Origin of the sequence: Cupriavidus sp. Agwp_2 (genome assembly GCF_040784895.1) — a bacterium.
In the GTDB taxonomy this organism is placed as follows: Bacteria; Pseudomonadota; Gammaproteobacteria; order Burkholderiales; family Burkholderiaceae; genus Cupriavidus.
The window spans coordinates 345,243-401,989 of record NZ_CP088085.1 but is presented as its reverse complement, the minus strand read 5'-3'; the positions used below and the strand labels follow the sequence as shown (position 1 = coordinate 401,989).

50 protein-coding genes and 7 pseudogenes (2 of these 57 cut by a window edge) are annotated in these 56,747 nt (G+C 60.4%); 27 read left to right on the top strand and 30 right to left on the bottom strand.

All coding sequences use genetic code 11. The annotated features are described in order from the left end of the window. Both LPA45_RS34275 and LPA45_RS32110 read left to right on the top strand, forming a co-directional pair. Positions 1–210, top strand: a pseudogene (locus LPA45_RS34275) (ISKra4 family transposase); its annotated part reaches 61 nt to the left of the window's first position; the annotation flags it as partial. A 1,706-nt stretch (positions 211–1,916) separates the two neighbouring features. Beyond that, complete coding sequence (locus LPA45_RS32110; protein WP_116323795.1) at positions 1,917–2,534, top strand: hemolysin III family protein; 618 nt, start codon at positions 1,917–1,919, stop codon at positions 2,532–2,534. Positions 2,535–2,583: 49 nt separating this feature from the next. Here LPA45_RS32110 and LPA45_RS32105 read toward each other — a convergent pair. After that, positions 2,584–2,892 (bottom strand): annotated as a pseudogene (locus tag LPA45_RS32105) (penicillin acylase family protein); the annotation flags it as partial. Positions 2,893–3,416: 524 nt separating this feature from the next. Between LPA45_RS32105 and LPA45_RS32100 the strand changes: the two are divergent. Together LPA45_RS32100 and LPA45_RS32095 are read left to right on the top strand one after the other, a co-directional pair. Beyond that, the gene (locus LPA45_RS32100; protein WP_147316340.1) at positions 3,417–3,608 is read left to right on the top strand and encodes a hypothetical protein; all 192 of its coding nucleotides are present in this window, start codon (positions 3,417–3,419) and stop codon (positions 3,606–3,608) included. Further along, a complete protein-coding gene (locus tag LPA45_RS32095; protein WP_116323797.1) occupies positions 3,598–5,604 on the top strand; it encodes a recombinase family protein in 2,007 nt (668 codons plus the stop codon). The genes LPA45_RS32100 and LPA45_RS32095 overlap by 11 nt, the downstream gene beginning before the upstream one ends. On the opposite strand, the gene LPA45_RS32090 is transcribed toward LPA45_RS32095, so the two are convergent. Continuing rightward, positions 5,549–6,025: an IS3 family transposase gene (locus LPA45_RS32090; protein ID WP_271816223.1), complete on the bottom strand. Its 477-nt coding sequence runs from the start codon at positions 6,023–6,025 to the stop codon at positions 5,549–5,551. The genes LPA45_RS32095 and LPA45_RS32090 overlap by 56 nt on opposite strands. Then, positions 6,022–6,336 (bottom strand): transposase, encoded by a 315-nt coding sequence (locus LPA45_RS32085; protein WP_116324095.1) that lies wholly within the window; start codon positions 6,334–6,336, stop codon positions 6,022–6,024. The genes LPA45_RS32090 and LPA45_RS32085 overlap by 4 nt, the downstream gene beginning before the upstream one ends. 597 nt (positions 6,337–6,933) lie before the next feature. Between LPA45_RS32085 and LPA45_RS32080 the strand changes: the two genes are divergently transcribed. The 3 genes from LPA45_RS32080 (at position 6,934) to LPA45_RS32070 (ending at position 8,392) form a co-directional block, all read left to right on the top strand. Further along, positions 6,934–7,257 carry a type II toxin-antitoxin system RelE/ParE family toxin gene (locus LPA45_RS32080; protein ID WP_116323300.1) on the top strand — a complete coding sequence of 108 codons (324 nt, stop codon included), beginning with the start codon at positions 6,934–6,936 and terminating at the stop codon, positions 7,255–7,257. Continuing rightward, positions 7,257–7,568, top strand: a complete 312-nt coding sequence (locus tag LPA45_RS32075) for a DNA-binding protein (RefSeq protein ID WP_116323301.1) — start codon at positions 7,257–7,259, stop codon at positions 7,566–7,568. The genes LPA45_RS32080 and LPA45_RS32075 overlap by 1 nt, the downstream gene beginning before the upstream one ends. Before the next feature lie 506 nt (positions 7,569–8,074). After that, positions 8,075–8,392, top strand: coding sequence for a hypothetical protein (locus LPA45_RS32070; protein WP_317923826.1), 318 nt, complete (start codon positions 8,075–8,077; stop codon positions 8,390–8,392). Between the two features lie 6 nt (positions 8,393–8,398). On the opposite strand, the gene LPA45_RS32065 is transcribed toward LPA45_RS32070, so the two are convergent. After that, on the bottom strand, positions 8,399–9,256 hold the full coding sequence (locus LPA45_RS32065) for a transglutaminase family protein (protein WP_317923824.1): 858 nt from the start codon (positions 9,254–9,256) through the stop codon (positions 8,399–8,401). Between the two features lie 318 nt (positions 9,257–9,574). Here LPA45_RS32065 and LPA45_RS32060 point away from each other — a divergent pair, with 318 nt between their 5' ends. The 3 genes from LPA45_RS32060 to LPA45_RS32050 all read left to right on the top strand — a co-directional run bounded on the left by LPA45_RS32060 (position 9,575) and on the right by LPA45_RS32050 (position 11,107). Then, entirely contained in the window at positions 9,575–9,901 is a 327-nt protein-coding gene (locus LPA45_RS32060) for a hypothetical protein (RefSeq protein ID WP_317923822.1), read from the top strand. 321 nt (positions 9,902–10,222) lie between these two features. Then, positions 10,223–10,741, top strand: coding sequence for a hypothetical protein (locus LPA45_RS32055; RefSeq protein ID WP_317923821.1), 519 nt, complete (start codon positions 10,223–10,225; stop codon positions 10,739–10,741). Positions 10,742–10,768: 27 nt separating this feature from the next. Beyond that, the gene (locus tag LPA45_RS32050; RefSeq protein WP_376790709.1) at positions 10,769–11,107 is read left to right on the top strand and encodes a hypothetical protein; all 339 of its coding nucleotides are present in this window, start codon (positions 10,769–10,771) and stop codon (positions 11,105–11,107) included. 607 nt (positions 11,108–11,714) lie between these two features. Here the strand turns inward: LPA45_RS32050 and LPA45_RS32045 are convergent. After that, positions 11,715–12,043, bottom strand: a pseudogene (locus tag LPA45_RS32045) (chromate transporter); the annotation flags it as partial. A gap of 67 nt (positions 12,044–12,110) precedes the next feature. Here LPA45_RS32045 and LPA45_RS34270 point away from each other — a divergent pair. Beyond that, the gene (locus tag LPA45_RS34270) at positions 12,111–12,836 is read left to right on the top strand and encodes a plasmid pRiA4b ORF-3 family protein (RefSeq protein ID WP_376790708.1); all 726 of its coding nucleotides are present in this window, start codon (positions 12,111–12,113) and stop codon (positions 12,834–12,836) included. A gap of 221 nt (positions 12,837–13,057) precedes the next feature. Here the strand turns inward: LPA45_RS34270 and LPA45_RS32030 are convergent, their stop codons facing one another. Next, a complete protein-coding gene (locus tag LPA45_RS32030; RefSeq protein ID WP_317925520.1) occupies positions 13,058–13,360 on the bottom strand; it encodes a hypothetical protein in 303 nt (100 codons plus the stop codon). Between the two features lie 221 nt (positions 13,361–13,581). Between LPA45_RS32030 and LPA45_RS32025 the strand changes: the two genes are divergently transcribed. The 7 genes and pseudogenes from LPA45_RS32025 to LPA45_RS31995 form a co-directional block, all read left to right on the top strand. Next, on the top strand, positions 13,582–13,905 hold the full coding sequence (locus LPA45_RS32025; protein ID WP_317925518.1) for a helix-turn-helix transcriptional regulator: 324 nt from the start codon (positions 13,582–13,584) through the stop codon (positions 13,903–13,905). 3 nt (positions 13,906–13,908) lie between these two features. Further along, positions 13,909–15,201 carry a type II toxin-antitoxin system HipA family toxin gene (locus LPA45_RS32020; RefSeq protein WP_317925517.1) on the top strand — a complete coding sequence of 431 codons (1,293 nt, stop codon included), beginning with the start codon at positions 13,909–13,911 and terminating at the stop codon, positions 15,199–15,201. A gap of 48 nt (positions 15,202–15,249) precedes the next feature. Beyond that, a complete protein-coding gene (locus LPA45_RS32015; RefSeq protein WP_317925515.1) occupies positions 15,250–15,408 on the top strand; it encodes a hypothetical protein in 159 nt (52 codons plus the stop codon). A 147-nt stretch (positions 15,409–15,555) separates the two neighbouring features. Beyond that, positions 15,556–16,050, top strand: a complete 495-nt coding sequence (locus LPA45_RS32010; protein ID WP_317925514.1) for a substrate-binding domain-containing protein — start codon at positions 15,556–15,558, stop codon at positions 16,048–16,050. Positions 16,051–16,146: 96 nt separating this feature from the next. After that, complete coding sequence (locus LPA45_RS32005; protein ID WP_317925512.1) at positions 16,147–16,404, top strand: H-NS family nucleoid-associated regulatory protein; 258 nt, start codon at positions 16,147–16,149, stop codon at positions 16,402–16,404. Between the two features lie 77 nt (positions 16,405–16,481). Further along, positions 16,482–17,240: a tol-pal system protein YbgF gene (ybgF, locus tag LPA45_RS32000; RefSeq protein ID WP_317925510.1), complete on the top strand. Its 759-nt coding sequence runs from the start codon at positions 16,482–16,484 to the stop codon at positions 17,238–17,240. A 52-nt stretch (positions 17,241–17,292) separates the two neighbouring features. After that, positions 17,293–17,649: pseudogene (locus tag LPA45_RS31995) on the top strand (ISKra4 family transposase); the annotation flags it as partial. Here LPA45_RS31995 and LPA45_RS31990 read toward each other — a convergent pair. Next, on the bottom strand, positions 17,636–17,827 hold the full coding sequence (locus LPA45_RS31990; protein WP_317925508.1) for a hypothetical protein: 192 nt from the start codon (positions 17,825–17,827) through the stop codon (positions 17,636–17,638). The pseudogene LPA45_RS31995 and the gene LPA45_RS31990 overlap by 14 nt on opposite strands. Before the next feature lie 331 nt (positions 17,828–18,158). Between LPA45_RS31990 and LPA45_RS31985 the strand changes: the two genes are divergently transcribed. Continuing rightward, positions 18,159–19,307 carry a hypothetical protein gene (locus tag LPA45_RS31985; RefSeq protein WP_367395343.1) on the top strand — a complete coding sequence of 383 codons (1,149 nt, stop codon included), beginning with the start codon at positions 18,159–18,161 and terminating at the stop codon, positions 19,305–19,307. A 12-nt stretch (positions 19,308–19,319) separates the two neighbouring features. Here LPA45_RS31985 and LPA45_RS31980 read toward each other — a convergent pair. Next, positions 19,320–20,890 (bottom strand): IS3 family transposase gene (locus LPA45_RS31980; protein ID WP_317925915.1). Its coding sequence is split into 2 segments (ribosomal slippage): positions 19,320–20,461 and positions 20,461–20,890, totalling 1,572 coding nucleotides; the frame shifts between segments, so codons are not numbered across the junction. Positions 20,891–20,956: 66 nt separating this feature from the next. On the opposite strand from LPA45_RS31980, the gene LPA45_RS31975 reads away from it, so the two are divergent. Beyond that, entirely contained in the window at positions 20,957–22,066 is a 1,110-nt protein-coding gene (locus tag LPA45_RS31975; protein WP_367395342.1) for a hypothetical protein, read from the top strand. 497 nt (positions 22,067–22,563) lie between these two features. Here the strand turns inward: LPA45_RS31975 and LPA45_RS31970 are convergent, their stop codons facing one another. The 5 genes from LPA45_RS31970 to LPA45_RS31950 form a co-directional block, all read right to left on the bottom strand. Continuing rightward, positions 22,564–22,998 (bottom strand): cupin domain-containing protein, encoded by a 435-nt coding sequence (locus tag LPA45_RS31970; RefSeq protein ID WP_317925531.1) that lies wholly within the window; start codon positions 22,996–22,998, stop codon positions 22,564–22,566. A gap of 132 nt (positions 22,999–23,130) precedes the next feature. After that, on the bottom strand, positions 23,131–24,006 hold the full coding sequence (locus tag LPA45_RS31965) for a 3-hydroxyacyl-CoA dehydrogenase NAD-binding domain-containing protein (RefSeq protein WP_317925532.1): 876 nt from the start codon (positions 24,004–24,006) through the stop codon (positions 23,131–23,133). A gap of 305 nt (positions 24,007–24,311) precedes the next feature. Then, the gene (locus LPA45_RS31960) at positions 24,312–25,673 is read right to left on the bottom strand and encodes an MFS transporter (RefSeq protein ID WP_317925533.1); all 1,362 of its coding nucleotides are present in this window, start codon (positions 25,671–25,673) and stop codon (positions 24,312–24,314) included. A gap of 122 nt (positions 25,674–25,795) precedes the next feature. Beyond that, entirely contained in the window at positions 25,796–26,734 is a 939-nt protein-coding gene (locus LPA45_RS31955) for a 3-keto-5-aminohexanoate cleavage protein (RefSeq protein WP_367395341.1), read from the bottom strand. Positions 26,735–26,762: 28 nt separating this feature from the next. Next, positions 26,763–27,677: a 3-hydroxyacyl-CoA dehydrogenase family protein gene (locus LPA45_RS31950; protein WP_317925535.1), complete on the bottom strand. Its 915-nt coding sequence runs from the start codon at positions 27,675–27,677 to the stop codon at positions 26,763–26,765. Positions 27,678–27,812: 135 nt separating this feature from the next. Between LPA45_RS31950 and LPA45_RS31945 the strand changes: the two genes are divergently transcribed. Beyond that, positions 27,813–28,838, top strand: coding sequence for an AraC family transcriptional regulator (locus LPA45_RS31945; RefSeq protein ID WP_317925536.1), 1,026 nt, complete (start codon positions 27,813–27,815; stop codon positions 28,836–28,838). Between the two features lie 163 nt (positions 28,839–29,001). Here LPA45_RS31945 and ggt read toward each other — a convergent pair whose 3' ends face one another. Beyond that, positions 29,002–30,717, bottom strand: a complete 1,716-nt coding sequence (gene ggt / locus LPA45_RS31940) for a gamma-glutamyltransferase (protein ID WP_367395340.1) — start codon at positions 30,715–30,717, stop codon at positions 29,002–29,004. Between the two features lie 255 nt (positions 30,718–30,972). Here ggt and LPA45_RS31935 point away from each other — a divergent pair, with 255 nt between their 5' ends. After that, positions 30,973–31,893, top strand: a complete 921-nt coding sequence (locus LPA45_RS31935; RefSeq protein WP_317925144.1) for a LysR substrate-binding domain-containing protein — start codon at positions 30,973–30,975, stop codon at positions 31,891–31,893. A 377-nt stretch (positions 31,894–32,270) separates the two neighbouring features. Here the strand turns inward: LPA45_RS31935 and LPA45_RS31930 are convergent, their stop codons facing one another. The 3 genes from LPA45_RS31930 to LPA45_RS31920 form a co-directional block, all read right to left on the bottom strand. After that, on the bottom strand, positions 32,271–33,269 hold the full coding sequence (locus LPA45_RS31930) for an MDR family oxidoreductase (protein WP_317925143.1): 999 nt from the start codon (positions 33,267–33,269) through the stop codon (positions 32,271–32,273). Between the two features lie 261 nt (positions 33,270–33,530). Then, the gene (locus LPA45_RS31925; protein ID WP_317925141.1) at positions 33,531–35,075 is read right to left on the bottom strand and encodes an acetolactate synthase large subunit; all 1,545 of its coding nucleotides are present in this window, start codon (positions 35,073–35,075) and stop codon (positions 33,531–33,533) included. A gap of 31 nt (positions 35,076–35,106) precedes the next feature. Beyond that, positions 35,107–36,096, bottom strand: a complete 990-nt coding sequence (locus LPA45_RS31920) for a tripartite tricarboxylate transporter substrate binding protein (RefSeq protein ID WP_317925139.1) — start codon at positions 36,094–36,096, stop codon at positions 35,107–35,109. A gap of 184 nt (positions 36,097–36,280) precedes the next feature. On the opposite strand from LPA45_RS31920, the gene LPA45_RS31915 reads away from it, so the two are divergent. From LPA45_RS31915 to LPA45_RS31890, 5 genes are all read left to right on the top strand, one after another. Then, complete coding sequence (locus LPA45_RS31915; RefSeq protein WP_317925138.1) at positions 36,281–37,210, top strand: LysR family transcriptional regulator; 930 nt, start codon at positions 36,281–36,283, stop codon at positions 37,208–37,210. Positions 37,211–37,343: 133 nt separating this feature from the next. After that, positions 37,344–37,571, top strand: coding sequence for an alcohol dehydrogenase catalytic domain-containing protein (locus LPA45_RS31910; protein WP_317925136.1), 228 nt, complete (start codon positions 37,344–37,346; stop codon positions 37,569–37,571). A gap of 12 nt (positions 37,572–37,583) precedes the next feature. Continuing rightward, positions 37,584–39,698: an acetate--CoA ligase family protein gene (locus LPA45_RS31905; protein ID WP_317925135.1), complete on the top strand. Its 2,115-nt coding sequence runs from the start codon at positions 37,584–37,586 to the stop codon at positions 39,696–39,698. 11 nt (positions 39,699–39,709) lie between these two features. Next, on the top strand, positions 39,710–40,546 hold the full coding sequence (locus tag LPA45_RS31900; RefSeq protein WP_317925134.1) for an enoyl-CoA hydratase/isomerase family protein: 837 nt from the start codon (positions 39,710–39,712) through the stop codon (positions 40,544–40,546). 866 nt (positions 40,547–41,412) lie between these two features. Beyond that, entirely contained in the window at positions 41,413–42,438 is a 1,026-nt protein-coding gene (locus LPA45_RS31890; RefSeq protein ID WP_317925133.1) for a porin, read from the top strand. A gap of 463 nt (positions 42,439–42,901) precedes the next feature. Here LPA45_RS31890 and LPA45_RS31885 read toward each other — a convergent pair whose 3' ends face one another. The 13 genes and pseudogenes from LPA45_RS31885 to LPA45_RS31825 form a co-directional block, all read right to left on the bottom strand. Further along, positions 42,902–44,293: an MFS transporter gene (locus tag LPA45_RS31885; RefSeq protein WP_317925131.1), complete on the bottom strand. Its 1,392-nt coding sequence runs from the start codon at positions 44,291–44,293 to the stop codon at positions 42,902–42,904. A gap of 174 nt (positions 44,294–44,467) precedes the next feature. After that, positions 44,468–44,697: pseudogene (locus LPA45_RS31880) on the bottom strand (transposase domain-containing protein); the annotation flags it as partial. 664 nt (positions 44,698–45,361) lie between these two features. After that, positions 45,362–45,913 (bottom strand): annotated as a pseudogene (locus tag LPA45_RS31875) (IS5 family transposase); the annotation flags it as partial. 174 nt (positions 45,914–46,087) lie between these two features. Beyond that, the gene (locus LPA45_RS31870; protein ID WP_231881534.1) at positions 46,088–46,438 is read right to left on the bottom strand and encodes a hypothetical protein; all 351 of its coding nucleotides are present in this window, start codon (positions 46,436–46,438) and stop codon (positions 46,088–46,090) included. Positions 46,439–46,446: 8 nt separating this feature from the next. Beyond that, positions 46,447–48,327 carry an integrase gene (locus tag LPA45_RS31865; protein WP_367395126.1) on the bottom strand — a complete coding sequence of 627 codons (1,881 nt, stop codon included), beginning with the start codon at positions 48,325–48,327 and terminating at the stop codon, positions 46,447–46,449. Then, positions 48,324–50,204, bottom strand: coding sequence for an integrase (locus tag LPA45_RS31860; RefSeq protein WP_140953253.1), 1,881 nt, complete (start codon positions 50,202–50,204; stop codon positions 48,324–48,326). The genes LPA45_RS31865 and LPA45_RS31860 overlap by 4 nt, the downstream gene beginning before the upstream one ends. After that, a complete protein-coding gene (locus tag LPA45_RS31855; RefSeq protein WP_140953254.1) occupies positions 50,201–51,649 on the bottom strand; it encodes a site-specific integrase in 1,449 nt (482 codons plus the stop codon). Before LPA45_RS31855 ends, LPA45_RS31860 begins: the two co-directional genes overlap by 4 nt. A gap of 87 nt (positions 51,650–51,736) precedes the next feature. Next, positions 51,737–52,147, bottom strand: a pseudogene (locus LPA45_RS31850) (transposase); the annotation flags it as partial. A gap of 127 nt (positions 52,148–52,274) precedes the next feature. Beyond that, the gene (locus tag LPA45_RS31845; protein WP_116323139.1) at positions 52,275–53,414 is read right to left on the bottom strand and encodes a porin; all 1,140 of its coding nucleotides are present in this window, start codon (positions 53,412–53,414) and stop codon (positions 52,275–52,277) included. Positions 53,415–53,767: 353 nt separating this feature from the next. Continuing rightward, complete coding sequence (locus LPA45_RS31840) at positions 53,768–54,553, bottom strand: ABC transporter permease (RefSeq protein ID WP_116323138.1); 786 nt, start codon at positions 54,551–54,553, stop codon at positions 53,768–53,770. Continuing rightward, entirely contained in the window at positions 54,550–55,371 is an 822-nt protein-coding gene (locus LPA45_RS31835) for an ABC transporter permease (RefSeq protein ID WP_158577745.1), read from the bottom strand. The genes LPA45_RS31840 and LPA45_RS31835 overlap by 4 nt, the downstream gene beginning before the upstream one ends. A 54-nt stretch (positions 55,372–55,425) precedes the next feature. Continuing rightward, a complete protein-coding gene (locus LPA45_RS31830; RefSeq protein WP_317925222.1) occupies positions 55,426–56,448 on the bottom strand; it encodes an extracellular solute-binding protein in 1,023 nt (340 codons plus the stop codon). Between the two features lie 87 nt (positions 56,449–56,535). Continuing rightward, positions 56,536–56,747 carry the final stretch of an ABC transporter ATP-binding protein gene (locus tag LPA45_RS31825; protein ID WP_317925221.1) on the bottom strand. Its footprint extends 856 nt past the window's final position, so the window shows 212 of its 1,068 coding nt (coding positions 857–1,068); its start codon lies beyond the right edge, outside the window — the gene reads right to left on this strand; it ends in the stop codon at positions 56,536–56,538.

Sequence of the window (56,747 nt, the reverse complement as noted above, 5' to 3'; positions counted from 1 at the left end):
ACGGCTGGTTTGAAGTGATTGTCGGGAAGTCCCTGCGGGATCAGGATGGCGGGCATAGTTTTACCTACGTGCACAAGCTGGAGCGCCGACCGGCTGGCCGATCGTATGTGGAATTTCCTTCTTCGTGAGGGTGTGCAACCCAGTCAGCCGGTCACCTTCCTGTCGGACGGCGGGGATACCGTACGGTTTGCCCAGCTCGGTTTCGGTGACCGCGCTCCTCTCCGGAGAAGGCCATCGCATTGCCGCTTTCTCGTCCAGCAGCGCTTGACGTGATACTTGATCCTCCACATGGCATTGGAAGGCGCGCTTTGACTGCCGAAAATGAGGGCGGCGAGCGCATTGGGTGTAGAGTGGACGCCCGCCCCTATGGAGTTAGTCGTGGACTGTGTCAACTACAAGGGGTACGACATTTATCCCGTCGTTTATCGGTACGAAGCGTCTCGGAAACTTTGTGAGGGCCGTCCGGCCCGGACGTACAGTGCCGCTGTTGTTATTTGTGTCGAAAACTGCACGCCGTGTTCCGAATTGGGACGCGTCTATCCTGTCACCGGCGAGCACTGGGGGTCGCTCGGCGACGCTGAGCGGGCGGCTATGAATGACGGAATTCACATTGTTGACACCCTTCTCGCAGAAGGCAAGGACACGCCGCACTCCGCCAAAAAGTAAGCAAAACTTTTTGTGCGGGAATCACATCGGCCAAGACGACTCGACTGCGCGAGAAGATCGCGCATGCGTCAGCAGATGTATAGCGTTGAGCGGATAAAGGAAGGCTCAAGACGCTGCCAGATGGCCAGGTCTCGATGACCGATCCCGATACACGCTCAATGGCGACAAGTGGCAAGGTTTCCGGAATGGCAGTCCGTTGGCGTGGCTGGAGCCGACATTCGATTGACAGAGTGATCATGCCGACCAACGACACATCCGGTCGACTACTGCCGCTGCGCTCCCTCCAGATTCGCAGGCGCGTGGACAGGATTCACGTGACGCCAGCGTTCCAGGGCGCGGCAATAAGGCCCGATAACGCGCCGTTATCTGCGGAGGATGGTGCAAAGGTAGGCGATCCAAGGGGAGGGGATGGAGGCTGGACTTCGCAGGTGACAGCGACGAATGGAAGTCCCCTAATAGTTTCACGATCTCGAACTTACGCCTGTTGTCTCTAGCCACCCCAGCGGTCAATCGGGCCGTCGCGAAATGAATGGCTAATTCCGAATCCAAATGGACATTCGTCGAAGCCCAGTTCTATCCCTTCGCCGACGTTCGTCGATCACCCTTGAACAACAGATCAACGCTCCGGAACGACCGTTGGCCACGTGCCGACATGGCGCTCGAGGGAACCATGACACTACGGCGCTTATACGCGCTATGGGAAGGGCCACGCGGCCCATGGTGCTGCGATAGGCGGCCGGCTTCCCTTGTTCGCCTTGGGTAGATTGCCTGAGATTTGCTTGGCGATCAGGCTTGCCTTCTCAACCGTCGGATGTCGTGGGGAAACTGGACGAAGGCGAACAGATTTTCATGATCGTTGGGAGGTTATGCCGTCGGGATCGAAGTGCATGAGTTCGTTTCGGATTCTCGGACTCGGTGTAGGTTCACGAATTACCACGCCACGGTCCAACGGCACGCCAATTTTCTCCCAGTTGTCGGGCGATTCATAGAAGCCGGATAGTTTCCCCAAGGGTGAGATCGACCGCTAGGGCGTGAACTTCTTGTCGATGAGCGAGCGGAGGTACGGCGACGACGCCGTCCTCGCAAGGCCGAATGGTTCTGCACGGATATGCCCGGGGCTTTGCTGCGCAGCAATCATGAAGCCATGGAGCAAGAAAGGACAAAGCAACGGAACCCGATCACGCGTGCCAGAATAGGGCCTTTGCATTCGCCCGAATGCGCGCCAACCGAGCTTTTCCGGAGATCAGCGCATGTATCGCGGAGAACGTTTCAATGGCTATAGCCACCTGGCCGGGGCCATCCTCGCCGCCGCCGGCATGGCGGTGCTGGTGACATCCTCGGCGCTGCACCACGACGCGTGGAAAGTGGTCAGCTCCGTGGTCTACGGCACCACACTGGTCCTCCTTTACACGATCTCGACGCTGTACCACAGCCTGCGCGGCCCGGCCAAAGACATCTTCCAGCGGCTGGATCATTGCGCCATCTACCTTCTGATCGCCGGCAGCTACACACCGTTTGCGCTGGTCACGCTGCGCGGTCCCTGGGGCTGGACGCTGTTTGGGATCAACTGGGCGCTGGCCGCCATCGGCATTGCGCAGGAACTCTGGATCGGTCGCCGCACGCGCGTTTTCTCGCTGCTGATCTACGTAGTGATGGGCTGGCTTGTCCTGATTGCCACTGGGCCGCTGACGGCCGCGCTGCCGGTGCCGGGCTTGTGGTGGCTGGTGGCGGGCGGCGCGCTCTACACCGTGGGTATCGGCTTCTTTCTCTTTGACGAGAAGGTGCGGCACTTCCACGGCATCTGGCATCTGTTTGTGCTGGCGGGCAGTGCGTGCCAGTTCGTCAGTATTCTCTGGTACGTGGGATGACCCGTTGCCACTTGCCGGAAACGCATGCGGCGGTGCCGGCGGTGCCACCTTACTGCGGCACCAGTTCGAGCCGCTCACGGCTCTCCTTCTCCACTGCCTTGCGCGTGTAGAGCAGCGGGGAGTACTCGCCCTTTGCACATTACGGCGCCAGGTCACGGTAATGCGAGCTGGCCGAGTTGCCCGACTGCCCCGGCGTGTTGACCACGCGCGACGTATCCCAGTTGCCGACGTCCAGCACCATGCGGAACGAAGCGCCGGCGGTCGGCCGGAAATCGCTGTTGCGATAGCTGGTGTTCATCGGCGTAAACACCGAACCGCCGATCGCCCCCGCATTGAAGTTGGACCGCTGGCGCTCGGCGGCATCTGGGGTTACCCCGTTTTATCGAACAGATTTGCATTGGAATCTTAGTTCGATGGGTTGTCTCCTTGTGATGGGGCAGTGTAGGCCCGGTGTAGCGACGGATGCCTGATCCCGGGCGGTAGCTGTTCAAATTCCTGCGGGGAGCGATATCCGAGCGCACTGTGCAGGCGATGTGGGTTGTACAAGACAACACAACGCCCACATTACCAACTCAAGGGAAGTTCTGTATCGCTGGCACCCCTGGTATGGTCGCAGGGTGTTGATTTTCAACACCGTCACGAAGAACGGGGAGATCGTTCTGCGCTGTGCGCTGAACTCGCTCGAGTCGGCGCGCGTGCTGGAGGTGCCCCAGTGGATGTTCGATCCGATAGTTTGTAGTCACCTCACCTCTGCAGCGTCCCCCGTCGTCAACTGTGAAGCGCTCCGAGAGTTGAAACGCTTGCTGGCCGATAGCTCGCTTGCCGTGCAAGCGGGTATGGTACAAGCGCAGCACCATCCTTTGTCCCATGCAGGAGGTGCTGATGCGACGCGTGACGAGCCCGCTACCGGGCAATCAACTCGACCTGTTCCATCCTTGTCCAAAGACGCCCCAGTGGGCAACCCTGCCGCTGGAGGTACGACAGCAGACAATCCGCTTGCTGGCGCAACTGCTGCGGCAACACCGACGGGGGCTGCTCGCCACCGCGCACGAGCTGGAGGCCGATGATGAGTGACAAGATCAGAGCGCAGCATCTGGCGCGCAAAGCCGTGCTGTACGTCCGTCAGTCGTCGGCGTACCAGGTCAACCACAACCTGGAAAGCCAGAAGCTGCAGTATGCGATGCAGGATCGTCTGCACCAGTTAGGCTGGCATGAGGTCGAGGTTATTGATGAGGATCTCGGTCGCTCTGCGTCTGGAACACAGACGCGTACGGGATTCGAACGCATGGTGGCAGAGGTTTGCCTTGGCCGCGTCGGCGCAGTTGCCGCGCGCGAGGTGTCGCGATTCGCACGCAACAGTCGCGAGTGGCAGCAACTGGTTGAAGTCTGCCGAGTCGTCGACACTGTGCTGGTCGATCAGGAAACTGTTTACGCCCCGCGACAGAGCAACGATCGCTTGCTGCTTGGGCTAAAGGGTAGCCTCAACGAATACGAGTTGGACCTGCTGCGTCAGCGGTCGCTGGAAGCACGGCGGGAGAAGGCCAAGCGAGGTGAGCTCATCGTAGCAGCGCCGGTTGGTTACCGTAAGACCGAAGACCAGCGCTTGGAGAAGGATCCAGACCTCCGTGTGCAGGAGGCCATTCGGTCGGTGTTCCGCCAGTTCGGTGCGATCGGTTCGGTACGCCAGACACTGCTATGGTTCCTTGAGCACGGGCTGCAGCTTCCGGCGTGCACACCGCGCGGAGAAATCCACTGGAAGCGACCCAGCTACGGCACGGTCTACCAGATCCTGACCAATCCGATTTACGGCGGCGCATATGCCTACGGCAAAACGGAATGCACGATTCATTATGAAGACGGAGAACCACGCAAGCGTGATCGCCGCAAGCCGCGAGATCAATGGCTGGCTCTGATTCCCGAAGCTCATGATGGGTATGTTGCCTGGGACGAGTTCGAACGAATCCAGCGCGCGATCAGTGCCAACGTGCGGATGGCCGGACATGCTGGTGCGCCCAAGAACGGGGAGGCCTTGTTGGCAGGGCTGCTGCGGTGCCGTCGCTGCGCGAGCAAGCTCACGCTACACTACACGGGCCAGCAGCATGACGCCTTGCGCTACTCCTGTCATCGCGCCTGGCTGGACAAAGGACAGCCCCGCTGTATCGCATTCGGTGGCACACGCATCGATGCGGCCGTTGCACAGGCGATCCTTCAGGTCGTTCAACCTGCAGCAATCGAGGCAGCTATCGTGGCTCGCGAAGAAGAGACCCGGAAACAAGATGAGGTGCTGGCTGCGCTGCAGCGAGATCTGCAGGCGGCCCGCTATGCCGCGCAGCGGGCGCAGAAGCAGTATGACGCTACCGACCCCGAGAATCGACTGGTCGCCGACGAGTTGGAGCGACGCTGGAATGATGCCCTGTTGAGAGTCAAGGAACTGCAATCGCGCATCGAGCAACAGGTAAGCGCATCCGGCCAGATCCTCCCAGCCAAGCCAGAGGAGTTTGCCGACCTTGCTACAGCGCTGGAGTCCATATGGCCAGACTCCGATGCCCGCCTGAGGAAGCGCATTGTACGAACGTTGATCCACGAAGTGGTCGTCGATGTGGACAATGCAACGAACGAGATCGTGCTTGTGATCCACTGGAAGGGCGGCGTTCATACCGAGGTTCGGGTGCCACGGCGACGCCGCGGACAGAACGCCTCTCATACTTCCCGCGAAGCAGTTGATGCCGTACGCTCACTTGCCAGGATCTGTCCCGATTTGCTGATCGCCAGCATACTCAATCGCAATGACCTGCGAACCGGACGCGGCAATTACTGGACACAGGAACGAGTCACCGCGCTGCGTAGTCACCATCGGATTACCGTCTATTCAAGCGAGCAGCGGACCGCCGAAGGATGGATGAATCTGACCGAGGCTGCGGCCTTCATTGGTATCAGTCCCAAGACGCTCAGGCTTGCGGTCGAACGCGGCGAAGTCGCAGCGGAGCATCCCCTACCCAATGGACCGTGGATCTTCAATCGTCATTCCCTCGGTGCAGATCGCGTTGCCGACCTCGCAACACCACTGTGAGATAGAAGAAGCCCGCTGCGGTCGGAATGTAGGTCGCATCGGCAACCCACAACTGGTTGGGGGCCTCGGCACGGAAGTGCCGCTGCACCAGATCGGCAGCGGGTCTGGCCCACGCTGCGCGGCGCGTCGTGCAGATGAAGTGAGGCCGGCATGCCCCGCGCAGCCCGGCCTCACGCATCAGTCTGGCCACGCGCTTGCGCCCCACCCGGATCCCCTGACGCAGCAGCGCTGCGTGTATGCGGGGCACGCCATAGGTGCCATAGGAGCGGGAGTGAATATCGCGGATCTGCACCAGCAGCAGCTTGTCGCGCACGACACGAGGGCTGGGGCAGCGCCCGTTCCACACATGGAAGCCACTGCGCGAGACCTTAAGCAGCCGAGCCATGGTGGACAACGGATAGCGAGCCTGGTTCGCCTTCATGAATTCGTACCCTTGTCGGGCAGCGAGTCGGTCTCCCGGGCGAACCAGGCCGCGGCTTTTGCCAGTATCTCCCTCTCCATTTTGAGCTGCCGGTTCTCACGGCGTAGCCGCGTGAGTTCCTGGTGCTCGGCACTGGTCAGGCCGTCATGACGTGTGCCTGCGTCACGTTCGGCCTGGGCGACCCAGCCGTAGATGGTCTGAGCCGTGGGCTCGAACTCCTTGGCCAGATCCTCCGGTCGACGACCTGCATGGACCAGGTCAACCATTTGCTGCCGGAAGGCCGCGGCATACGGCATGTGATGTTTAGCCATGGTGAGCACCTCCTTTGGTTCAAGATAGGTGCTGTCCGAAAAAACGGGTCATCTCCAATCCAGGCTGCGCGCTCAGGTGTGAGGGCCCGTTATCGGGGCAGTACAGCCCGCGGGAGGTCTAATTTAAGTCGTGGGCCACCGTCCGTAGCAGCCGGCAACCGCCTTCCGTCAGCCGGAAGGCGGTCGGCCCATACTAGGCCAAGGCGCGGCGATAAGGTTCATAACGTTGTGCTTATCACTCTGTGTGTCAACCCCGACTCACCAAATTCTCCTCCCAGGGTGCGGCGCGTCGCCTCTTCTTTTGCTGTGGCAGACCTGGAACCCGACCCTGGGATACCCGCCGCTCGCCGCAGCGGCCGAGGGCTTACAGCAACTGGGGCAGTATGGTGCAGCTGCAGCCCTCGCCCAGTTTCGGCAATGCCCGCCGCAGGCTGGCTCGGCGCATTCGTGAAGGCGCCCCATCCCGTCGAGAATAGGGACAAGGCAGTCTGTGGTCATCCATTGTGAAGTAAAAGCACCATGGCACAGTTCCTTGCAGGTATTGCGGCAGGCAACGAGCGGCCTTGACCTATTTTCGTTTATAGACGAAAATAGGTTATGTATGAGATTCGACACTACCTGACTCCGGATCAGCGTGACATCTTCGACGAATGGCTACGTGGCTTGAAAGACAGCACCGCCAAGGTCTCCGTCGTTCGCCGCTTGAACCGAGCCGAGCAGGGCAACTTTGGCGATCACAAGTTTTGCCGGGATGGCGTCTGGGAGTTGCGTGTCGACGTGGGTGCTGGCTATCGCGTGTACTACGGCATCGCAAAAGGGCAGATCGTTCTGCTGTTGTGCGGCGGTGATAAGCGCACGCAGAGCGCTGATATTGACCGTGCTTGCGCGTATTGGCAAGACTGGCAACGGAGGGCCAACTAATGAAAGATCGACACCATGATGACGCGATGGCCGAAATGTTCCGCGAGGATCCGGCCTTTGCCCTGGAGACACTCAACGCCATTCTCGAGGATGGTGATCAAGCCGAACTGATGATTACGCTTCGCCAGCTGACCAAGGCGTTCGGCGGTGTCCAGGCCGTAGCTCAGCAGGCTCACTTGAATCCGACCCAACTCTATCGGACGCTGTCCCCGACTGGGAATCCCGTACTGAGCAATCTCTCGGCGATCCTCAAAGCGATGGGAATGCGTTTGGCCGTCCGTCCTATGCACGGCGAGCCGGCTCATTCATAAAGTTCAGTTGCGCTTTGGCAGATGGTCCCAACGGAGGACCGGCCCAGACGCGGTTATTTGAACATAACGCCCGATGAGCGAAATTTTGCGGCCGCGGACTTCGGCCGCTCGCGTCCGCGCTGGGACGCGAGGGCCGCGAGGCGGAATGGTTCAGTCGCGATGCCAGGGACATGGACTCTCAACTTGTACGACTTCATGGGTTGGACGAAATAATCCCTTTGCCGAAGATTTAGCGCGTATGCTGGGGTTGCCAACCGGCAAGCAATGCAGCAGGAGTTTTCATGGCAAAAAGCCAACTACGCGGCAACCGTGAAGCGAAAAAGCCAAAGCAACCCAAGAAGCCCACCGTACCGGCAACCCCGTTCAGCACGGTTCAGTCGCGGGTTCGGAACGACGGTCTTGCCAAGAGGAAGTCGTAAGGCGGGAAAGTGTCCGGCAAGGCGTGATATCACCGCAGGGCGGTACCTCTTCATTCAACGAATGCCGACCGATAAGGGAGGCGCACCATGATCCATCCTGACACAGGCCCTACTTTCCGAGGCCTGCCACTTACCGTCGAGCAAGACTCGGAGGTTCGCCACTATCAGAACAGAAAAACGAGGCTTGGCAAGCCATGGGATACCCCGGAACTGCGCGGGATGCTCGAAGACATGTTGCTGCCGCCGAAGACCGAGGATGGTGGCCGGGAAGATGTTCTTCTGGGGCCGTCGGCTGCCGCGGAACGCGCGGCATCGTTCGTCGATGAGGCCATGGAACCGATTGCGGCATACGAGGATTGGAACGCCGCCATGGAAATCGAGGGGATGAAAGGCGAAGCGTGCTAATGCCGGTTACCAGGTGGAGATGGCGCTTGTCGTTGCGAGCGGCAGGCCAATCCCGGCGGCCGGGTCGGCCATTGGCTGGATTTCGATAAAGGGCCGCTTCGACTCGACCTTGCCGAATATGGCGGCAAACGGAATGTCGGCCGCATCCCGGCCGGTGCCGATGCGCAGCAGGCCGGTCGGAATGGAAACTCCTGAGGGATCGAGCAGGTACCAGCCGCCCGACAGGTACACCTCGACCACCGCATGAAAGTCTGGCGCACCCAAGGCGGGATCCGCTCCGTAATCCACGCTGCTGGACATACGGGCGGGAATGCTCAAAGCGCGGCAGATCGCGATCATCAGGTGGGCAAAATCCCGGCATACGCCGGTGCGCTCGACAATCGTATCGATTGCCGAAGTGCGCTCACTGGTTGATCGCGAAAGAAAGCGCACATGGTTGCGTACCCACTCTCGAATCGCATACACGCGCGAATAGCCGGGGCGCATGCCGCCAAACTCGCGCATGGCGAACTCCATCATGCGGTCGGATTCGCAATACCGGCTCGGCGCCAGGTACGAAAGTACATCGAAGGGAAGTTCGGCGACGGGTACCTCCGTTAGTGACATGCCATCGTCCAGACGATGATCGATGTCCACTACAGCTTCATAGCGGATGGCCAGGGGTCCTTTGTTCGCACGTATCCTGAGCAGGCGGTTGCGTAGTGGATCCGTGTAGCGAGCGGGGTGAATCGGTGGCGTGAGCGCCAGACGCTCGGAGACAACAGACTGTCTTGCGGTCTTCGCAGCCTCGACAATCAACAGAAAGTCTCCTGTGGGATCCAAGATCTCATAGGACAGGTTCACCGAGTACCGAAGGCGGTTCATTGCTGACCTTGTGTCGACGTGGAGGCGGAGACGGTGTCGGCCGCGGGAACGGCTCTGGCCATCCAATTCAGTGTAGCGCCAGAAGCGGGCGACCGGTCTGCGCTAGCAGGGCTCCGCAGGTGCGCGGCGTAGCGCTTGCCTAGCCAATTTGTAAGGGGGGGTAGGACGGTGGGCGTCGCCCTCCTATACTGGTAGTTGCAGCGTTTCGGAAGCCAGGTGCTTCTGGTTCGCCTATCACTCGTTTCCGGGCCTTCCCCCTCGATGACGTCTTAGGACTGGTGACTCCTGAAGTCACTCATGGGGATTCCTGGAAAATTCATGCAAGTTGCCACGCGGCGACCGCCGTTCGCCCAGTCCCCCAGTAGTCAAATAAGCCAGTCTTTCGCCAGGATCGATGCAATCGATGTCTGGCGAGGGAGACTCTTCTCCGCAAGACCGATCGCAAAGTTGGTTTCCACCTTCGTTGCTGCTCTTCCGCGTTTCAGGCTGGCGAAGCCGTGCTCTTATCGTGATGAAGATGCCGTAACGATCCTCAGCAATGCGATATGGGTGGAAATGATTACCCGTTGGCAATGGAAGATCGGTGCCCACAACGGTGACAGTGTTTCAACACTGCCGTCACTATGCCAGCCTGGCAAGCAATGAAGGAAGATATCGTGCCGAGAGAATCTGCAAAGACCATATACCGGGCCGTACATGTCACGTGCCTTCTACGCGACCGCCAGGTCGGCAGGCCGCCGAAGGGAAGCACCCAGCGATTCGGAGTCATGCGATTGGCAGCGCCCAGATGGCGTCAGGCAATCACGCTGCTGATTGACTGGGATCGTGCTGTCAACGAAGGCTGGCCAGACCTGCGGTCACCGTCCTGCACCCGAACCAGGGCCATCAGGAGCATCAGTCGCAGTCATCAAGCAAGCATCCGCCGGCTCGCCGGAAATGGACACTGAGATTGCGTGAGGTACCTTCATGCGTACGCTGCTGTATTTCAATCTGAGAGACAAGGCCACCGCGCAACTGGCACAAGCGCGATTGGGCGCTTTGGCCGGTACCCCGACACTCGTCGCAGGGCCGTGGTTTGTCCAGCGCGACAATCAGCCCGTCGATGGATTGCCGACGATCGACGTCGGTCAGACTACCTACCGCGAAGAGGCGGCGATCACAGGAATTTTCGTCGGCGCGATCGTCGGCGCGCTTGTCATCTTCAGATACGGCGTTTCCGCTGGCGCCGGTGCCACTGCCGTTGCATATGTTGGTGCTGTCATGCTTGGCGCGATGATCGGATGGTGGATCTGCGGACTGGTCGGCAGCAAGATCGGTCGCCTTGCACTGTGGCGACAGAATGCGCAACTCGCACCAGGCCAATTGCTGATGATCGTCAGTTGCGATTCGCGATCAAAGGAAGCCCTGAAGCAGCTCATCAACGAACTGGGCGGCGTCGGGGTCGACGAGCACAGTGACCTAATGCCGAATTTCAGATGGCTATGACCGCCGCTTCGGATCGGCCGTGTCGATGTGCACCTGCTGCTCTGGACTCACATCAACTTCGATTCCTACTGGGTCGAGCACTACGTTGAAAACGTTGAAAAACTCACTCTTGGAAGGTTGACGATGGCTATGGATCGCGTGACGGAGTATCGTGGGTTCGATGTCCATGTCGATCTCAATATGGCATCCAGGGACATGTTCGACGTCTGGTTCCAGGTTGAGGGGCCCATGAGTCCGTCAGGCGTCGCAGCGATTGGTAAGCGAATCAAAGTCTTTGGGGGGCCGTACTCCAGACGTTGGGCTTACCTCGTGGCGGAGCTGGCAGGGCGGGCCGCAGTGGACGTTATTCTTGGACCGGATGAATGAACGGAAGCCGAGAGCGGAGGTCAGATATGCCAAACCGCGTCACGATCGATGCATGCGATGTGCCGATTCAAGCTTAGCAACACTTCTCCACCCCAATCATTCCGGCTTTGAGCAGTAGTACGCGATTCGATCGTTTGTTATCGCAGCGGGGGCGTCCTGATCCATCCACCCTTGAGGGGACTTGCAATGGATTGGATTATTCACTTTGAAACGAGAATTCCATGATCATTTTTGTGCTCACCCTCCTTGTAGTGTTGATTGCGCTGTATGCTTACATCATTACAGTGGGGATCCGACAAAGGCCGGCGCCATACAAGACGAAGTACTCCCTTCGGTACTGGTGGAAGCGCCTAGCCTACGTCACCGAGTAATTGAACACGAAGCGCACGGGTTTTAGAAGTCATGCGGTTATACACATCCCTGCCAGCCAAAATCGACCGGGGCGCCCGGGAAACGTGTTTACTTTCAATGACTTGAAGCAGCATTTGTAGACTCCCGGAGTCTCGCGTCTACTCTCGCATTTTGGGTGACGCTTTGACGACTGAATCGACACACTGGGCAGCGACTGAATTCGCGACGCTCAAGGTGTCTCCAGATTCCAGTTGATTCAGTGGTACAGCATCGGATAAACGGCGAGGCCGATCAGCGCCGCGCCGGTGATGATGACTGGCGCAGGCAATTTCTTGAATTCAGCAGTAGCGCGATCGTGCCCAGCGCCAGCAAGATGGTTGGAACGTCGACAATGGAGCGCTTGGCCAGCACGAAGACCGCACCGGTGATGGCGCCAATCGCAGCTGCCGTGACGCCATCTACAAAGGCCAGAATGCCTGGCAGCTTTCCGTGCTTCTTGAAGTAAGGGGCTCGCAGCACCGTGAACAGATAGCATGGCAGGCACGTTGCCAGTGCCGCCACGCACGCGCCGGGCAATCTGGAGACCGCGCCAAAGCGGGGGCTAACGACCTTGCCGTTTCTGAGAGGCCAATGAGCCACCTACAATGCGCGAATGGCTTCCGATCCTGGGCCGGCGATCTCCGTCCTTCAACTCCGAATTGCTCTGCGCGGCTTGAGCCCGCCGGTCTGGCGGCGTGTGCTTATTCCTGAGAGCATCACGCTGGCTCGGCTCCACGGAGTCATCCAGGCAGCCATGGGCTGGACGGACGATCACCTGCACCAGTTCATCATTCGTGGCCGGCGATATGGCGAAAGCCGCGAAGGTGCTCTGCAATTTTCCACGGCGGCAACCGCGCTACAGCTGAGCGCATTCGCTCTGCGCGAGCACGAGGCCTTTTTCTACGTGTACGACTTCAATGCCTGGTGGCGGCACGATATCCGCGTCGAGCGGCGCGTGCCGGCGCAGCACATCGAACTGCTGCCACGTTGCGTGGCGGGGTCTGGGGCTTGTCCGCCGGAGGATATCGGCGGGGTGGAACCCAGAAGAGCGAGCGCACGGCCGAAGAGTTGCGCGGCGAACTGGCGGCGTCACGCAGCGAGGCGCGTGACGCCGCCGTGGCGCAGGCGGAGGGCCGCGCGAAGCTCGAAGCCCTGGCTGCGCCTGCTCGGCGCTGGCCGATCGGCTCGCCAGCGCCGAGCAGGCGCAGCGCAAAGTGGCGGGCGACCTGGACGCCGTGCAGACAGAGTTGGCCGCGGCCCAGCGCCGGGCCGAGCGCGCCGAAGCGGAAGCGGTGTTGGTGCGCCAGCTGCTAGCAGCGTTGCGGCTGGCGCCGCCTGAGCGAGACGGGGGTGCGCGGCGGTGCAAGGCAGGGAGCCGGGCGCCGAGCGACAAGCCAGTCGAACAACTGGACGACAATCAGGGGGGCGACGGCCTCCCTCACTCCGGAAGATGGCAGCGATAGCAGTGAAAGAAGCGACGGCAGCAATGACGGCAAAGACTGGGCGGCGGCGATCCGCTGGATCCAGGATCAGCTGGCCAGCTAGAGGGGCGGCCGGGCCTCAGGCTGGGTCGAGCGTCAGCCCGGGTGGCAGTGCGCCTCCGGAAACCCGCCAACTCGCGTTGGCTGCGCTGTAGGCCGGGTCGCCGGTGTCTTGCAGGAAGCTGGTCAGGCTCTGGCTGTACGTCTTCCCAACGCGCGCAGCCGCCAGCGCGCCGGCGTTGAGCGTCACGGACAGCTCCTCGGCAGGCGGAGCGGAGTAGTTCGTCAGGGGCACGACCAGGTGGAAGGCGGTGCCGGCGAACGCTGGCGCGGCAGCCACCAGGGCCGCCACGGAAAGGGAGAGCAGGGATTTGTACAGCATATGTCACATCCTCGGGTACATGTATAGCTTCGTGATGCGACGCATAAGACTTGCATACAAACTATTACTTTCCATAGGTTGTAAGCATAAAGCGCTGTAACCTTTGAAAACGCATAGGTTAATTGTGTTCGCCACTTGACCGTGAGACGCGATGCGTATAACCTATTGGAATCCATAGGTTAAGCTGATATCTGCGGATAACCATTGAAAGTGCATAGTTTATGGACACCAACTCCACTCCTTCCGAGCTGGAAGCAGCGCTCGGCGAGCAGATCCGCGCGGAGCGGCTGCGCAAGAACTTGACCATGGCCGACCTGGCCTTGAAGGCCGGCGTGTCCGATCAGACGCTGCGGGCGCTCGAGACGGGAAAGGGCGGGCGTGTGGAGTCGCTCATCCGCGTGGTGGTGGCGCTGGGCCGCACCGCCTGGCTCGAGAGCTTCCGGCCGGCGGTCAAGATCAGCCCCCTGCAGATCGCGCAGGGCAAGCCGAAACGTCAACGCGGCAGCCGCAGCATGATCGCGGTAGTCGCAAAGAAGAAGGGTTGAGGGATGGCCACGTTCAAACCGGTTGAGGCGGTCAACGTCGAGGTCTGGGGAAAGAAGGTCGGTGCGGTCGCGCGGGACCCGGACACGGGCTTCTATGCGTTCGAATACGAGCCGCGGTTCGCCAACTCGGGCGTCGAGCTCGCGCCGCTGCAGATGCCGCTTGCCGAAGCCAGTGAGCCCTTCATCTTCCCGAGCCTCTCTGTCGAGACCTACCAGCGGCTGCCGGCCATGATCGCCGACGCCCTGCCCGACAAGTTCGGCAACGCGCTGATCAACGCCTGGATGGCCGACCGAGGTATGACCGCCGACAGCATCACGGCGCTGGACCGGCTCGCCTACATGGGCCAGCGCACGATGGGCGCCCTGGTGTTCAAGCCCAACCGCGGCCCGGTGAAGATGGAATCCACAGCGCTGGAGCTGTCGAACCTGGTGCAGCAGGCGCGCAGCGTGATCCAGGGCGACTTCAAGAACAGCGACCACGCCGGGGAAGTGCTGCGCCAGATCATCCAGGTGGGCACCTCCGCCGGCGGCGCGCGGGCGAAGGCGACCATCGCCTGGAACCCGGCCACGCAGGAAGTGAAGACCGGGCAGTTCGAGATCCCGGCCGAGTTTGACGCCTGGCTGTTGAAGTTCGACGGCATCGGCTCCGACGAGCAGCTCGGGGAAGGTCGCAACTACGGCCGCATCGAGTACGCCTACTCGCTCATGGCCAAGGAGGCCGGCATCACCATGTCGGATTGCCGACTGCTGGAGGAAGAGGGTCGGGCGCACTTCATGACGAAGCGCTTCGACCGCGACGGCAACGAGCGGCACCACATGCAAACGCTCTGCGCGATGGCGCACCTGGACTTCAACCAGATCGGGGTGCACAGCTACAACCAGCTGTTCCAGACCATCCAGGCCCTAGGCCTTGGTCGGGCCGAGTTGGAGCAGACGCTGCGGCGCATGATCTTCAACGTGCTGGCGGCCAACCACGACGACCACACGAAGAACTTTTCCTTTCTGCTCAAGCAGGGCGGGCCGTGGGAGCTGGCGCCGGCGTACGACGTGACGTTCGCCTTCAACCCGAGCAACAAATGGCTCAAGGCCCATCTGATGTCGGTGAATGGCAAGTTCGACGGCATCACCGAGCAGGATTTCCGCGAGGTCGCAGACCGCTACGAACTGCTGGGCGTGTGCAAGGACATTGTGGCGGACGTGCGCGCCGCTGTGGCAAAGTGGCCGGCGTTTGCGGCCGAGGCCGGCGTGCCGGCGGGGATCACCCAAGAGATCCGCCTGGCACTGGACAATTTCTGAGACAAAAACACCCGGGTCGAGGCCGGGAGCGAGGTAGAAAGAGGGAATATGGCAACACTCATCGAATGTCTGAAGACGCTGCCAGCGGACATGGAGCTGCGCGATCTGTCCGCGACGAGCAAACCGGTCGCCACCGTCGCCCAGCACTTCGCGCGGCTCAAGCGCGATGAAGACGGCTACGAGGTCCGCGACGAAAAACGCTACTAGGGGTCATCGTACTTTCCGTGAAAAATATGGCGGTAGCAGACCGCAGACCCGCCCGTAGTAAGGCTTCTCAGTGGAGCGAATCACACGCCGTCAGGGTATTCCTAACCTATTCATAGATAAGTCATTTCCAGTGCAAAGCGCCAGAAATTGCACGGAAAGTACGATGACCCCTACATCAGCACCGTCATTTGCCGCTCCAGCCACCCGCTTGTTGCGTCGGGTCAGTTGGAGCTGCCTCAGTTGCTTGGGCAAGAGTTGGCGATCGTGCACATTCCCAGTCCCATGCGACGCAGGCTGGCTATGTCCCTGGGATATGCACATGCGGAGCAGTTGCCGGTGGCGTTCGAATGCGAAAGCGTTGCCGCGCTGTGCGAGTTCGTGCTGCACTCCGACGGCGTGATGTTGGCTCCGCCGGAACTGTTTCAGCGCGAACTGGACGCGGGACTGTTGGTGCAGTTGCAGGTAGCGCAATGGTCGGATCCTCGCGACAACCCCTTGCGAGTGGACCTAGGTCTGGTCTGGCTGTCTGAACGCACACCGTCTTCGGCGACGCGGATACTCATGGAGCTGATTCGGGCCGAAGCTCGGCTGCGCCTGGTGGCCGGCGAGTCCTTGCCCACACAGCCAAACCAATGCTCCTAGACGGCCACTGCGTAGGAAGCCCAAGGGGAAGAGCTGGGCAACGAGCAGGGGCGGCGGCGCTGCCTGGCCATCAGGACGAAGGCAACGACAGCAGCGATGACAGCAAAAACTGAGCGGGCGGACGCGATCCGCTGGATCCAGGCGCAGATGGACGACTACGGGCTCACCCTCGAAGAGCTCGACGCGGCGGGGTGCTTCGCGCCACCGCCGCCTCCACCGGCCGCACCGCCGGCGCCGGTGGTCTGCTACCGCAATGCGGAAGGGCTGACCTGGGACGGGCAGGGCGAGATGCCGTCGTGGCTCAAGCGGGCCGTCAATGCGGGGCAGAGCGTCGAGTTTTTCCGGGTGGGATAGGCCCGCCGATGCATTCGGCCCTCAGACCAACGGCGATCTAACGAGGGCTCACCGACACAACCAACGACGACCCATTTATGAAAGTACGCGTTTTTACCCTGTTGTGGCTCGCCGCCATGGCGAGCGGCGGTATGCTGCCCCCCACGCAGGCACACGCCAGCGTGTTCGACGATGAGCAGGCGCGCAAAACGGTCATCAACCTGCGCGACCAGTTCAACAGCTTCCAGGCGACGGCGACCCAGCGCATTGAGCAGAACAGCCGCACCACACTCGACCTGCAGAACCAGCTCGAAGGCCTACGCCAGGAAGTCGCGCGACTACGCGGCCAGAACGAAGTGCTGCAGAACACGGTGGCGACGCTGCAGAAGCAGCAGAAGGACTATTACGCCGACCTGGATGCGCGCCTGAAGAAGTTCGAGCCGCAGCACGCTTCGGTCGAAGACCGCCAGGGCACGTCGCAGCCGGGCGAGAAGCCCGAATACGACGCCGCACTCAAGCATTTCCAGGCGGGCGACTTCAAGAGCGCCGGGAATTCGTTCTCGTCGTTTATCAAGAAGTATCCGCAGAGCCCGTACCTGCCACTGGCGCAGTACTGGCTCGGCAACTCGCTCTACGCGCAGCGCGACTATAAGGGGTCCACCTGGGTGCTTCACAAAATGATCAATGCCAACCCGACGCATCCCAAGGTGCCGGACGCCATGATCGCTGTGGCCAATAATCAGTTGGAGTCCGGCCAGAAGGATGCCGCGCGCAAAACGCTGGAACAGGTGGTGGCCAAGTATCCAGGTACCGAAGGCGCGCGTGCGGCGAACAACCGGTTGAAGACGCTGAAGTGAGTGGGGCGGCTTCCAGCCGGCCGCAAGGCGAGCGTCCGCTCGCCGGAGATCCCAGCCCAGTCCGGTCCGCGCAGTTGGCATTGACAGCGGCTACCTTCGGCGGGCCGGCCACCGGCGCCGCCAGGATGGCAGGTTTGAAGTGATCGTCGGAAAGTCCCTGCGGGATCAGGATGGCGGGCATAGTTTTGCCTACGTGCACAAACTGGAGTGCCGACCGGGCGATCCTATGTGGAATTTCCTTCTTCGTGAGGTGTGCAACCCCAGTCAGCCGGTGACCTATCTGTCGGACGGCGGGGAAACCGTACGGTTTGCCCAGCTCGGTTTTGGTGACCGCGGTGAGTACGTTCTCGATTGGTTCCACATCGCCATGCGGGTACAGAACCTCGAACAGATGATCAAAGGCCGGCCGGCCCACAGGTGGCGATGGGCACCGACATCGAGCCGGTGCCGGTGACAGGGTTGGCGGCAAACTTCTCCCAGATGCCGCGAATCGCGCCCCCGCCCTTGGGTAACGAGATCGACGGTGCAGCCGGGCGATGTGTCTGCTGATTGGCTGCGTTCTCTCCCGCTGTGGCGCCTGAATTCATCGCAGGCTCTCCCCGTTTATTGCATCTTGTTTTTGCACGGGGAGGCGCACTCAGGCGGATCCGAGCAATTGTTGGAGCGTAGAAGCCAGCAGCCGAAATGCAACCGCACGCGAATTAAGGCAGATGTGCACGAAATTTTTACCCAGTAGCAACCCCTAAAGGGTTCGCGTAGGAGCAATATCGACCACTGACACCGTCCCGCAGCGATCCCGAATACCCGGGATACTTGCGGAAGTGGCGTTGGATTTCCTAGCCTTGGATGGGATCGGCCCGATCGCGCGCCCAGAGTCGGGCCGGACGATCCCGATCCACACCGTTCCCAGGAGGTCGCATGCGCACAGATCCATGCCGCCGGGCCACGATCGCCACCTGCCTCGCGCTGATGTTCGCGGCCTGCGCGACGCAGCGGGACAGTCGGGACAGTCGGGACAGTCGGGACTCGCCGCGTGCACGCGTCGAGCCGCCCTCCGCGGCGGTCACGGCGGCCGTCGCTGAGTTCAAGGCGCTCGATCCCGACGCGTCGTTCGGCTTCGTCGGCGCCCACGTGGACGGCTTCTCGACCACCGCGAAGCCGCAGGTGCCCGACTATGCAATCGGCGTGCTCGCGGGACTCGGCCTGCCGACCACCGCGCGGCCGGTGCGCAAACTGCTCGCGCCGGCGCGCGGCGCGCTGCCCGCGCTCGACCACGATGCGAGCGACCGCGCGCTGCCCTTCGTCGGCGAGCCGCGCGCCGAGGCGACAGCATCGGCTGGTGCGGGCGACGGGGCCGATGCACGCACAGACGGCTACGAGCCGACGCGCGAGGCCCGCACGCAGCCTTCGCTGTTCCCCGAGCGCATGGTCGAGTGGGATCGGCCCGACGCCCGCGTGCTCACGCTCGAGCGGCGGGCGGCCTTCCCCATCGCAGCGGCGTTCCTTGCACGGCACGCGCGGCTCTTCGGCGTCGACCCGGCGGCGCTCGAAGGCAGTTTGCGTGTGGCGCAGTACCAGTCGTCGGCCTACTTCCGCAAGCTGGTGCTCGACCAGTTCGTCGGCGACGAGAAGGTGCTCTACGGACGCACGCTGGTGCACTTCGACGGCAACTGGAACGTCATCGGCATCAGCCGCATGATCGTCACGCCCGACAAGCTGCGGCTGCAGCCGGCCAGCGCGAAGGCGCGCGAAGGCATCGATCCGCAGGTGGCCACGCGCGCCGCGACGGCCGCGCCCGCGCAACGCGACTGCCAAGGCAAGCCGGCGCGGGCCGTGCGCACCGAGCGTGCGGTCGACATCGTGCGCGGGCTCCGTGTCTACGACGTGGAGGTGGCGTCGGTCGACGGCGACTGCCACTGGCGCACGATCGTCGACGCCGCGAGCGGCAAGGTGCTGAACGTGACCGACCTCGTCGACCGAGCCTTCACCGATGCGCAGGTCAACCGCTGGCGCTATCCGGGCGGCAACCTATTCACGCCGCAGCAGATGCGGCGCGCGTCAAGGTAGATGTCGCCTCATTCATGCAGCCAAACGCTGGTTTTCGGCGCCTGGCTTAATACCGGGGGGCACGGCAATCTCGCGCTCCGGATTGAGCGTGACAGTGTCGATTGGCGACCAATCTCGAGTGTTGCATGACCAGCGACGCGGGTTGCGCTCACGGGCCTGAACATACAGCGCGTGGCGCGCGGCGAGAATTTTGTCGTCTTGACCGGCGTGGCGCTGTGCCGGGCTCACGTAGCGGATGCCGCTGTGGCGGTGCTCAAGGTTGTACCAGTGGACGAATTGCGCCGCCCAGGTGCGCGCCGCGGCCAGATCGGCAAAGCCCTTGGACGGGAACTCCGGACGGTACTTGGCCGTGCGGAAGAGGCTTTCCACAAACGCGTTATCGTCGCTCACGCGTGGGCGCGAATACGAGGGCTTGACGCCCAGCCAGTGCAACATCGCCAGCACCGTGGTGGCCTTGAGCGTGGCGCCGTTGTCACCGTGCAGCACCGGCTTGGCCGCCATGGCGTGAATACCCTCGGCCAGCGCCGTACGCTTGACGAGATGTGCCGCGTGGTCGGCGTCGTCGCGATCGTGGACCTCGAAGCCCACGATCTTGCGGCTGTACACGTCCAGGATGAGGTACAGATAAAACCAGCGCCCGGCGACCTCGGCCGGCAAATAGGTCATGTCCCAGCACCACAGTTGGCGCGGCCCCGTGGCCACGTGCGTGGTGGGTGGGCGGCTTTGGCGCGGTGCCTTGGCGCGTCCTCGATGACGGGTCTGCCCATGGGCGCGCAGTACCCGACCAAAGCTCGATTCGCTGGCCAGGTAGACACCCTCATCGGCCAGCATAGGCACGATGCGCGCCGGCGGCATGTCGGCGAAGCGCGGCTCGTTGGCAACGGCCAGAATGCGTTCGCGCTCCTCGATGCTCAGCGCATGCGCGGGCGTGGGCCGCTCGGCCCCGGGGCGGCGGTCGCCGACCACCAAGCCATCGTGGGCCCTCCAGCGTTGCAGCGTGCGCACGGTTATGCCTGCTACCTCGCAGGCCAGGCGCAGGCGAGCACCGCCTGCGTGAGCGGTTTCGATATGGCGGACCATCGTTTGGCGATCTTCCAGGCCGATCATGCGTCCTCGTCCTTGTCCTTCGGGAAGATCCCCTCGAGCTTTTTTGAGAGTATCAACAAGGCCGCGGCTTCGGCCAGGGCCTTCTCCTTGCGGCGCAGCTCGCGCTCGAGTTCCTTGATGCGGCGCCGATCGGCCTTTGTCTCACGATGGGTGGCACGCGCATCCTCGGGCTCAGCCAGCGCCTGCGTGGCGGCAGTGCGCCACTGCTCCAACTCCTGCGGATACACACCGTTCTCACGGCACCAGGCGTTCTTGCTAGCCTCGTCCATTGCAGCCGTTGCCAGCACCGCCTCAAACCTGGCCGCCGCTGTCCATGCCCGCTCGCGAGCGGGCATGGACATGGCGTCTGCACGCCAGCGCTCCAGCGTGGCCACTGCCACACCCAATTCCCTTGAGACCACTTCCACCGCCGCACTCTCCGGCGGTAACAACCGTGCTACCGCCCGGTCCTTGAATTCTTGTCCGTAACGAGCCACTTCTATCTCTTATCGCCCCCAGGGTTCAAATTCTATCGGGGCGACATCTATTCTGCCGCGGGGGGGATGGTGTCGGGCGGCCAGTACACGCGCAACGACCGCCGCCTGGAGCACGACTTCTTCTACGTGATGAACGACCACCGCTGCGAAGGCGCGGCCGAGACGTCCTGCGGCAAGACGGGGTTCGCCACCAACTGGTGCTCGAGCGCCTACGGCACGACGAGCGGCAACTCCTTCATCCGCGCGACACGACGCACCGACCGCGACTTCTCGAGCTACTTCCCCGGCGGAGCGAGCGAGACCTTCGCCGAGACCAACGCCTACTACTGGGCGCGGCAGTTCGTGCAGTGGCTCAAGCCCTCGCTCGACGCAATGGGCGTGCTGCCGTCGTCGGCGAGCGACTTCCCTCGCGTGCTGATGATCTCCGATGCCTGTCGTTCGGGCTCGGTGCACAACGCGTCGTTCGCCGTCAGCACCGACGACGACAAGGGCGAGGGCACGAACGTGATCCGCATCGCGCACCGCAATCCCTCGGGGTCGTCGAACCACAACGCGGCCTGCGAGGGAGGCGGCTGCTTCGACAATCCGAGCAACCTGCACCACGAGCTGAACCACTTTTTCCTGCGGCGCTACTACGACGTCGGCTCCGACCTTGACTGTGACGGCGCGAACCAGCTGAAGTTCATCCACGAGGGGGCGCTCGGCACGGCGGTGCCGCAGGCCTTCTGGCATCGCTACTACGGGGTCGGCTACAGCCCGTCGAGCACCGACCTGCTGTACTTCTCGCACTCGGACACTGGGCGCGTGCACACCAGCGACGCGAACCGCATGACGGTCGGCGGCTTCCTGTGCGTCAACAACACCGGCGACTCGTATGCCGCCGGCCGCGTGGTGGGCCAGGCGCTGTGGGAGTTCTATCACGGCATCAAGGTGTCCGGCGCGGGCCAGAGCGGCACCTGGCACCCGACCACCGACACGGACTTCAATTGGATCGTCTACTGGGCCGCCGACCTGCTGGCCGCCTCGACCTACAAGGACCGCTACGAGTACGCGAACCGGCTGATGGAGATCCTCGACAAGCACACGAACTGGTCCAGCGACGGCAAGCGCGACTACTGCGAGATCTTCGAGCACCACGGGCTGCGCGACTTCATCAACGCGGACTACTGCAGCTGAGACGACGTGGCCGAGCGCGGTGGCTAGGAATTCGACGAAGGCCCGCACGTGGGCCTTCGTCTGTTGGCGCTGCAGGTAGGCAGCGTACTCGTCGCGAACCAGGGTACCTTGCCAACATCGCTCGTTGCCGTCTTCGCTGGTACCTCCCAGTAAGGCAATCGGGTACTGCGCGCCTCGACCAATGCAGAAGTCGTAGATCGGAGGTGATCGTGCTTTTGCTGCGAGATGATACGCCGGCGCACGAAGTCCTCTTTGAAATCAATAGTTAGGGGTCATCGTACTTTTCATGAAAAAAATGGCGGTACCAGGCCGCAGACCAGCCTGGAGCAAGGCTTTGCGGCGCAATGCATCACGCGCTGCCGGAGTATTTGTAACCTATTGATTTATAATCTGTTTCCGCTGCATACCGCCAGAAAATGCACGGAAAGTACGATGACCCCAATAGGCTCGCTAATGAGCCGCTCACAATGCGATAGATCCCGGCAAGAACTACGTACCTATGCCGCCTCGCGCTTCCATGGCGTCGGCTTCGGTACCGTGCACGGCCCTTCTACCTCGACGCTTGCAAAGTCCGCAGGGCCGACAACCTCCAGATATTCCATGTCCTCTGAATAGTCGAAGAGATAGTGCCGGATTCCTGGCGCCTGATGGACGCAATCGCCAGCGGCAACCAGGGTCTCTCGGTCCTCATACATAAAGCGCGCCCACCCTTTGAGCATGTACACGATGTGAAACTCCGCCTTGTGGACATGCCAACCAGTGCCATCCTCCGGCGCATTTTTGGCGCGAACCAGTTGCGCGATTACTCGGCCATTCGTCGCCTCGGCAATGCCGAGATCGCGATATCCAAAGAAGTCACGAAGGCCCTCGCCGCGAAATTCCGTGTCAGTCGGAAGAACGTGTGAAAAATTGGTTTCTATCTTCGGTTGCAAAACTTATCTCCTTAGGTGAGGTCACTCCGCGATGCGGCTTTTCAATACATGGGTGTATGTCGGATACGTTAGGGTCATAACCGGACATCGTTGTGCCCTTGTGGGACATTTTCATGCAGAGCCGCGGTCTCGTTACCCATAGCTGAATACCCCGCGGCCCGCTTTCCTGCCAAGTCGACCGGAGGCAACAAGTTCGCGCATAAGCGGAGCAGCGCGATACTTGCTGTCCCCGGTGTCGGTCGCCAGGACTTGCATGATGGCCAAACAGACATCCAGACCAATCAGGTCGGCCAACGATAGGCGGCCCATTGGATGATTCGCACCGAGCCGCATGCCTTGATCGATCTCCAGTGCTGATGCAACGTTCTCGCCAAGGAGGAAGAAGGCTTCGTTGATCATTGGGATCAGTAATCGGTTCACCACGAATCCCGCGCTATTCTTGACGAGGATTGGTGTCTTGCCGAGCGCCTTGGAGAGCGCCAGAGCTCGGTCGCATGTACTATCAGCCGTCTCGACCCCTTTCACGATTTCCACCAAGGGCATGACCGCAACTGGATTGAAGAAATGGATGCCCACAAACTGCTTGGGTGCGCCAATTTCGCTCGCCAGCGAGGTCACACTCAAGGAGGATGTATTTGTTGCAATGAGCGCCGATGGCTTTGCGATTGCGGAGATGCGTCGCAGTATGGTGCGCTTGAGTTCCGCGGCCTCCGTCGCAGCCTCGACTACTACATCGGCGTTCACCAAATCGTTGTAGTCGGTTGAAAACGCAATCCGCGTGGTGGCTGCCTCGGCAGCCTCGGAAGTAATCGTTCCTTTGTTGACCAGTCGTCCCAAGCTCTTCTCGATTTCCGCTTTTGCCTTGTCGATGGATGCATTCATGACATCGATTGCTATGACTCGGAAATCAGCCAGCGCGGCAGCTTGCGCAATACCGCTTCCCATTGTTCCTGTACCGACAATGCCAACAAACTCACACGCTTCCATAAAAACAACCTCGCTATTCATAGGGGAAAGTGGATATCCGCGCCGTGCCTCTGTTACTCGCGTGGAGCGCACGCCGAAATGTTGGCGATGCTGGTGAGTTGCGTGCACGGACGGCAAGCATTTCCACTCGGTGCGCACGTTGCCCTTGCCTCGAATCCTTAAGGCCAAGGCGCTGACGGTCGAGAGAGTTCCGGCTGGCCAATCAATTTGACGGCAAAGCCGCGTGGCGCGGCGATTGCCTAAGGCATGGGAGAGGACGGCCGCGCGGTGCCGTGAAGGAGCACGCAGCGACGTAGGCAGGCCGTCCTAATCGAAGAGAAGGAGTTTCAGTCCTGCAGCGCAGTTCCGACGCGCAAGGCGCTTTTGGGGAGGGCAAAGAGAATTGCCAGGCCTCCGACAACCATGATGCCAGCGATCACGTAGATGCCATAAGTCAGGTTGCCAGTCTGCTGCTTGATGAACCCGAGCAACGTTGGGCTGACAAAGCCGCCGACGACGCCAATTGAACTCACCAGGCCGATTCCTACTGCGGCCGCTTCCTTGCGCAGATAAGTGGGCGGAATGGCCCAGAAAGCTATGCCGGCACCGAACTGGAAGAAAGCGCCGAAGCAGAGGACTGCCAGACTGGCGGTCAGCGACGATTGAAGCCAAGTAGTCGACGCCAACGCGGCTGCTGCAACAATGAGAGCACCGCCGACGTGCCAGCGCCGCTCCTTGAACCGGTCCGAGCTGCGCGTCAGCAATAGCACGCCCGCGCCGGCGCAAACATATGGGATCGCTGAGTACCAGCCGATCTGCGCGACATCGCTGACACCGAGCCCTTTGATCATGGTCGGCAGCCAGAACGTGAAGGTGTAGTTCGCGCAAGCAGTGGCGAAATAAATCAACGCCAGCAGCCAGACGCGTGGATCAAAAAAGGCTTGGCGGAATTCTGCGCCCACCCCTGCATGCGTGCTGGGGGATCCTGATGCGTCGGCACTGAGAGCCCGTTGGACCAGGTCCTGTTCGGGGGCTGTCAGCCAGGGGGCATCGGCGGGCTTGTTCTTCAGCAGCAGGAAGCATGCGATGCCGAGAAAGACCGTGGGCAATCCTTCGAGCAGGAACATCCATTGCCATCCGGCGTATCCCGCGACGCCATTCATCGACGACATGATCCAGCCTGACACCGGGCCGCCGATAATGCCCGCTACCGGGATGGCGAACATGAACATGCCCGTCACGCCGGCACGGCGGGTGCTGGGGTACCAGTAGGTCAGGTACAGGATGATGCCGGGGAAGAAGCCCGCCTCGAACACGCCCAACAGGAATCGCACCACATAGAACTGCATGGGAGTCGTCACAAACATCGTGGCCGCTGATGTCAGTCCCCACAGAACCATGATCCGCAGAATCGTAACCCGTGCGCCAATGCGCTCCAACAGAAGGTTGCTGGGTACCTCGAACAGCAGGTAGCTAAGGAAGAAGATGCCTGCGCCGAGGCCGTACACGGCATCGGAAAATCCCAGATCTCCCTTCATCTGCAGTTGTGCGTAGCCGACGTTGATACGGTCCAGGAACGCCAGCAGATAGGACAGGAAAATCAGCGGCAGGATATGCAGCGTAATTTTCCGATAGACCCGATCCTCGGACAGGGCATGTCCATTGGCATCGGAAGTCAAACCGACTTCGATGTTTGGGGTAGCAGGCATGTTGTCTCCATACGTTCTATAAGTGACTGGCAACGCCATTTTTCTAACGCATGGCAGCCCACGCTCTCGTGGAGAGGCGCTGTCATGCTTGTGACGTGAAAAAGGGCGCAATCAGAGATGGGTCAAAGGACCACCCGATCCCGGCCTTTGAGTTGCAGGATCTCTCGCGCTTCCGCCGGGGTGGCGATGTCGAACGAAAGTTCCTCGAGAATGCGACGGATCTTCCGGACCTGTTCCGCGTTGGTCTTCGCCATCACACCTTTGCCTAGGTAGATGCTGTCTTCCAGGCCAACCCGGACATTGCCGCCCATGATCGCTCCCATCGTCAGCAGCGACATCTGATGTCGGCCGGCGCCAAGGATGGAGAACTCGTAGTTCTGTCGGCCAAAGAGCCGGTCGGCAACAGAGCGCATCGTCGTCAGGTTCTCGGGGTCCGGGCCAATGCCTCCCAAGATTCCGAAGATGGATTGGATGAAGAACGGCGGCTTGATCAGACCCTCGTCCACGAAGTAGGCAAGGTTGTAGAGATGGCTGACGTCGTAGCACTCAAGCTCGAACCTGATTCCATGCTCCCCCAAGTCTTTCAGCACGTGCGTGATGTCCTTGAAGGTATTGCGGAAAATCAGATCATCCATGCCTTCGATGAAAGGGCGCTCCCACTCATGCTTCCAGTTGGTGATCTTCCTGGCAATCGGATGAATCGAAAAATTCATCGAGCCCATGTTGAGAGAGCACATCTCCGGCTTGGCGCGCAGCGGATAGGCGAGGCGTTCATCCAGCGTCATCCGCGTGCTGCCGCCGGTCGTGATGTTGATCACGGCGTCGGTGGCTTCCGCAATGCGCGGGACGAACTGTTGGAAGAGGGCCGGGTCTGGCGACGGCCGTCCGTCGATTGGATCTCGGGCGTGTAGGTGAAGAATCGCGGCGCCGGCTTCTGCGGCCTCGATCGCTTGCTCTGCAATCTGGTGTGGCGTGATCGGAAGGTATTCCGACATCGTCGGTGTATGCATGGCGCCGGTGACTGCGCAGGTGATGATTACCTTCTTGCTGGCTTTGCTCATAGTGACATCCAAGGTGTTTGGTCGATGGTCAACCTTCGAGTGCTGCGATCAAATGCACAGCGAGGGAGCGACGAACCTCATCAGCCGACTCTTGCGTCCACTCACGCAGACCTTTGCCGCTACGCATGCCTGTATTACCTTGCTCGAGAAGTTCGTCCAGAAGGGGCGAAGGTTCTTGGGCGCTATCGAGGTCGGGAAAAATAATCTGATGGACGTTTCGGGTAAGCTCGAGGCCAACAAGGTCTGCGTTTTCTATCGGTCCGAGCACGGGGAGCCGCATGCCGAAGCTCTGCTTCACCACGATATCAATCGTTTCGGCATCACAGACGCCACGGTGGACAAGTGAAATGGCTTCCCGCCACAGCGCGTGCTGCAAGCGGTTTCCAATAAATCCCGGAACATCCTTATGGACTTTGACCGGGCATTTGCCGACGCTTCGCAGAATGTCGAACGTCTCGTTGAAGACAGAGTCGGCTGTCCGCTCCGTCCGGATGACTTCGACCAGCGGGACCAAGTGGGGTGGATTCCACCAGTGCGTGCCCAATAGTCTTGCCTTGGCCGCGTCGCTCAGGCTGCGGCCGATTTCGGTGATCGGGATCACAGAGGTATTGCTCGCAAGAATCGCATCGTCCGGAGCCGCGGCAGCGATTTCCTGAAAAAGACGCTGCTTCAGCGCAATGCGTTCTGGCGCCGCTTCGATCACCAGGTCAGCAGTAGCCACCGCCACGGAAAGCTGCCTTTCCAGTCTGATCTTGTTCAAGACCGGCTCGGCCTTGATGCCCATCTGGGCAAGATTGTTCGCGATATGACCGGGCGCCTGATGAAGCACATCTTCATTGGTGTCGGTCAACGTAACGCTGTGGTTTGCGCTGGCAAAGACCTGCGCGATGCCGTGACCCATCAGGCCGGCGCCTATGATGGCCACGTTGAGGAATTTATGCACGACTGTCTCCAGGATTCTCATGTCCTGCCGCAAGGACCGCGGATCAGGCTGTGCGCTAATACTAGGGAGCGACGACTTGCCTGGTAAGGTCCTTTTCGGACATATTGGTGTCCTGAACAGACACAGGAGACCGGCATGGCGGCTCGACCACCCTTGCTGAACGACCGGATTTACGCGCCATACAAGATTGAAATGTTGGTCGAGGTGATGGAGCGCCAAGGCTATTCCGCGGCAGATTGCTTAGAGGGCAGCGGCCTGGAGGTGGCGGACATTCACAACGCGGAGACTCAGACGTCCGTCCGTCAGTACCTGAGGGTCTGCCAGAACGCCGTGCGACTGTCCTCGGATCCGGCAACACCGTTTGAAGTGGGTCTCGCCATGCATCTTTCCGCATACGGGATGTACGGTTATGCGCTGATGTGCAGCGAAACGGTGCGCGACTTTTTCAACTTTGGGGTCAAGTACCACAGGCTGGCCACCCCCACACTCACCATCCAGTGGCGGGAGAATCCGGAAGCCGCGGTGTGGGTGTTTCCGGATGCCTTCATCACCGGACCATCACCGGAGTTGCGCCGGTTCCTGATCGAGCAGCAGTTCGCGCAGCATGTCACCCATCTTAAGGACATTGCTGGCGCTGGTTGCCTTCCCGTGGAAGCGCGCTTTTCCTACCCTGCGCCGGCCCATGCAGCGCTCTACCAGACGTATCTCAAATGTCCCTGCTTGTTCGATCAGGAACAGTGCGAACTCGACTATCCGCGCACGATACTTGACCAAAAGCCGCAACTCGCGCACAGGTTGACATCAACGCTGCTCCAGGACACATGCGACCGCCTTATCGGTCAGACAAAGACCTCTAGTGGTACGGCAGGCGAGATCTATCAGTTGATGATGCGCACACCAGGCCAGTTTCCGTCGATGGACGAAGCGGCTGCCGCGTTGCATATGACCACGCGGACGTTAAGGCGCCACCTGCTGACCGAAGGTATATCGTTCGTTGAGATCGCCGACGACGTCAGGTGTTCGTTGGCCACCGAATACTTGCGAACGACTGAACTGAGCATTGAGGACATTGCCGTGCTCACTGGGTTCAGCGACCCCGCAAACTTCAGGCGAGCGTTCAAACGATGGACAGGAAAGAGTCCAGGCGAATTCCGCTCTTGAGAACCCTTGAACTTTCCTTACGCTTGTCGCCCACGGGTAACACGCCAAATCACCGCCAGGGCGTTGGGCCGTCTGCCCTCGCGTTGGCCGGATCTGTCGCATCAACGTCGTCGACCGCTTCCCGCACCGTCAAGAACTCGGGGGCATGCCTGCCGGACGGCAATCACCATCCCATCGCGGCGCCCGCCGGTTCCCGGTTGTCGTGCGCGCCCGTCATGACGCCGCTGGCCGGATCCACGACGATCGCGGTGACCGCGTTCGATACAACGTTTGCCTTGTCGGCAGTGAACTTGTGGCCCATGCGCTCGAGATTGGCGCGCGCGTCGGGCGGAATGGCCCGGCCTTCCACGTACACCGTGTCCGGCAACCATTGGTGGTGGATGCGGTCGGCATCCACGGCGTCCTTGACGCTCATCCCATAGTCGACGACGTTCAGGATTGCCTGGACGGTGCCGCTGATGATCCGAGGCCCACCCATAGCGCCCACGACCATGAACACCTTTCCGTCCTTGAGGATGACGGTCGGTGTCATGGAACTGAGCGATCGCTTCTCAGGCGCAATGGCATTAGCTTCCCCCTGGATCAGGCCGAACGGATTTGGCGAGCCGACCTTGGCCGTGAACCCGATCATCGTGTCGTTCAGGAAGAAGCCGGTGTCGCCCGCCACCTTGCCGGTGCCGAAGCGCAGGCCCAGCGAATAGGTCACGGACACAGCATTGCCCTGGCGGTCTACCACCGTGTAGTGGGTGGTGTTCGCGGACTCGCGCGTGGGCGCAATCCCCTTGACATTGCTGGACAACTCGACGCGATCCGGCTGGATCTTGTCCCGGATCTGCTTGGCGTACGCCTTCGAGGTTAGTCGCTCGATGTCGTTCCTGACATAGCGAGGATCGCCGATCTCGAGGTTGCGATCGGCATAGGCGTACCGGAAGGTTTCGATTAGGTAGTGCAGGCTCTGGGTTGACTGGAAACCAAGCTTCGCCAGCGGAATCCCTTCGAGCACGTTGAGCGTCTCGCAAAGGGACACTCCGCCGGAACTCGGCGGTGCGGCCGAGATTACAGTGTAGCCGCGATACGTGCAACGTACCGGCCGGTACTCCAGCGCACGATATTTCTCGAAATCCGCCTTCGCCAGGATGCCGCCGGCTTCCTGGCTGGCCCGCACGGTTTCGTCGGCAATCCATCCCTGATAGAACACGCTCGGCCCCTGCTTTGCGATGGCGGAGAGTGTCCTGGCCAGCGCCGGCTGGCGAAACCGCTGTCCAACTGCATACGGTTCGCCGCCATTGAGAAAGTACTTCGCGACGTAGCGATCGGTTTTCGCAAACTGCTTGAGCATGTCGCCCATATGCACGACGTCATCCCACTGCGTGAGGACGTAGCCGTCACTGGCGAGTTTCACGGCCGGCTCCACGAGGGGCTTGAGCGGCATCGTGCCGAACTGCTTGCGCGCGTAGTCGAGTCCGGCGACGGTGCCGGGCACGGCCACACCCGACCACATCCTGGCGCCGGAGTCGTTGGCGACGGCGCCGTTTTTGTCCAGGTACATGTCGCGCGATGCGGCAAGCGGTGCGGCCTCGCGGAAATCGATCATTGTTTCGCGCCCATCCGCCATGCGGACGACCATGAAACCACCGCCGCCAATGTTCCCGGCGTTAGGCATCGCAACGGAGAGCGCATAACCCACGGCCACCGCGGCGTCCACCGCGTTGCCGCCGTGGCGCAGCACGTCGAGACCGATCTCCGTGGCCAGGCGGTGCCCGCTCGCCACCATACCGTGGCTTCCTGCGGCGGGGTCGGATGAAATCGCGAACGCGGAACCGGAGAGTGCCGTCGCAAGGAAGGTTACCAGTAAATGATGCCTAGCAGGAATATTCATGTTGCTTCTCATTGTGAATGCCCGACGGGTGAATCCATCGGGTCGCGAAGATGCAGGGTGCGCGTCGCCGTGACGCGGGAATGAGCCACGGGCTGAAAATGGAAGGGGAATTACCGACCTCTGCCGTCCTGATGGACGTGCGGGCGTGGATGCGTCTCCGTGTGTATTTTTTTCTAGCTTACCAACCGGGCGTGCGGTTTTGTGTGAAAATTTGGCCTCTTAGCATTCTGCTGTGGAATGCAGATGAGGTGAGACATGGCTCTTCGGCGACTCAATCCCCCGCTGCATCTGCTGCGAGCGTTCACTGAAGTGGTGCGTTTCGGTAGCGTCTCGCGCGCGGCGGAAGCACTGCATCTGACGCAGAGCGCGGTCAGCAAGCAGGTGCAGGAGCTTGAGCGCTGGATCGGAGTGGATCTGTTCGAGCGCAGCCACAAACGGCTGACGCTGACGACGGCCGGGGAGCACTACAACCGGGCCATCGTCGCGGTGCTGGCCGGCCTGGAGTCGGCGACGCTGGAGGCCATCTCCAGCCAGACGGAGGGTGGGACGCTGAACCTGTCGGTATTCCCGACCTTTGGCGCAAAGTGGTTGATCCCCAGGCTTCCGGATTTCCAGCGCAAGCATCCCCAGATAACGCTGCGCTTCGTGCCGCATATCCACGCATTCGATCTGCAGCGGTCGGACTTAGACTGCTCGATCGTGTTCGGCGATGGGAATCTGCCGGATACGAACTGCCACTACATCGATGGCCGGGACGTCGTGATCATCGCCCCGCCGACGGAAACGGCTCCGCCGGTCGAAGCTGTCGCCAGCTACTTGCGCCAAGGCACCTTGCTGCATCACGTCGCGGTTCCCGACGCATGGCTGCAATGGCAGGAGCACCACGGCATTGCCGGATTCGACGCACTCGTGGGGCCGCGCTTTGACCAGTTCGAATCGATGATCCGTGCGGTATCCGTGGGGCTTGGTCTGGCCCTGGTGCCGCGCTGCCTGGTGCGGGACGAGATCGCAGCCGGGATCGTTAGTGAAGGGTTTCCGGATTCTGCAATGGGCGGGTATCAGAGCCAGTCCGGCTACTGGCTGTGCCACACCAGCGCACGGAGCCGCATGCCGCAACTGATGGCGTTCCGTGCCTGGCTACTCGATGATGCGAGGCGGGGAGCGGTAGCAAGCTGATCCCCCGGCTGGCCGCGTTGCGGTTGCCGAGGGTTGTGACGCCGTTGGCGCACGCACGCCCCAAGTGCATGTCAGAGACTTCCGTCCTGGCACGCGACTGGTTCGGGCAACTCGAGGTGGGACGCTTCCGTTGCGGATTTTCATCCACCAGTGCGCCCATTTCCAGTAAATATATCTGCCGGTTTCCATCGTGGTCCGAACCCACGTCAGACGCGCCTGCTATTGCCCGACGGCGTTCGCGACGTATAAGCATACCCAAACTAATGACCGTTGCCCGAGTCCGCGGCAGTTTGAGGCTGCACAGCAGACGCTTGCCGGCCAAACGGCAATGTCCGGGTCTTGCCGGGAGGCGCCGCCGTCTCCCGGCAAGGTTGTAACTAGGCGTTTACGTCAACAAGAACGCGGCCCTTCAGCTTCCCGTCAAGCATCTGGTCTGCAGCATTCTTGACCTCCTCAAGGGATACGGAAGTGGCAGAGATACCTTCAAGCATTTCAAAAGGCAGATCGCTGACTACACGACTCCAGGCGGCAATGCGATCCTGCGTGGGCAGCATCACCGAATCCACCCCAATAAGATTGACGTTTCGCAAAATGAACGGCATCACCGTAGTCGGTAGGTCTGCACCGCCCGCGAGGCCACAAGCCGCCACCACGCCGCCATACTGCATTTCGGCAAGAACGCGAGCCAAAACCTTGGAACCGACGGTATCGATCGCGGCAGCCCAACGCTGCCCTTCCAGCGGCCGTGGCGAGTTTGCCCACTGCGGGCCATCCGCGAACTCGGCAGCGCCAAGCGTGGCGACATAGTCATGCTTCGCCGGATCGCCAGTCAGAGCAGCGACCTGGTAGCCGAGCTTCTTCAGAATCGCGACTGCGACGCTGCCTACGCCTCCGGCCGCACCAGTCACGAGCACCGTGCCAATGTCCGGCCTAACGCCTGCGCGTTCAAGCGCATTCACGCACAGCATGGCAGTAAAACCCGCCGTCCCCACCATCATCGCCTGTCGCGTAGTAATCCCCTCCGGCAGGGGAACAAGCCACTCACTCTTCACTCGCTGGAACTGTGAGTAGCCTCCCCAGTACTTTTCGCCGACGCTCCAACCCGTAAGAACTACCTTCGTGCCAACCACGAATTGAGGGTTGGATGACTCAACAACGGTTCCGGAAAAATCAATACCGGGCACGAGCGGCCACGACTTCACGATCTTGCCACGGCCGGTCACAGCAAGTGCATCCTTAAAGTTGAGCGTGGAGTACTCAACCTTAATAAGGGTGTCTTCGCTGGGCAGCGTATCGACGGAAAGGTTCTCGATGGTGGCCACGGTCTTCGCATCCTCCTCGCGAAGCATCATTGCGCGGAATTGGTCAATGCTCATGTTGTAAATCTCCTTGGGTAGGCCCTCTTCTAAGAGCCATTGCATAAATCCGACTGATCTCAAGAAAGTTAAGTTGCGTCTCTGGGCTTCCCGAGTTTTGAAAGACAGGTCACCAGCTCGCTCACCGAGATGCCCGGGCGGCTTGCGGCGATTCGCGACATTCCTCGCCTGGTCTGTCAATGCGCGGATCCGCGACGCATATGTCCGACCACGCGGGCGCCTTTCCCGCTTCTGCGTTGCTCGTTCGCATCTGGTAACCCGCTACAGCACAAGCTCGATCAACCTCGGCCCACCAGCGTGAAGCGAGCGGGTGAAGGCCGCGTTGAAATCATCCATGCTTTCCGCGCGTTCGGCCTCCACACCAAAAGCGTTGGCCATACGAGCCCAGTCAATGTCTGGCCGGTCAAGGCTCAACAGATCGTTTGCCGTGTGTGACACGCAGGCGCCCACGCGGATCATCTCGTCGAACAAGATGGCGTAGCGCCTGTTGGACAAAATCACCGTTGTCACGTCCAGCCGCTCGCGAGCTTGCGTCCATAGCGACTGCACCGTGTAGAGTGCTGAGCCATCGGCCTGCAGGTTGACGACCCTGCGACCGGGACAGGCAATCGCTGCGCCGGTGGCCATGGGCATGCCTGATCCGATGGCACCGCCAGTAAGCTGCAGCCAGTCGTGTTGCGCCGCATCTCCCATGCGGGGGAAGAGACTGCGCCCGAAACTCACGCTCTCATCAACAACGATGGCCGCCTCGGGAAGTAAGGCGGCTAGCGACTGGGCAAGGGCAGCTGCCGTCACCTCGCCCGATGCGGGGAGCACCTGATCCGACGGAAATGACTTGGCAGACGGGCCTGGTTCGCAGCCAAGCGCTATCGCTAGACGTACCAGCGCGTCGGAAATGTCTTCCTCCACGTGGGCAAGAGCGGCAATCTGGATGTTGTGCCGCTCAGGCCGGGATAGTCCGTCCGGACCTGCGAATGAGAACACCGGTCGGCGCGCACCGACCAGCAGCAGCTTGTCGACGCCAGCCATCGCCTCGATGGCTGCGGCGGGCGCATAGGGAATGCGCTCCACCGCTGGACGACCACGCCCACGTTCGATGCGTGCAATGGCGCTTTCTGTCATCAGTCGCGCACCAGTACGCCGCGCGATTGCGCCCGCAAGCGCGAGGCCCTCACCGAACAGAGCCTCGCCACCGAGCAAGAGCACGGTTCCGGCCCCCAGGGCTGCCCATGCTGCACCTTGCTCTATGGCCGACGAAGTGACCGAGGGCGCGCGAGCTTCGGTGAGTGAACCCGCAGGATTGGCGCCTTCCGACCAGCAGACATCTGACGGAAGAATCAGGCTGGAAATAGCCTTCCCCGGTCCTATGGCTGCGGCCACTGCCGCCGCGCCATCGCCAGAGACTGCATGGACATCGAGCACCGTGCGGGTCCAAGAGGAGACCGAGCGCGCAAGGCTTTCAGTGTCGAAGGCGAGCGGCGGAGCTGCTGGCCGATGGGCGTGCGACAAATCGCCGATGAGGTTAACGACCGGTGTTCGCGCACGGCGGGCGTTGTGCAGGTTGGCGATGCCGTTAGCCAGTCCTGGCCCGCAGTGCAGCAGGGTTGCTGCCGGCCGGCGTGCCATGCGCCCGTAGCCGTCCGCTGCGCCGGTCGCAACACCTTCGGCCAACACCGGAATGCCACGCATGCCAGCCACGCAGTTCATGGCTGCGACGAAGTGCATCTCACTGGTTCCCGGATTTGAGAAGCAGGTGTCGATACCCATTGCACATAGCGTGCGAAGCAATGCTTCGGCGCCGTTCATTTCACGTCTCCGGGGTAGGGCAAGAGCTGCATCATTCGAGCTTTAGGCCGAGCTTTTGTACAAGCGCCTTCAGCGTCGCGGTCTCCGATCGAAGTACGTGAGAAAATTCGGTTGGCGTGCTGCCGTGGGCCGGCATGCCGCGCTCTTCGAGTTGGGATGCGAACCAAGGCAATGCGAGCACAGTGGCCACCTCGTCGTGCAGCATTTTCACGATGGCAGGCGGAGTCTTCGCGGGCACCAGTAGCCCGAGCCATGACGGCATGCCGATTTCAGGGTAGCCGGCCTCGGCAATGGTCGGGGTCCCGGGCGATATGCGAATTCGCTTTGGTGACAGAACAGCAAGCGCTTTCATCTTGCCGGCGCGCACCAACGGCATCAGCACCGCCGCATTGTCGAACATGAACTGAACCTGCCCAGCCATCATGTCATTCCATGCTGGCGCACCGCCCTTGTAGGGTACGTGGGTAGCTTGTATGCCTGCGGCGGCGCAAAACTGCGCCCCATAGATGTGGTTGGTCGTGTTGTTGCCGTAGGAGGCGTAGTTGAGCTTGCCAGGGTTCGACTTGGCATAGCTGACAAGCTTGCCGACCGATTCCACTGCAAAGTTAACGTCGGCCACCAGCATGAAAGACCCTGAGACAACCTGTGTAACCGGTTGGAAGTCCCTGAAAATATCATAGGGAAGCGACCGGACAGTCGCGGTCGCAATCGTCAGTTCCGACGGCGCACCGAACAGAATGGTGTAGCCATCCGGGGTCGAGCGTGCGACCTGCTGCGCACCAATTCTCCCGCTAGCACCAGCGTGGTTCTCGACAATGACTGTGCGTCCAAGACGTTGCCCCAGCTGATTGGCGAGAAGCCGCGCCACCACGTCGGCGCTGCCACCAGGTGGCCACCCGACGATGAGCCGAACAGGCTTTTCGGGCTGCCAGCCAGATTTCTGTGCGATGGCGGCAACGGGTGCCAGCATGAGCGCGCTCAATGCATGGCGACGGCGAAGTGAAAATGTCTTCACTGTCATATGATGTCTCCTTCTCTCCTTACTAGGAACTCTCTAGGGCGTCACGAAATCTAGCCCTCAGCTTCCATTTCAGCAATCATCGAATTAGCACATTTGCGTTCGAGAAACGAGAACGCGAGCAGTATTAGCAAGCAGACTAATATGCCCGGGTTTCGTCTCCACCCTCCGTCAAGATCAAACTGCCATGTCACGCGAATCCTTTGTTCCTTTCAAGCATCCGCTCTCGCTGCGCTACTTCTTCGAGGTAGCCAAGGCGGGGTCTTTCCGCAAGGCATCGGCGCAAGTGCATGTCGCTGCGTCGGCGATCAACAGGCATGTCAAGCACCTGGAGGAAACGATGGGTTCACAGCTCTTTGAGCGGGGCCGCGGACGCGAAGGATTGCGATTGACAGCGGCTGGCGAAATCCTGCTCTACCGCCTCAAGCGAGCTATGACCGAACTCGGAGCCGCTGGAAGCGAGATTGACGCACTGCAAGGCCTGCGGCGTGGCATCGTGAACTTCGGGGCCAACGAAGGCATCTGGCGCGAAATACTCCCAGGGGTACTCACGCAGTTCCGTCGCGATCATCCGGACATCCAATATCACGTTGTCACAGCGCACTCGCCCCGTTTGGTCGAGATGGTCCTAGCTGATGAGATCGACTTTGCATTGACCTTCAACCCTCCCCCGCACGAGGGCCTGGAACTCGCGGCCAAACTCAACGTCGGGGCATGCGTGATGGTGCGGCGAAATCACCCCCTAGCGTCGCGAAGCGCGCTTCGACTGTCTGACTGTGCGCAATATGACCTAGTCATGCCGGACGAGTCGCTGGCCTTGCGCGGCTCGCTAGACACGATGTTTGCGCAGGCCGGAATAGCGCCCAAGATTTCGCTTACGACGAACTCATATGAAGTGATGCGTTCTGCAGCAGAGGCGGGGATTGGTATTGCCATACTCACACAGCAGGTGTTCGTGCCAAACATGAAGTCCTCGCCAGTCGTCTATCTGCCACTGCGCGGGGGCACTATCTCGCCGCAACTTCTCGCGTGCTGCACACGGCGCGGCCGCACACTGTCGGCAGCGAGCGCCACCATGCTGGGACGTATCGCAAACGTACTCGAGTCAGGCATCTAAACTCGCTGGCCTATGCTTTACGTTCTCGAAAGGAGAACGCATAGGTCATAAAACAATGCTTGTCGATGTCGGCCCCGGCCTCTAGATTTCCTCACTGCCGCGGATGTCCCGCGAACGAAAGAAGGAGATCACCATGCCAAGGGCCATCTTGCTTAGCAAGCCCAATAGCAGAACAGAAGCCGTCGTGAGCGCGTTGCCGGAGACGGAATTTCCTGACGCGGAGAATCGGCTTCGCATTGTGTACGCGTCAATTGCCTACAAGGACACATTGGCAATCGAGTGGGGTGAACCCGTGGTCCGACAGTGGCCCATGGTGCCGGGTACCGAAGGCGTTGGCGTGGTTGACAACGTGAACGCCTGAGCGGAGGCCCCGATGACTTTGAACTCATTGCTGAACCCATCGTCGGTCGCTATCGTCGGCGCATCGTCGCGCACAGGCGCCCTCGGGCAGCGTGTCTTGAACAACTTGGTATCCGGCGGCTACGAAGGACGCATATACCCCATCCACCCGAACGAATCTCAGCTGGCGGGACTAACGTGCTATGCCACACTGGATGCTCTGCCTGAGCCCCCTGAATGCGTGGCCATCGCTCTTGGCGCTGACAAAGTGCTGCCAGTCCTCGAGCAGGCCGCCGCGCGCGGCGCCAAGGCCGCCGTGGTGTTCGCCAGCGGCTTTGCCGAGACCGGCGTGCAAGGTGAAAATCTCCAGCGTGCGTTGGCTGACTTTTGTCGGCGCAGCGGTATGAAGGTCTGCGGCCCCAACGTGCTCGGTGTACGAAACGTGCACCGGGGCTTCGCCCTCTACAGCGCGCCGCTGTCCGCAGATGCGCCACGCGGCGGCGTGTCGATCGCCGCGCACTCAGGCTCGGCTTGCATTGCGCTTAGCAGCACTAGGCGCTTCGGGTTGAGTCACGTGATATCGATGGGCAACAGCGTGGGCTTGGATATCGAGGATTACCTCGATTATTTTGTCGATGACCCTAGCACGAAGCTTGCATGTTTGTTCCTCGAAACCGTGCGGCGACCTGACCGGCTGGCCGCAGCCGCCGTTCGGATGCGCGCTGCCGGAAAACCCGTTATCGCCCTCAAGGTGGGACGAACCGCCATGGGTGCTGCCGCTTCCGCGGCGCACACGGGCTCGCTGGCGAGCTCGCATATGGCGGCCAGCGAGTTCTTCAAGCAGGCCGGCATCGTCGTGGTTGACGACCTCGACGAGTTGATCGAAGCCTGCGCGCTGTTCGACACGCTGCATAAGGCGCCCGTGAACAAGGGCTTGGCGGTCATCAACATCAGCGGCGGCGAAGTGGCGTTGACCTGCGACCTGGGGCAGGAACTCGGGTTGGACCTTCCGCCGTTGGGAGCGGCAACCATAGAAGCGTTGACGACAGTGTTGCCGACCTTTGCCACTCCTGCCAATCCGTTGGATGCCACGAGCGCCGCGCTGGCTGACCCACAGGTCTATCATCGCTCAATGCGCGCACTGCTCGACGATCCTGCGATCGGCCTAGTGGCCGTATCGCAGGACTGCCCTTCGGGTCTAAGCGATGGCGCCGCCCACAGCTACCGCAAGCTAGCACAGTCGACCGTGGAGGTCGAGCGAACTACTACCAAGCCCGTAGTTTTCTACAGCAACGTCGCTGGCCCGCTGCATCCCACGACGATCGAGCCGCTGCACGGCACGGAAGTACCGGTACTTCAAGGAGCGCGCCCTGCGCTGGTAGCCATCCGCGCGTACCTCGACTGGCATCGGTGGACGGCCGTCCCCGTCGCCCAGGCCCCTGGCGTGGAAGCGCAGCCTGTGTGGCACAAGCGCTTGGCTGACGGAGCACCGATGTCGGAGAGCGAAGCAAAGCGCTTCCTGCAAGATCACGGTGTGCGCACGACACGAGAAATTCCCGCAGCTACTGCTGATGCGGCGGCCCGGGCCGCCGAGGATATTGGATTCCCGGTGGTGATCAAGGTCGATTCGGCCGACATCGCACACAAGAGCGACGTGGGCGGCGTGGCGGTGTCACTGAACAGTGCGGCAGCTGTGGAGCAGGCTTTCGAGCGGATCTTAGAGAGCGTGCGCCGGCACCGGCCTGACGCGAAGATCGACGGAGTGGTCGTGCAGGAGATGGTGAGCGGCGGCGTTGAAGTCATTGTTGGCACAGCGCAGCACCGCCCGTTCGGGCCTGGCATCGTCGTCGGCGCTGGTGGAGTGTTAGTCGAACTAATGAACGACAGCGCCTTTTCACTCGCGCCCGTGAGTGCCGAACGGGCACGCCAGTTAGTCGGACGCACACGCGTCAGCAAGTTACTCGAGGGCTATCGAGGGACTGCGCCGGCGGACAGGCAAGCCTTAGAGACGATGGTCGCACGCGTTAGTGACATTGCCCTGGCCTATGCCGACGTCATCGAAACCATCGAGCTCAATCCCGTCGCCGTGCTCCGAAATGAGCAAGGCTCTTGTGCGCTTGACGCACTGATCGTTCCCTGCAAACACTGAAGGCGAGAACCATGAACACCCAGACTCCCGATCAAACCCCCGAATACCGCTGCATCCGCCTCGACATCGACCGTTGGGTTGCCACACTCACGATGGCGCTGCCTGACAAGATGAATGCACTGGGCGACGAACTACTGCTGGAGATGCAGCACGCGTTGGACGCGCTCGAGCAAAATCCGGCGATTCGCGCGCTGGTCATCACCGGCTCGGGAAGGGCCTTCAGCTCGGGCTTTGACTTGAGCCCACGCGACAAGCCGTTCACTACGGTCCAGGACTGGCGCGAGCATGCCCGAATGGGCAATGACACCTTCCTGCGGATCTGGCGCTCACGTCTGCCGGTGATCGCCGCAGTGAACGGCTTCTGCCTGGGCGGCGGCTGCGAGCTGTCGATGGCGTGTGACATCACCCTCGCCGCCGACGACGCGCAGTTCGGCGAGCCAGAAATTCAGTTCCAGTCGGCCCCGCCCATGATGATCATGCCGTGGGTCGTCGGAATGAAAAGAGCGAAGGAGATGCTGCTCACGGGAGACCGCATCGACGCAAAGGACGCGCGTGAGGCCGGCTTGGTGACGCGCGTGGTGCCTGCTGTATCGCTGTTGGAAGAGGCGCAAAAGCTGGCGCTTAGATTTTCGATGATCGCTCCCGACGCGATGCAGATGAACAAACAAACGCTCAATCGCAGCTACGAGATGAGGGGCTTTCAGTCGACGATCGACTACGGCGCAGAGATGTTCGCGCTGATCCACCTGCTCGACTCGGAAGAGAAGCGAGAATTCTTCGGCATCGCGCAGGAACGGGGACTCAAAGCCGCATTTAAGTGGCGCGACGAACGATTCGCTGCTGCTTAAAGCAGGTTGGGTCTGTCCGGATATCGATTGTGTGGCACCAAGCCCTGACGGGGGGTGTGCCGCATTCTGGAAAGGGCGCCCTACGGGCGCCGCAATCGCCGAATCCAGCACAGCTTCGACCTCAATGATTGCCGCTACGCAAGTCCCGGATCCTCGGACAACATGCTAGTTGTATCCAAGCACGGCCCCCCGTGCGTCTATTCCGATGCTGTCATTCAGGTGCCGCCTTGCCTCAAGCAAGTGTTCCGCCTGACGCGCACTCCAGCACTGGCCTGAAGGTTCTCGGCGAAGACGAACGGAAGGCGCGCATGCGGGTTATTTTAAGTGTCGCACACGGCGCAGAGTTCATCTTGCGACGAACACCAAGAGCAGCCAGATATGCGCGTCGCTAATGACTCTTCAGGATGTCGGCGATACCGAAGTGTTATTTGATTTGCTCGACCAGTTGCCGCCCGACACGCCCCGTGGACGAAGTTGGCGGTGGTTGCGTGTAGAGCACCATGTTTTGCCGTGCGGTGATTGTAGCAACAAGCGCGCAACGGTTCCGCCGCGCGAGGGCGCGACACCGTGGTCTGAAAAGACGCCCGGTGCCGGCATGGCGCAATGCGGCCATCGACGCCATTGCAACGAGCAGCAGCCGCGGATGGAAGCAGACGCGGATGGAAAAAGGACGGGGGGTACCACCATCGCTTCAAACTGAGCGCCCTGGGTCCAGGCGGCAAAGCTGGCAATCAGCGCGGATAGCTCGACCATGCCCCGCAGTCTGGTCCGTATCGCCTAAATATCGTCTTTCAGGGGTACGTCTACTTTCCAGTTCGATTTGTTCCACAACGACGTTTCCATAACAACATTTCAAGGAGGAGAAAATGCCAAAAAAATTTAATACTAATAGAATTGTCAGATACGTATCTATCGCGTTCTTAACGTCCCTTCCTGTACGGGCCATAGCGGTAGAACTGTATGGCGTTGTTGATGCATTTGTTGGCAGCACCAAATCTAGTGGAGATCCGGGTAGCGTCGGCGGATTGCAGAGTGGAGGTATGTCAACTTCATTCTGGGGCTTGACTGGCAGCGAGATGATCGGCGATGGAGTGAAGGCAAACTTCCGTATCGAAGGCTATTACTTGTCGGATACGGGTGCTAGCGGGCGTTCCGCTACTGATACTCTTCTTTCCCGCAATGCTTACGTTGGTCTGGAAGGAAAATTTGGTGAAATCCGACTAGGTAGGCTAGCGAATCCCATGTTCCTGGCGACTGGTCAATTTGACCCATTTGGTGGATCCACGAAATTTTCACCAATCATGAATCCGCTCTGGTCTCCGCAGTATGGTCGCTATATCGCGGGAGATAGCGGTTGGAATAATGCTATCGGATACTACACGCCAGAATTCAGTGGCCTATCCGGTCGTTTTCTTTACGCCTTTGGTGAAGCAGTTGGCACGAACACATCGAATAATGCTGTAGCGATGCTCTACCTCAACAAGTCGCCATTCACCGCGACGGTCGCATTTCAACGAACACGTTTCGGACCGGGTTTTCCTGCGGGCGGCTCGGCACAGAACGTAGTCTCCGCGGGCATGGCTTACGACTTTCGGGGGCTCAAAGTCTTCTTGCAGTATAGTGGAACCCGCGCCAGCGGTGTCGAATTCCGGACTGACAGCTACATGGTTGGCGCAACAGTACCCTTCCTGGAAGGGCGGTTCATGTTTGCTGCTACTCAAACCAATATCAATTCCGTCGGTCGACAAGATGCGAAGCGCCGAGATGCCGGACTTGGCTACCTCTATGCATTGTCAAAGCGCACTGATGTCTATATCAGTACCATCTATGACAAGCTAAGCGACCAAGGGAGCGGTGTGTCCACGGGGATTGGCATTCGGCACAGGTTTTGACTTCGTCATACTGCGCCGTGGGATAGCGCAGATTTATAAAATTGGCGCTCCTTGCCTCGAGGGTTACTCCACAAGAGGGGTGTCGGTATCGCTCTGTGTGCCTCTGCCGCTTTCCAAGCCGGCAGGGACCGTGAACATCGTTGTGGTGAGGAGGGCTACGAAACCACGTCGTGTCTGCAGTGATTACCTCCATCAGGTGCGTAAGTATGATTCCGCACGTCAACGGCACGATGCAGTGGCCTTGCACCACGCGAGCTTTCCGAAGGATTTCGAAAGATGATGCATCGATAATTAGCAGCCATCTAGCTCATTGGCTCACTATCGGCCGATCGGTCGAAAGCGCCGCGCGGCGACAGTTCCAGAACGGAAAAGCGAGTCGACGAACCGGCAGAGGGAATTATTCAGGGTCGACTAACTACGCCTTCAAATTCGATTTTGCTACGGCGAACAGATCAACTGATAACTATTTCAGGGGGCGGATTTGACCGACAATTATCGTCGCCAATATTGCCATCGTTCCTACGACGAAAAAAACAGCGAGGAAAGCCTCTTTGGAGGAGTATTTAAATAAAATTGAAAAAAGTGAACCGCTCACTGAAAGCGATGTTGCTACAGATATAGCCTCGCATAAGTGCAGAGCAGAACTGTTTGTTCCTTGTTGATCAGGTGGAGACATGGACAGCGTAAGCAGTGCCAGGTTCGCGGAGATGAGGCCCATTCCCATTCCCGTTATGACCCACCCTAGAATACCCATTGATACCGGAATATCTGGCCATAGAACGGAAAAAGTTGTGGCTAGGCCAAAACAAACGGTGTTGGTACCGGCGCGAAGGAATTGATGCCTGCTCCATCCGTTTCTGCTATGCCCCTGATACCAAGATGCGCAGCACCAGCCGACTGCACCGCTACTTAGTACCAATCCCGCCATCGGTACAGTAAATCCGCGTTCTTGTGTAAGCAGTAGGGGAAGAAAAGCCTCAGATCCAAAGAATGCAGCAAAGACCAATCCCCGTAGGGCGATGACGCTAGGAAGCCCCTGTGCAGCCACTAAGGTGCCTGAGGGAAGAAGTTTCCAGGAACAAGTCAGTGATAACACAGTCGCAAGGCTCACCAATGCGCAAGCAAACATCCCTTGAGCTTGTCCACCGATGTACAACAGGGCGATGCCTGTTGCTGCGCCACAGGCCCAGAAGCAGCGTTGAAGGGAGTTCGTTCTGATTGTTGCAAATCCAGGCAAATTCTTAAGCGCGGGACGTAGCATGGCTGCTGCTGGAATGGCAAAAAGCGGGACACTTAGAAACACCCAGCGCCAGCCAATGTGCTCGACCACGACACCGCTCAGGAACGGCCCTACCAATGACGGAAGAAACCAAGCAGTAGAGAATGCTGCAAATACCTTTCGACGCAAACTATCTGGGTACTGTCGGCCTACAAGGACGTATAGAGCGACGGATACGCCGCCAGAGCCGAGACCTTGTATCAATCGGCCAGCTAGAAATATCGGCATGCTTTGTGCAGTGCCAGCTATTAAAACCCCTAGTAGAAAGGATCCAAGTCCTGACCACAATGGTGCTGCAGGTCCATGACTGTCACACCATCCACCTGCTATGGTCATGCCGACGACGCTGGTTGCCAAGGTGATACCGAAGGCAAACGCGTAAAAAGACATGCCACCGAGTGCGTCGGCTACAGCTGGCATGGCCGTCGTAACAGCCAAGGCCTCAAATGCAATGAGCGCAACAAGCGACACGATGCCGATAGTTGCCATACGATATCGGGGTGAGAAAATTGACGATTGCTCAACCTTGGTAGTCGTTGCGCCATCAACCTGGACCAGTGTTATTTCGTCGGGCATGCAGTTTCTCCAATAAAAGAATTTTTGCATCTGCAGCCTATGAACTAGCTGCGACAGACATGTAGCATGCAACCTCAACTGCGGTTGAGGTCAAGTGCCTCTGCTTCAACACAAAACAGTTCATTTTCGTAAGCGATCTATAAAAGACGTTCTTACGGCAGTCGGAGGTGTTTGCTACACGACTGAGGGCTTGAGCCTCCAAGGCGGTAGTGCCTCGTAGTTGTCGGCGGTTCTTGCATGTGGCAACGCCTTGAACAAGGCAACTAGATGTTGGTACGGATCGACGTCGCTGGCCTTGCAAGTTTCCACGAGAGAGTAGAGATTCGCGCTAGCGTTGGCGCCGGCCACCCAGGAAGTTTCTACTTCCGACCACGAATGGCCTGATCGCTCTCGCAAGGGTCGTTGCAGCGCATCGGCAAGCTCTTTGCTGTCTAAACCCACACGCGCAAGCTGGAGCCGGAACAACAGCAGCGGATTCGCGCCGAACAGAGCCAGCCGGTGCTGGCGAGACGAAACGAGGTAGCGCCGGCAATTACGCTGTGCCCAGAGAAGGAGCTTCCTATCGGTGCAGATGACAGCAGCATCGGGGCTCGGCGATAGGGCACGATAACGCGCAGTTATCTGCGGAGAATGGCGCGCCGGTTCGGCGGACCGGATGGGCGAACATCGGGGCAGGCCAAGAGGGTTCCTGCCCGCGCACCGGTTCGGTGGCCGGGGCCGCGTTGGCGTCGGCAATCCTCATGTCGGCGGCCATTTGTTCGCCGACCTCCCTCTTTGCCTTGCGCCGAGCCGGACATTTCACGAGCTCGATCGTCAAGGGGAACCAAGGGCGCGCGCTTGCTCAGGCGCGTCAGGCCCGGTAATCAATGCCAAAAACTGACGCTGATTTCACGGACTAACAGCACGCCGACGTTTGCCGCGACTATCATATAGTCACGCAGAACTGCGTCATCCTACCAATGACAAAAAGCGTCCCCGCCGCTCGGAGATAGCGGGGACAAAAGAGCATCTCTATGGCGTTGTTGCATAAATCAGATCTGAAAACAAAGGTTTCCCGTGCTGATGAATTTAGGCGATGCGGACGGACTGCGGGCGTGCAAGGGCCGCCATGCGGTTGAGTATGCCGACGCGGATCGCCACCTCGGCCGCCTGGGCCCCGACATCACGCGCCCACAAGCGATTACCCGTGAGTGTCTTGAGCCGGTACATCAAGTTCTCGACCAGCGAACGCCGGTGATAGCCGCTGGACGTCTTCCATTCGCGCCTGCCACTTCGGGCAATGGCATCAATGGCCTCGTTGCGCCAGACCGCACCGGACGTGGTCTGCGGCCATGGCATCGCTCCCTCACGCGGCGGAATCGACGGTTGCGCGCCTCGCGCGGCAATCGCCGCGTGACATTGCTTCGTGTCGTATGCGCCATCGCCACCGATGGTGTCGATTGGCGTATCGGTGGGGATTTGATCGAGCAACTCGGGCAACACGTCAGCGTCGCCAACGTCCTGATGTGTCATCAAAGCTGCGCTTACCTGGCCGGTCTTGGCGTCCATCGCCAGATGCACCTTGCGCCAGGTGCGCCGCTTCGAGTAACCGTGCTTGCGCACCTTCCACTCGCCCTCGCCAATACGCGCAAGAGAGAATAAATGGACATCAGCCAGAGCCCCGCAAATACTAGAATCAGCAGACTACCAGGTGTCCATAAAGTCAGCAGAAAAAATGGACACAACGACCGTCAGAATGTCCATTTCCAGTCGAAAGTTTCGCAGCTGATTTCGAGCGAAGATGCCCGCCGCAATCTAGCGTAGCTGCAAGGGCAGGACGCTACCGCCACGCAGCGCGGCCAGTTCCTTGCGCAGGCGGAACACCTGATGGAGCAGGGCAAGTTCACGAGCCAGCGATTCGTCAAGCTGTGCCTGCAGATCCTTCGCGTCGCCCTTTGCGCGGTTCAGACGCTCGGTGAGTTCGAGCTTCGGGCGCCCGGCCACTGCATTGGCCGCGTCGATCGCTGCGATCAGTTCGGTGAACTGTGGGCGCGACTTCTTGATGCTGCCCTTCTTGCGGCCCGCCTCGATCGCCACGGTGTCGTTGTTGATACGCGCACCCTTGCGGTTCTTCAGCCGCTCAAGAGCGGCATAGTAGTCGGTCATGGCGCCGCTCATGCTGCCTCCGATTTGATCAGTTTCTCCTGCGCGTCAAGCAGTCGTTGCAGCGCCTGCGCCTCGATACGGTATTCGACGCTCGTCTCATCGACCGCGCGCAGCTTCGCGACCGTAACCTGCTGCGCGTTGATCACGCGACGAAGCTTCGATGGCACGACCACGAGGTTACGGCAGTCCGATTCAAGACAATCCAGACGCATCCAGTCGAGTGGCGTCGACTTGCACTGCTCGACACTGGCGCAGCCGCCCAGCACCGTCTCGCGGTACGCCAGCTCGCCCTTCACGAACATCCTCATCGTCTGCTCGCGTGAGTAGACCGACACAGGCGAGGCCTGCACGGCACGGCTCTGCGTCCACGCTGCGTGGCCGCCGAACAGCCGCACGTCAGAGAACAGCACCTGCTCGGCGTATGCAAGGTACTCGGACAGGCCCTGTGCCCCGGCCCATTCCTTCGCGAAGTGGGTCCTATCAGTGTCGATGAAGCCCTTCGCGAATGCCGAGCCACGAGCGTAGTACATGCTCATCTCCTGCGTGATGTGCTGCAGCTGACGTTTGAGCGTCGGCAGCGTCACCAGTCCGCTGCGGTGCGCGTATAACGCGAGCGTCCTCCGAAGCTGGTGCCGCGTGAACGGCCACTGCCGCCCGACCGCGTACTTCGGCTCGTCTTCCCACGCGCGGTGCATGTCGACACGCTTTAGTTCAGCGATGTCCTCGACCGTGATCGTCGGGAAAACGCGCTCACGAAAGGCTTCAATATCGTTATGAACGGTACTCGCCGCCCGGTTTGCTACGTATCCCATATGCAGTCCCATCCGGCAGAACAGCAGGTGCGAACCGTCCGTCGATTCGGCGTAGCCCTGCGCGCCGTGTGCACGGTGTGCCTCTCCCGATAGCCGTTGTGCGAGCCCGACAGCACGGGCGGCGAGCGGGCTGGTCACCCAGCGTGCGCGCCTGGGACGCCCGCCCGACAGCTTGGTCGTGACGCCCTCGATGGTGTAGTGGGTTACGCCATCCAGACGGGTCTCGCTCAGGCAGTCGTATGGGAGGCTCTCTGCTTCTGTCGCACGCATGCCGGTGAACGACAGGATGACAAGCTGGCATAGCGCCCTGATCGACGCCACAAGCGACGACGCGACGTAAGGGACGGCCTTGTACCCGAAGTGTGCAGCTACCCTTACCAGTTCTGAAGGGACGGACGGACTCTCGCCGGCATACAGTCGTGCGAGGTAGTCTGACAGCACGTCGACGATCCCTTCAGCGACGCCGAGGTCATGTTCACAGGCCAACAGGAAGTGCTGGTAGATCCGCGTCGGGACGACAGGGTGTTGTGAGTTTCCAGCACGTTGCGCGAAGCGTTCGAGCAGAGGCTTGTGCAGTTGTGCCAGTGGTACGCGCAGCCCTGTGGTCCCGACGCCCAGACGGTGAAGCTTCACCAGAACTGAATGAAGGCGCTGGGCCTTCCTCTCCATCCCGGGTTGCGCCACATAGTCGAGAACAATAGCGACGCTGGACAGCCCCTCGTAGAGCGTAAGCTCACGTTCGGCGGCAAAGAACGCGAATCCCTTCAGGCAGGCTGAACCAGAGTTAAGCGTACTGGACGCCGGTACCGTGTCGGTCGCTTCGTGCATCAGAAAGTACATCACCTGCTTCCACTGTCGCGTAGTCGCTTCTGAAAGGGCTCGACTTGCGCCGTCAGGCAGGTGGCCCCTGAAGTAGATATGGGTGCGCGGCCCAATCGTATATGCCCGGATGTCCCAGGCAGCGTCACTAAACAGCGAAACAGCGTTCGCAGCCTTGTCGCGCGTAGCCACTGTATCGTCCTCGACACGATACCAGTCGGGGCGCTCAGCGATCGGCGCGATCAGCGTGTTGTTCATGCCACCCCCAATTCGTAAAGCTGGTCGAGCTTGGCCGACCAGAAAGCGTCCAGATTCCCATCGACATCAACGTCCTGCTCGATCTGATCGACCAGCGCGGCGTCGCGCTTACGCAGTTCATCCAGCAGGAAGTCAATGCGGCGCAGCACCGCGCCGAACGAACTGTCGTATTGCTCGATCGAGTCGGCACGTCCGCTCACGAGCCTGACGCAATGACGGCAGCCCAGCAGCTTGTGGATGTCGGCGGCGTCAGCGTGCACGCGATACTGGTCGCAGAAGAGACATCCTTCGGTCGAGCGGCAGTCCGGCTTCACGGTGACTGAAGCGGCGATCGGCACTGGCTTGCGGAATTCGATGCAGACGCCCACCGCGCTCCTGATGCTGCCAGCCGGGTCGTCGCCGGTCTTCAGCACAGTCTTCTCGACCGAAGCGAGGAACACGCCCATCTCAGCCTTGTGCGCGGCGTCCGTGCCGTTCGAGTACGAGCGCAGCGCTGTTTCCACCGAGTGCCCCATCAGCCTGGCTGCGATGACAGGGCCGTGGTTACTTACCGCCCAATCCTGCTTTGCCGCACGCCACTGACGTGCGCTAATGCGCGGCAGCACGATCCCGAGCGTGTCGAGTCGATCATAAAGAAGGGTCAGAAATTGGGTTGGGAGAGGTATGGGCCGTCGTCGCTGCGGGCTATGTCCGACTACGATGAACAACGCGTCGCAGCCTGCGTCCGGCACCAGATACTCGCGCAATGCGAGATACGCCTTGAGCTTCGGCATGAAGCCCAGCGAGACGGTGAACGTAATCTCTTTAGCCCCTGCACGATACTTGACCTCGCGAAACTTCTGACGCACAACCGACGCATCCTGCAGGCTCGCGGCAAGCTCCAGACTCCACTTCATGGCCAGCAGCTGTGCGAGGTTGACGCCCGTTTCGGCCAGAAACAGCGCGGCAAAGCAAAAGACGGCCATCGAAGCGTGTGAGCGCCGGATCTCTGACTGCGCGTCCTCGTTCGCCGCCGCAAGATGTTTAGCCGCACTTCTGGCGATGTCCCCCGAACGCTTAGAAGGGTTCTTGGCGTCAGCCTCAGCCATGCGCATCGTGAGCTCTTCCCGAGTGCGCGGCTCTCCCGTTTCCAGATTCCAGCCAGCCAGGCCGTGAGAGCCGTCGCCTCCGCGACGATGGTGTCTGCGCGGAACAAGGCAAAGACTCTCACCGCGCGCTGTGGTCACGTGTACCGGGTACGGCTTGAAGTCGAGCACCAGCGTGCTGATACCGCTGAAGAGCGCGTCAGCCCACGAGAGCAGGGTGGCCTGGGCTTCGGCGTCAGGCACCGCCGTCGGCACCGAAGCATCCCGTTGGCGGCCCAGCACCCTCGCGTCGGCGCAGAAGTCGTCGTTTCGGAATAACTCACGTAGCATCGACAACAGACGGCGCTGACTGATGTCGACGGAATTGCGCTTCAGGTTGCCCAGCGAGACCTGTTCGCGCCTCTCACGGAAGTAGCGATGAACCGCTTCCGCCGTAGTCTTCTCGTGACAGAGCACCTGATGCAAGCCCTGCCTGTCGGCCCAGTTGACGAACTCAAGCACGACGCGCAAAGCACCGTCGACCGTCCTTGGACGCATCGCGCCAAGGGTCATGCGCCCGGAAAGCTGCGTCACCAGCAGGCGTACGACCCTGGCGCGTTCACTGCTGAAGCTTGTGGGGTCGAAAGTGCGTCGCGTACACCGCAGGCTCGACGCGTCACGCTTCAAGTAGCAAATCTGCCCGATATCGGAACGTCCGCTCATGCCTTCCCACCTGAGCAGCGCGCGCTCGGGATGTAGCAGTGTTGTACCCTCCGCGAGCGGCATGCGCACTTCTTCGTACTGGCGGCTCATGCAGCCACCGCCGTGTCGAGGGTGCGCGCGACCAGCGTCGACAGGTGCACGCCCCAGCCATCCTGGACAGCGTCGAACAGCTTGCAATTCTCGCGGTAAGCGAGGTAGCGCTCGGTCGTAGACGGTTGTACGTGCCACATCAACTGCCGCAACTGATCGAGCGCCCGCGTGTACTTCGTCTCATTCGCTGTCATCGTGTCGACCATGTTCAGCCCGTAGGTCGCGCGCAGATCGTGGAAACTGAACTCGTACCTGGGGTTGCCAAGCTGCACGCGCATCATGGGTAACAGTTCGTCCCTGATGAACTGGCGCACGGCCTGCCCTGTCTTGACGTGGCGGCGTACCTGCGGGCCAGTGCTGACCGGGCCGCGCGACGCGCGATCCTCGTAGAGCGGCGCACCGCGATAGCTGAGAAAGAGCGGCTGGACGGGATGATCGCCGCCGTCTGCCAGCTGGCGACGCTTGCGCGCGCGATCGCTGTGCACATAGGTGTAGAGCCGTTCATAGAAACTGCGCGGCAGGTGCAGCACGCCCTTGACCCCGCCCTTCGTGTCGATGCCCGTACCCGGCCCGCAGGCGATACGGATGTCGTCGCCGTGAAACTCGCCCGGTTTGCGCATCACGTGTCTCGCGCGCACGGTCAGTACCGTCTGAATGCGAGCGCCCGTCAACAGCGCGAACAGATGAACGAGCGTCATCTCGGTATTGCCGAGAGTGGCCAACGATTCAAGCAGCACCGACTGCTCGGCAGAGGGCAGCGGGCGCAAGCGACCACCGTCCTGGATGTGATCGTCCCACGGGTCATCTGCGCGCCGGCCACTGATCGACAGGTCGGTGGTCTTGACCTCGATCGCGCGGCTGAAGCCCTTATGGTCTCTGAACTCGATGAAGCGGCCAGATTCGGTCCACGGCGCGTTCGCGGGCCTGAAGCCTGCCTCGGTCATGAGCCAGCGATAAAAGCGCACTACGGCGCCCATACGACGCCTGGCGACGCCCGGAGACAGTTCGCCTGCCTGCACGGCCAGCCTGATCGAGGCGCTGTAGCGGTAGGTTGGACGTTGCCGCTTGTTCGCGGGGAATGCCAGCCAGTCAACGCCCTCGTTATCCAGATAACGACGGAACGCCACCAGGTCGTCAGCAATGCTGGCGAACGTCAGCATGTTGGGCGACGGCTTCGACTCAATCATGTCGATGAGCCACAGGTTCGCCTCAGCCCATGGCGCGCCGTCAGCGAGCCGGACAACAGGAAAGAGAGGAAAGGTGCCTGTGATCCACTGCGGGCGGTCGTCGCGCCGCTTGCCGGTGTCAGGGTCTGCGAGTGGGACCGTGTGATAGATCGTGCCGCCCTCGGGCGTGGTAATGCTGACCGGCGTCGCGCCGGATGTGTTGCGGTCAACGACCTCGGTCAACGGCAGTTGCCGGATGGTCGTTCGTCTTGCTGTCATCGCCCAGATCCTCATGCTGTGTTTGAGTGGGCGTCCTCATTAACACAACGTGCGAGTATCAAGAAATCGTTCCTGGCTTGCGCATACGCCGAATACCTTCAGGCCAGTGCTGTCGACCACCAGATGCAGCGACTGACTGGCGCGCTGCACCGGCAGCACCACGTTCAGATCCTGGGCGCGCCGACTCAGAGTCGTGTAGTTCGGGACTTGCAAATCGGCGAAGGCGAGCTTGCGAAGGCTATGTGCAAAGCCCTGCAGCGCACGCAACGGCAGACGGTACACCTGCTTGATTCCGAGCAGCATCTGAATCGCCGCGTCCGAGTAGACGTGTGGCCGGCCACGCCTGGGCGACGCCGCCTCGGGCGCTGCATTCATCACGCTTTCATCGATCCACATCGTGACGTCGCCTCTCGCGATCAAGCCTGCGTTGTACTTTGCCCAGTTCCTGACACGGTAGATCCCCTTTGGCTCTCCCCGCTTGTGTTCGTCCTTGCGCATCTCTCGGGCAAAAATCGAGAATCTACGCAGTTACCCGAAGAGTTAACAGGGGCGCCGCCCAGACCGTTGCGCGTAAACGTCAGGGCCCAGCCAGACACCCGGATTTATGCAACAACGCCCATCTCTATCAGAAATTATGGCGGATGCCGACAGCGGCGCCGAACATCGAACTCTGACCGGTACCGAGGAAGTATCCGTTGATAAAGCTGACTGCGGACGTGTCGAAGTTCAGGCCTGCATTCTTTGCATATGCGGTCGTCAGATAGACGTCAGTCCGCTTGGAAAGACGGTAGTCGGCGATGAACGAGATCTGCCAAGGGTTCTTCATACTCCTATCGCCAAACTTCTTGATGTCGTCGTAGTAGTAGCCCAGGGTCAACTCAATTCCCTGAGTGAGGTTATAGTTGGCGCCCGCCCAGTAGAAGTCATCACGCAAAACCGTTGAGCCATCGGCACCCCTGCTCTGACCCCAGCGGTAGCCAGCCATCAGCTTGGCGCGCCCGTCGAAGCTGTAGCTTGCGGCGATGGCGGCTTTCTTAAATCTACCAGTGTCGCCCGCCGTGGTCAGCGTAGGGTTGTACTGGTTGTACCCGACGGTTGCGGAAAAGGGGCCAGAATCGTACGTCAATGCAGCGCCATAGCCTGTGTCGCGACGAAACTGTCCTGGGACTTCGCCATTGCCGAGGAACCCGTTGCCAAACGACCAGTTGGCGCTTGCAGTCAGGGGGCCGAATACCCCCGTGTACTTCAATGTGTTGTCAGAGCGGAAGTCCATGCCGATCTGTGCCACGATCGGTTCATACTGCGTTGAGAAGGCTGTCGGCGAAAAGTTCGCCAACGCGTCGAACCAGCTTATGTACTGGCGACCAAAGGTGAAGGTACCAATTCCTTTGTCATCGAAGCCGACAAAGGCCTGGCGACCAAACAGGCGCCCCCCTTGCTGCATCATGCCATTATCCAGGGCGAAGCCGCCTTCCAGCACGAAGATTGCGTTCAGGCCGCCACCAAGCTCTTCGGTTCCCCGCATGCCAAAGCGCGAGCCCGACAAGCCACCCGAGTTCAGGCGGTAGACGCTCGTACCAGGACCCGTGCTGAATCCGTTTTCAGCGGACGGCGTCACGGTCGAGAAGTGATTGACATACTCGAGGTTTGCGTCGACCCCTCCATACAGCAACACACCGGATTGAGCCTGCGCAGCGCCACAGGCAAGCCACGCACCCAGCGTCAGCGCGGCACTGCGGCATTTGATCCCATACGTCGATTTCATTTTTGTCTCCCTTTCGTGGTCAAACCTTCTGGCATGAGGGCGCCCCTATGGACGCGTTGATCCATTCGTCCCTTTTCGTGTCAAAAAGGGGCGGCCTGGACGGAACTACTACTAAGAGGGCAAGAGCCGCACGGGCCCGCGGTCGATGTACTACGCCGGAAGGTCCGTGCAAGCGGCATCACCGCGGCGGTGAATGCCTGCCGACGCACCACAACAGCGTGCTGTCAGCGGTCAGCCTGAGTGATCTCACGCGCTACGAGGGCGAGCAGACCCAGCCGGCCATGGCTGACCGGGCGATGCTTCCGCGGCGAATGGCTGGAGTTAGCCGAGGCCTGTCGATGCCCGTTGCGTTGTCATGGCTTCCGTTGCGTCAGCCAACGTACAAGAAGCAGGACTAGCGCCGTCGTGGTAATCAGAACGGTCGCCACTGCGGTGATGGTCGGTGTGATCTCCAGCATCAGGTCGTTGTACATCTTCTTCGGTACGGTGTTAATCGTGCCCGCGAGAAAAACGCTCACGATGACCTCGTCAAAGCTGATTACGAAGGCAAAGATCCAGGCCGCTGCCAGATTGGGCGCCAGCGTCGGCAACACCACCCGTCGCATGGTCTGCGACCAGTTCGCCCCCAGGCTCCATGCCACCTGTTCCATGCGGATATCGAAGCCTCGGATCGCCGTATTGAGAACCATGACCACGAACGGAATAGCGAGCAAGGTGTGCGCGAGAACCAGACCGGCGATCGTGCCGAGCAGATTCCAGCGCGCGTAGAAGAAATACAGCGCGATCGCGATAATGACGCCCGGCACGATCAGTGGCAGCATCAGATTGGCTTCGGCCATCGCGCGCCATCTTGGTTGCCCGCGACCCAGGCCATAGCTCGCCAGGCTACCGAGCACGACCGCCGCGCTGGCGGTCAGCGTCGCGATCAGTGCGCTGTTGGAAAAAGCATCAATCCAGTCAGCATCTGACAATAGAACCTGAAACCATCGAAGGGACCATCCCGGTGGGGGAAAGGTGAGGGCGTTTGCAGAAGAAAATGACATGGGTAGCACGATGGCCACCGGAATCAGCAGGAAGGCGAGGGTCAACAAGGCCCAGGCGCGGAGCCAAAGCGCAGACATTGTATGTGGCGCATTCATGATTTTGTCTCCGTCATTCGGTTCAGGCGAAGGAAGACCGCAAAGACGCCGAGTGCAAAAGCGAGCAACGCCGTTGATATTGCGGCCGCGAGCGCCCACTCGGACGTCTCATTGATCAACGTGTCAAGAAGGTTGCCCAGAAGTGGCACCTTGCCCCCGCCGAGAATGGCCGGGGTGATGTAGAAGCCAAGGCTCAACATGAACAACAGCAAGACGCACACACCCAGCGCGGGCAATGACAACGGGAAGAAGACGCGCCAGAAGATCTGCCGCCTGGATGCGCCTAGTGACGCCGCCGCCTGCAGCAGTCGATCATCGATCCGCAACATGGCAGTGAGGAGAGGTAACAGCAGAAAAGGCAGCAGTACATTGGCCATGCCAATCGTGACGCCGACTTCTGAGTACAAAAGCGTCAATGGCTCACGGATCAAGCCCGTGGCCAATAGCGCCCGATTCACCAGGCCCGCGTTTCCCAGGACAACAATCCACGCATAGGTGCGCACCAGGATGCTCACCCAGAATGTCATCAACACCAGAGTCATGACCACAGCGCGGCGGCGCTCGTCGAGCCCGCGCATCCAGTACGCCAATGGATATCCAAGAAGAACGCAAACACTCGTCGCGATCAGGCTCACCTGCAAGGTGTCCACGAAAACACGAAAATACGCCTTCGTCGTCCACGCTTCTTTGAAGTAATGGAGGGTGAGACCAGTACCACCGTGCACCGACTTCGCCAGCAGACCGCCCAATGAGTAATCAAAGACGATCAGGAAGAGGGCAAGCAGCGGCAGAGCGCGCCAGCCGTTTGCGTCGGGCATGATTCGATGCCAACGCGAGGAGGACAGAGTAGTCATGGTGCGACCTTGGGGCGTTCAAGCGTTCAGGAGGAAGTTCGACCAGACCTTGTTCACTTCCGGTCCGTTCTTCTGCCACCATTGGGCGTTCTGTCTGAACTGGGCCTGCAGGTTGGCCTTTGCGGTGGGAAAGGACTGGAACGCCTTGGCGCCCAGGAGGCCTTCCAGTTGCGGGCTGTTGCCACTCAGAGGCAACACTTTTGCCGCGACCATCTGATTCTTCGCGACGGTCACCTCATGCAGAAACTTCATGGCCAGGTCTTTGGTGGCGGGGGGCTGTCCGCGCGGTACGACAAGCCAGGCAATGTCGTACATGCCTTGATTGAAGGTTGAGCGAATTCCCGGCTCCCTTTCGATACCGGCCGACCAGGTCACTGCATACTGGACTTCGTTGTCCTTGAGCAGTTGCAGAGGTTGTGTTCCTGTTTTCCACCAGACAGAGACATGGCTCTTGATGCTTTCGAGCTTTCGCATGGCACGATCGACATCAAGAGGGAACAGGCTCGCCGGGTCCACGCCGTCTGCCAGCAAGGCGAATGGCAGCGTGTAATGCGGATAAGCAGACATACATCGCTTGCCAGGAAAGTGTTGGACATCGAAGAAGTCCGCCCATGTCTTTGGCGCCGGGTTGCCATCGCGCCACGCCATGACTGTGGAGAAATACTGATAGCCCATGCCGTAGTCATCGCGGGCCTCAGGGAACATCGGGTCGGGATGAATTGCCGTCCAGTCCAGCTTCTCCAGCAAGTTGAGTTCGCGTGCTTGCGCCAGGGTTGACGAGCCAAGCTCGAACAGCGCCGCATTGATACGGCCGCTTTCCACCATCGCACGCAGCTTGCCCAGGGACGAGGGGGCCTCGCGAACCACCCGCACACCGTACTTCTCGGTAAAGGGTGGAATGTAGGCGGCGGCAATGGATTCACCAGTGGTCCCTCCCGAGTCAATCAGTCGAATGCTCGTGGGTGCTGCCGCAAATACCTTGGGACAGGCTACGACCAGGGAGGCTGCGGGGGCGGACAGCAAGAAGTCGCGACGGTTCATGGAAAGTTCTCCAGGGTTGGGATGTGTGTCTAGACCGTTGGAAGCGGGAGGAGGCGGATGTTACGGACGCTGCGTGATATCGCCGATTCAGGTGCAAGGCCAGGCGTCTTCGGCACGCCAGGAAGCGTGGACGCGCTCCCCGGGGGAAATGCTTGCGGCAGGGGCGGTGGCCGGGATATTGGCCACCATCTCGCCACCGCCGTCTAAGGCGATGTGCTGGCGTATGGATGGCCCCAGATAGACGGTGTGACGAACATGGCCCGACACACCGAAGCCGTCTTGTTCCCGGTTGATCCTGA

Coding starts and splice junctions, on each gene's coding strand:
- LPA45_RS32110 (WP_116323795.1), top strand. CDS start 1,917: ATGTATCGCGGAGAACGTTTCAATGGCTATAGCCACCTGGCCGGGGCC.
- LPA45_RS32100 (WP_147316340.1), top strand. CDS start 3,417: ATGCGACGCGTGACGAGCCCGCTACCGGGCAATCAACTCGACCTGTTC.
- LPA45_RS32095 (WP_116323797.1), top strand. CDS start 3,598: ATGATGAGTGACAAGATCAGAGCGCAGCATCTGGCGCGCAAAGCCGTG.
- LPA45_RS32090 (WP_271816223.1), bottom strand. CDS start 6,025: ATGAAGGCGAACCAGGCTCGCTATCCGTTGTCCACCATGGCTCGGCTG.
- LPA45_RS32085 (WP_116324095.1), bottom strand. CDS start 6,336: ATGGCTAAACATCACATGCCGTATGCCGCGGCCTTCCGGCAGCAAATG.
- LPA45_RS32080 (WP_116323300.1), top strand. CDS start 6,934: ATGTATGAGATTCGACACTACCTGACTCCGGATCAGCGTGACATCTTC.
- LPA45_RS32075 (WP_116323301.1), top strand. CDS start 7,257: ATGAAAGATCGACACCATGATGACGCGATGGCCGAAATGTTCCGCGAG.
- LPA45_RS32070 (WP_317923826.1), top strand. CDS start 8,075: ATGATCCATCCTGACACAGGCCCTACTTTCCGAGGCCTGCCACTTACC.
- LPA45_RS32065 (WP_317923824.1), bottom strand. CDS start 9,256: ATGAACCGCCTTCGGTACTCGGTGAACCTGTCCTATGAGATCTTGGAT.
- LPA45_RS32060 (WP_317923822.1), top strand. CDS start 9,575: ATGCAAGTTGCCACGCGGCGACCGCCGTTCGCCCAGTCCCCCAGTAGT.
- LPA45_RS32055 (WP_317923821.1), top strand. CDS start 10,223: ATGCGTACGCTGCTGTATTTCAATCTGAGAGACAAGGCCACCGCGCAA.
- LPA45_RS34270 (WP_376790708.1), top strand. CDS start 12,111: ATGGCTTCCGATCCTGGGCCGGCGATCTCCGTCCTTCAACTCCGAATT.
- LPA45_RS32030 (WP_317925520.1), bottom strand. CDS start 13,360: ATGCTGTACAAATCCCTGCTCTCCCTTTCCGTGGCGGCCCTGGTGGCT.
- LPA45_RS32025 (WP_317925518.1), top strand. CDS start 13,582: ATGGACACCAACTCCACTCCTTCCGAGCTGGAAGCAGCGCTCGGCGAG.
- LPA45_RS32020 (WP_317925517.1), top strand. CDS start 13,909: ATGGCCACGTTCAAACCGGTTGAGGCGGTCAACGTCGAGGTCTGGGGA.
- LPA45_RS32015 (WP_317925515.1), top strand. CDS start 15,250: ATGGCAACACTCATCGAATGTCTGAAGACGCTGCCAGCGGACATGGAG.
- LPA45_RS32005 (WP_317925512.1), top strand. CDS start 16,147: ATGACAGCAAAAACTGAGCGGGCGGACGCGATCCGCTGGATCCAGGCG.
- ybgF (WP_317925510.1), top strand. CDS start 16,482: ATGAAAGTACGCGTTTTTACCCTGTTGTGGCTCGCCGCCATGGCGAGC.
- LPA45_RS31990 (WP_317925508.1), bottom strand. CDS start 17,827: ATGAATTCAGGCGCCACAGCGGGAGAGAACGCAGCCAATCAGCAGACA.
- LPA45_RS31985 (WP_367395343.1), top strand. CDS start 18,159: ATGCGCACAGATCCATGCCGCCGGGCCACGATCGCCACCTGCCTCGCG.
- LPA45_RS31975 (WP_367395342.1), top strand. CDS start 20,957: ATGGTGTCGGGCGGCCAGTACACGCGCAACGACCGCCGCCTGGAGCAC.
- LPA45_RS31965 (WP_317925532.1), bottom strand. CDS start 24,006: ATGAATAGCGAGGTTGTTTTTATGGAAGCGTGTGAGTTTGTTGGCATT.
- LPA45_RS31960 (WP_317925533.1), bottom strand. CDS start 25,673: ATGCCTGCTACCCCAAACATCGAAGTCGGTTTGACTTCCGATGCCAAT.
- LPA45_RS31955 (WP_367395341.1), bottom strand. CDS start 26,734: ATGAGCAAAGCCAGCAAGAAGGTAATCATCACCTGCGCAGTCACCGGC.
- LPA45_RS31945 (WP_317925536.1), top strand. CDS start 27,813: ATGGCGGCTCGACCACCCTTGCTGAACGACCGGATTTACGCGCCATAC.
- ggt (WP_367395340.1), bottom strand. CDS start 30,717: ATGAATATTCCTGCTAGGCATCATTTACTGGTAACCTTCCTTGCGACG.
- LPA45_RS31935 (WP_317925144.1), top strand. CDS start 30,973: ATGGCTCTTCGGCGACTCAATCCCCCGCTGCATCTGCTGCGAGCGTTC.
- LPA45_RS31930 (WP_317925143.1), bottom strand. CDS start 33,269: ATGAGCATTGACCAATTCCGCGCAATGATGCTTCGCGAGGAGGATGCG.
- LPA45_RS31925 (WP_317925141.1), bottom strand. CDS start 35,075: ATGAACGGCGCCGAAGCATTGCTTCGCACGCTATGTGCAATGGGTATC.
- LPA45_RS31920 (WP_317925139.1), bottom strand. CDS start 36,096: ATGACAGTGAAGACATTTTCACTTCGCCGTCGCCATGCATTGAGCGCG.
- LPA45_RS31915 (WP_317925138.1), top strand. CDS start 36,281: ATGTCACGCGAATCCTTTGTTCCTTTCAAGCATCCGCTCTCGCTGCGC.
- LPA45_RS31910 (WP_317925136.1), top strand. CDS start 37,344: ATGCCAAGGGCCATCTTGCTTAGCAAGCCCAATAGCAGAACAGAAGCC.
- LPA45_RS31905 (WP_317925135.1), top strand. CDS start 37,584: ATGACTTTGAACTCATTGCTGAACCCATCGTCGGTCGCTATCGTCGGC.
- LPA45_RS31900 (WP_317925134.1), top strand. CDS start 39,710: ATGAACACCCAGACTCCCGATCAAACCCCCGAATACCGCTGCATCCGC.
- LPA45_RS31890 (WP_317925133.1), top strand. CDS start 41,413: ATGCCAAAAAAATTTAATACTAATAGAATTGTCAGATACGTATCTATC.
- LPA45_RS31885 (WP_317925131.1), bottom strand. CDS start 44,293: ATGCCCGACGAAATAACACTGGTCCAGGTTGATGGCGCAACGACTACC.
- LPA45_RS31870 (WP_231881534.1), bottom strand. CDS start 46,438: ATGACCGACTACTATGCCGCTCTTGAGCGGCTGAAGAACCGCAAGGGT.
- LPA45_RS31865 (WP_367395126.1), bottom strand. CDS start 48,327: ATGAACAACACGCTGATCGCGCCGATCGCTGAGCGCCCCGACTGGTAT.
- LPA45_RS31860 (WP_140953253.1), bottom strand. CDS start 50,204: ATGAGCCGCCAGTACGAAGAAGTGCGCATGCCGCTCGCGGAGGGTACA.
- LPA45_RS31855 (WP_140953254.1), bottom strand. CDS start 51,649: ATGACAGCAAGACGAACGACCATCCGGCAACTGCCGTTGACCGAGGTC.
- LPA45_RS31845 (WP_116323139.1), bottom strand. CDS start 53,414: ATGAAATCGACGTATGGGATCAAATGCCGCAGTGCCGCGCTGACGCTG.
- LPA45_RS31840 (WP_116323138.1), bottom strand. CDS start 54,553: ATGAATGCGCCACATACAATGTCTGCGCTTTGGCTCCGCGCCTGGGCC.
- LPA45_RS31835 (WP_158577745.1), bottom strand. CDS start 55,371: ATGCCCGACGCAAACGGCTGGCGCGCTCTGCCGCTGCTTGCCCTCTTC.
- LPA45_RS31830 (WP_317925222.1), bottom strand. CDS start 56,448: ATGAACCGTCGCGACTTCTTGCTGTCCGCCCCCGCAGCCTCCCTGGTC.